Consider the following 56,034-nt stretch of genomic DNA (forward strand, 5'->3'; position numbering starts at 1 on the left):
AATACGAGAAGGTGAAGCCTTACCTGCAGAACGACACGCCGGCTCCGGCCATCGAGCGTCTGCAGTCGCCAGAAGAGCGCGAAAAGCTCGACGGTCTGTACGAGTGCATCCTGTGCGCCTGCTGCTCGACCTCTTGCCCGTCCTTCTGGTGGAACCCGGACAAGTTCCTGGGTCCTGCTGCGCTGCTGCAAGCCTACCGCTTCCTGGCAGACAGTCGCGACACCAAGACCAGCGAGCGTCTGGCTTCACTTGACGACCCGTTCAGCGTTTTCCGCTGCCGGGGCATCATGAACTGCGTCAACGTATGTCCGAAAGGCCTGAACCCGACTAAGGCCATCGGTCACATCCGTAACATGCTGCTTTCGAGCGGCGTGTGATTCAGCTGCTGTAACCGTTGTACCGTAGAGGCTGTGGCGCGGGCTTCAACCCGCGTCATGGCTATAACCAGAGCCGTAGCCATAAGCTGCAGCTCTTCTTTTGAAGAAATGAGACAAGCAGGGGCATCCGGGCTGGTACCCGGACTATCAGTGTGATCCTAGGTGGCTTGTTTTAGTCGCTGCATTCGGACTTCTGCAAGTTTGCTCGGTGTCGACACCGATGGTGTTCCCCTAACCGAGGGTGACCAAGCATGCAAGAAAGCGTGATGCAGCGCATGTGGAACAGCGCCTACCTTTCAGGTGGAAACGCTGCCTATGTGGAAGAGCTTTATGAGCTCTACCTGCACGACCCTAACGCTGTGCCAGAAGAGTGGCGCACCTACTTTCAGAAGTTGCCAGCCGACGGCAACTCTGCCACTGATGTTTCGCACTCGACGATTCGCGATCATTTCGTGCTGCTGGCAAAGAACCAGCGCCGCGCCCAACCGGTTTCCGCCGGCAGCGTGAGCAGTGAGCACGAGAAGAAGCAAGTTGAAGTGCTGCGATTGATCCAGGCCTACCGTATGCGTGGCCACCAGGCAGCCCAGCTTGACCCGCTGGGGCTGTGGCAGCGTCCTGCACCTGCAGACCTGTCGATCAATCATTACGGCTTGACCAATGCCGATCTTGATACGACCTTCCGTGCCGGCGACCTGTTCATCGGCAAAGAGGAAGCGAGCCTACGCGAAATTCACGAAGCGTTGCAGCAGACATATTGCCGCACCATCGGCGCTGAGTTCACGCACATCACCGATTCCGAGCAGCGCCAGTGGTTCCAGCAGCGTCTGGAAAGCGTGCGTGGCCGTCCGACGTACTCCGCCGACATCAAGAGCCACCTGCTTGAGCGCGTGACTGCCGGTGAAGGCCTGGAAAAATACCTCGGCACCAAATACCCGGGCACCAAGCGTTTCGGTCTGGAAGGCGGCGAAAGCCTGATTCCGATGCTCGACGAACTGATCCAGCGTTCCGGCTCGTACGGCACCAAGGAAGTCGTCATCGGCATGGCCCACCGTGGCCGTCTGAACGTACTGGTCAACACCTTCGGCAAGAACCCGCGCGAGCTGTTCGACGAGTTCGAAGGCAAGAAGAAGGTCGAGCTGGGTTCCGGTGACGTTAAATACCACCAGGGCTTCTCGTCCAACGTGATGACCACCGGAGGTGAAGTTCACCTCGCCATGGCGTTCAACCCGTCCCACCTGGAAATCGTTTCCCCGGTGGTCGAAGGTTCGGTGCGCGCCCGTCAGGACCGTCGCAACGACCTGACCGGTGAGAAAGTTCTGCCGATCTCCATCCACGGTGACGCGGCATTCGCCGGTCAGGGCGTGGTCATGGAAACCTTCCAGATGTCGCAGACCCGCGGTTTCAAGACCGGCGGTACCGTGCACATCGTGATCAACAACCAGGTTGGTTTCACCATCAGCAACCCGCTGGACTCGCGCTCCACCGAGTACGCCACCGACGTTGCCAAGATGATCCAGGCGCCGATCCTCCATGTGAATGGTGATGATCCGGAAGCCGTGCTGTTCGTGACCCAGCTGGCCATCGACTACCGCATGCAGTTCAAGCGTGACGTGGTGATCGATCTGGTCTGCTACCGTCGTCGCGGCCACAACGAGGCCGACGAGCCAAGCGGCACCCAGCCACTGATGTATCAGCAGATCACCAAGCAGCGCACCACCCGTGAGCTGTACGCTGATCGCCTGACTCAGGCCGGTGTGCTTGACGCTGAACGCGTTCAGGCCAAGGTCGACGAATACCGCAACGCGCTGGACAACGGTCTGCACGTAGTGAAATCGCTGGTCAAAGAGCCGAACAAAGAGCTGTTCGTCGACTGGCGTCCGTACCTGGGCCACGCCTGGACTGCGCGTCACGACACGCGTTTCGATCTCAAGACCCTGCAAGAGCTGTCCGCCAAGCTGCTGGAAATTCCGGAAGGCTTCGTCGTTCAGCGCCAGGTCGCGAAGATCTACGAAGACCGTCAGAAGATGCAAGCCGGCGGCCTGCCGATCAACTGGGGTTACGCTGAAACCATGGCGTACGCGACCCTGGCGTTCGAAGGTCACCCGATCCGCATGACCGGTCAGGACATCGGCCGCGGTACGTTCTCGCACCGTCACGCTGTGTTGCACAACCAGAAAGACGCGGGCACCTACATTCCGCTGCAGAACCTGTACGACGGTCAGCCACGTTTCGACCTGTACGACTCGTTCCTCTCGGAAGAAGCGGTACTGGCATTCGAATACGGTTACTCGACCACCACGCCAAACGCGCTGGTGATCTGGGAAGCCCAGTTCGGCGACTTCGCCAACGGTGCTCAGGTCGTGATCGACCAGTTCATCACCAGCGGCGAGCACAAGTGGGGCCGTCTCTGCGGTCTGACCATGCTGTTGCCACACGGTTACGAAGGCCAAGGCCCTGAGCACAGCTCGGCTCGTCTTGAGCGTTACCTGCAGCTGTGCGCCGAGCACAACATTCAGGTGTGCATGCCGACCACGCCAGCACAGATCTACCACTTGCTGCGTCGTCAGGTGATCCGTCCGCTGCGCAAGCCGCTGGTCGTGCTGACGCCGAAGTCGCTGCTGCGCCACAAGCTGGCCATCTCGACGCTGGAAGATCTGGCCGAAGGTTCGTTCCAGACCGTGATCCCGGAAATCGACGCACTGGACCCGAAAAAGGTCGAGCGCGTGGTTCTGTGCAGCGGCAAGGTCTACTACGACCTGCTGGAAAAACGCCGTGCCGAAGGCCGCGAAGATATCGCCATCGTGCGTATCGAGCAGCTGTATCCGTTCCCTGAGGACGACTTGAAAGAAGTCCTGGCTCCGTACACCAACGTCAAACACGCCGTTTGGTGTCAGGAAGAGCCGATGAACCAGGGTGCCTGGTACTGCAGCCAGCATCACTTGCGTCGCAGCATCGCCAACCTCGACAAGACTCTCGTACTTGAGTACGCGGGCCGTGAGGCTTCGGCTGCGCCAGCTTGTGGTTACGCATCGATGCACGCCGAGCAGCAGGAAAAACTGCTGCAAGATGCTTTCACTGTTTAACGCCTTCGCGCTGACTGAAACCGAATTTTAAGGACCCACAGATAATGGCTATCGAAATCAAAGCCCCGTCATTCCCGGAATCGGTTGCCGATGGCACCGTTGCCACCTGGCACAAGAAACCAGGTGAGGCCGTCAAGCGTGACGACCTGATCGTCGACATCGAAACCGACAAAGTCGTGCTCGAAGTGTTGGCTGAAGCAGACGGCGTGCTGGGCGCAATCGTTGCCGAAGAGGGCGCTACCGTTCTGTCGAACCAGGTCCTGGGCTCGATCGAAGAGGGCGGCGCTGCTGCTGCCGCTCCTGCCGCCGCTGCTGCTCCGGCCGCTACTGCCGCTGCCGCACCAGCTGCTGCCGATGGCGAAGATGACCCGATCGCCGCTCCTGCCGCGCGCAAGCTGGCTGAAGAAAACGGCATCAACATCGCTTCCGTTGCCGGCACCGGCAAGGGCGGTCGTGTGACCAAGGAAGACGTGGTAGCAGCGGTTGCTGCCAAGAAAGCCGCTCCGGCTGCCGCACCTGCCAAGGCTGCTGCTCCTTCGGCTGCTGCGCCTGTGTTCGCTGCCGGCGACCGCATCGAGAAGCGCGTACCGATGACTCGCGTACGTGCCACCGTGGCCAAGCGTCTGGTTGAAGCCCAGTCGAACATGGCGATGCTGACCACGTTCAACGAAGTCGACATGACCGAAGTCATGGCGCTGCGTTCGAAGTACAAGGACCTGTTCGAGAAGTCCCACAACGGCGTACGCCTGGGCTTCATGTCGTTCTTCGTGAAAGCGGCCACTGAAGCGCTGAAACGCTTCCCGGCTGTCAACGCGTCGATCGACGGCGGCGACATCGTTTACCACGGCTACGCAGACATCGGCGTTGCCGTTTCCAGCGACCGTGGCCTGGTGGTACCGGTTCTGCGTAACGCCGAGCTGATGAGCCTGGCTGAAATCGAAGGCGGCATCGCAACATTTGGCAAGAAAGCCCGTGACGGCAAACTGTCGATGGACGAGATGACCGGTGGTACCTTCACCATCACCAACGGTGGTACCTTCGGTTCGATGATGTCGACGCCGATCGTCAACCCGCCGCAGGCAGCGATTCTGGGCATGCACAACATCATCCAGCGTCCGATGGCCATCAACGGTCAGGTCGTGATCCGTCCGATGATGTACCTGGCTCTGTCCTACGATCACCGTCTGATCGATGGCAAAGAAGCTGTGACCTTCCTGGTGACCATCAAGAACCTGCTGGAAGATCCGGCTCGTCTGTTGCTGGATATCTAAAAAGCAGCTGCAAGCTTTCAGCTACAAGCCTCAAGCTCAGGGCGAGCGGGTGGGCTTGCAGCTTGAAGCTTGCGGCTTGTAGCTTTATTGCTAAAGAGGATTTTTTGAATGTCGCAGAAATTTGACGTAGTAGTGATCGGTGCCGGCCCTGGTGGCTATGTAGCGGCCATCAAGGCTGCTCAGTTGGGCCTGACCACTGCCTGCATCGAGAAGTACACCGACGCAGAGGGCAAGCAAGCCCTGGGCGGTACCTGCCTGAACGTAGGTTGCATTCCTTCCAAGGCGCTGCTCGACAGCTCGTGGAAATACAAGGAAGCCAAAGAGAGCTTCAACGTTCACGGTATCTCGACCGGCGAAGTCAAAATGGACGTCGCTGCGATGGTTGGCCGCAAGGCTGGCATCGTCAAGAACCTGACCGGCGGCGTTGCCACCCTGTTCAAGGCCAACGGCGTTACTTCGATCCAGGGCCACGGCAAGCTGCTGGCCGGCAAGAAAGTCGAAGTCACCAAGCCGGACGGTTCGGTTGAAGTCATCGAAGCGGAAAACGTCATTCTCGCGCCAGGTTCGCGTCCGATCGACATTCCACCGGCTCCGGTTGACCAGAAAGTCATCGTCGATTCGACTGGCGCTCTGGAGTTCCAGTCCGTACCTAAACGTCTGGGCGTGATCGGCGCTGGCGTGATCGGTCTGGAGCTGGGTTCGGTATGGTCGCGTCTGGGTGCAGAAGTGACTGTTCTCGAAGCACTGGACACTTTCCTGATGGCAGCGGACACCGCTGTTTCCAAGGAAGCGCTGAAAACCCTGACCAAACAGGGTCTGGACATCAAGCTGGGCGCTCGCGTTACCGGTTCGAAAGTCAACGGCGAAGAAGTCGTCGTCAACTACACCGATGCCAACGGCGAACAGACCATCACTTTCGACAAGCTGATCGTAGCCGTTGGTCGCCGTCCGGTGACCACTGATCTGCTGTCTGCCGACTGCGGCGTGGAAATCGACGAGCGCGGTTTCATCGCGGTCGATGACCATTGCGTCACAGCTGTACCGGGCGTCTTCGCCATCGGTGACGTGGTTCGCGGCATGATGCTGGCCCACAAGGCTTCGGAAGAAGGCATCATGGTTGTCGAGCGCATCAAGGGCCACAAGGCTCAGATGAACTATGATTTGATCCCTTCGGTTATTTATACTCACCCGGAAATCGCGTGGGTTGGCAAAACCGAGCAGGCGCTGAAGGCCGAAGGCGTTGAAGTCAACGTCGGCACCTTCCCGTTCGCCGCTTCCGGCCGTGCCATGGCTGCCAACGATACCGGTGGTTTCGTCAAGGTCATCGCCGATGCCAAGACCGACCGCGTATTGGGCGTGCACGTGATTGGCCCGAGCGCTGCAGAACTGGTTCAGCAGGGCGCGATCGGTATGGAATTCGGCACCAGCGCTGAAGACCTGGGCATGATGGTTTTCTCCCATCCGACCCTGTCCGAAGCCTTGCACGAAGCTGCTCTGGCAGTGAATGGCGGCGCCATTCACATTGCCAACCGCAAGAAGCGTTAAGACATAATAAGAAACCACGGCGGCAACGGCCCGTCGTGAGCCTTGCGAGCAAGACTCACCGCGGAATGTCCGCCGGACGCAGTCTTGCGTAGCCCAGCTACGCAAGCAGCAGTCACAGGTGGCGCGGCACTCAAACGAGCGCAGCGCCGAATGCGCAGTACCTAACGAAGACGGTAAAAAGCATGAATCTTCACGAGTATCAGGGTAAGCAGCTGTTCGCTGAATACGGCCTGCCAGTTTCCACTGGTTACGCAGTAGACACCCCGGAAGCAGCAGCAGAAGCTTGCGACAAAATCGGCGGCAACGAGTGGGTCGTCAAAGCCCAGGTTCACGCCGGTGGTCGCGGTAAAGCGGGCGGCGTAAAGCTGGTTCGCAGCAAAGAAGACGCCAAAGCCTTCGCACAGCAGTGGCTGGGCAAGCGTCTGGTGACTTACCAGACTGACGCCAATGGCCAGCCAGTCACCAAGATCCTGGTTGAATCGTGCACTGATATCGCTAAAGAGCTGTACCTGGGCGCTGTCGTTGACCGTTCGAGCCGTCGCATCGTGTTCATGGCTTCCACCGAAGGTGGCGTGGACATCGAGAAAATCGCTCACGACACTCCAGAAAAAATTCTCAAGGCCACTATCGATCCACTGGTTGGCGCTCAGCCATCCCAGGGTCGCGAGCTGGCATTCCAGCTGGGTCTGGAAGGCAAGCAGGTCACTCAGTTCGCCAAGATCTTCGTAGGTCTGGCCAAGCTGTTCAAAGACCACGACCTGGCTCTGCTGGAAGTAAACCCGCTGGTGATCAAGGCTGACGGCGATCTGCACTGCCTCGACGCGAAGATCAACATCGACGCCAACGCCATGTACCGTCAGCCTAAGCTGAAGGCTTTCCACGATCCGTCGCAGGACGATCCGCGCGAAGCGCACGCTGCCAAGTTCGAACTGAACTACGTAGCGCTGGAAGGCAACATCGGCTGCATGGTCAACGGTGCCGGTCTGGCCATGGGCACCATGGACATCGTCAACCTGCATGGCGGCAAGCCGGCCAACTTCCTCGACGTAGGTGGTGGCGCTACCAAGGAACGCGTTACTGAAGCGTTCAAGATCATCCTGTCCGACCAGAACGTCGCGGCAGTACTGGTCAACATCTTCGGCGGCATCGTTCGTTGCGACATGATTGCCGAAGGCATCATCGGCGCCGTGAAAGAAGTCGGCGTGAAAATCCCGGTTGTTGTTCGCCTTGAAGGCAACAACGCTGAGCTGGGCGCTAAAGTACTGGCAGAAAGCGGTTTGAACATCATCGCTGCTACCAGCCTGACCGACGCTGCTCAACAAGTTGTCAAAGCTGCGGAGGGCAAATAATGAGCGTCCTGATCAATAAAGACACCAAAGTTATCTGCCAGGGTATTACCGGTTCGCAAGGTAGTTTCCACACCCAGCAAGCCATCGAATACGGCACCAAGATGGTTGGTGGCGTAACTCCGGGCAAGGGCGGCACCGAGCACCTGGGTCTGCCAGTGTTCAACACCGTAAAAGACGCAGTAGCTGCCACTGGCGCTACCGCCAGCGTGATCTACGTTCCGGCTCCGTTCTGCAAGGACTCGATCCTGGAAGCGGCATTCGGCGGCATCAAGCTGATCGTCTGCATCACCGAAGGCATTCCTACCCTGGACATGCTGGACGCCAAAGTTAAGTGCGACGAGCTGGGCGTAGTCCTGATCGGCCCTAACTGCCCAGGCGTGATCACCCCAGGCGAATGCAAGATCGGCATCATGCCAGGTCACATTCACTTGCCAGGCAAGGTCGGTATCGTTTCCCGTTCCGGCACCCTGACCTACGAAGCTGTGAAGCAGACCACTGACGCCGGTTTCGGTCAGTCGACTTGCGTCGGCATCGGTGGTGACCCGATCCCGGGCTCGAACTTCATCGACATCCTGAAGCTGTTCCAGGAAGACCCGAAGACCGAGGCGATCGTGATGATCGGCGAGATCGGCGGTTCGGCTGAAGAAGAAGCGGCTGCCTACATCAAGGCTAACGTGACCAAGCCGGTTGTTTCCTACATCGCTGGTGTGACTGCTCCTCCGGGCAAGCGCATGGGCCATGCTGGCGCAATCATCTCTGGCGGCAAAGGCACTGCAGACGAGAAATTCGCTGCGCTGCAAGACGCAGGCGTTAAAACCGTGCGTTCGCTGGCAGACATCGGCAAGGCCCTGGCCGAGCTGACTGGCTGGGAAGTGAAGAAGTAAGCTTCGGCTGACTTTTTAGCTCCAGCAACAAAGGCCACCTTCGGGTGGCCTTTGTCGTTCCTGGCGTATGAGAATTTTGAGAGCTGTAGTGGCGAGGGGATTTATCCCCGCTGGGCTGCGAAGCGGCCCCCATGCTAGCGACCATGATCAGTCAGGCAGTTCCAGCTCGGATTCTTTGGGACTGCTGCGCAGTCCAACGGGGATAAATCCCCTCGCCACAGGTTCGTTGTGATGAATACAGGTTCTCTGTATGAAAAATAGATATGTAAACGCGACACTGAAACGTCGCGTATCGGATAGTTCGCCCTCTAACAGTGCGTTTGTCAGCCAAATTCGTTAGGCTGGCCGCCATTTTTGCGTCCGCCGCCCACAAGGCAGCTATGCGCTTTAAGGGTCAGTCCCATACGGATCGACAGCATTTCCCTAATCCAACAGGGCAATCCCCCTCTAAATTCCGATTTCAGTAGTGTGGTATTACCTTAATGAAAGTTTTGAAAGGTCAGGACATCCTGGCACTTGGTTTTATGACGTTTGCCCTGTTTGTCGGGGCCGGTAACATCATTTTCCCGCCGATCGTCGGCTTGCAGGCCGGGCCTCACGTCTGGATGGCCGCACTGGGCTTCCTGATTACCGCCGTTGGTTTGCCGGTGGTCACCGTGGTGGCGTTGGCCAAGGTCGGCGGTGCGATGGATGCGTTGAGCAGCCCTATCGGCAAGATCGCTGGCGGTATCCTCGCGGCGGCATGCTACCTGGCCGTGGGTCCGCTGTTCGCCACCCCGCGTACCGCGACCGTATCCTTCGAGGTAGGTCTGGCGCCGTTGACCGGCGAAAGCCCGCTGGCGCTGTTCCTCTACAGCTCGGTGTACTTCCTGCTGGTGTTCTTCATTTCGCTCTACCCTGGGCGGTTGCTGGATACCGTTGGCCGCTTCCTCGCACCGCTGAAAATCATTGCGCTGGCAGTACTGGGCATCGCCGCGTTCGCCTTGCCGGCGGGTGACATCGGTCACGGCACACCGGAATACGTCGCCGCGCCATTTTCGCAAGGGTTCATCAATGGTTATCTGACCATGGATACCCTTGGGGCACTGGTGTTCGGCATCGTTATCGTCAACGCGATCCGCTCCCGTGGCGTCGAGTCGCCGGCGCTGATCACCCGTTATGCGATCATCGCCGGGCTGATTGCCGGCGTGGGGCTGGCACTGGTCTACGTCAGCCTGTTCCGTCTCGGTTCCGGCAGCCATGAAGTCGCGGTCGGCGCCACCAACGGCGCGGCGGTGTTGCATGCCTACGTGCAACACACCTTCGGTTCGCTGGGTAGTGGTTTCCTTGCGGTGCTGATCTCGCTGGCGTGTCTGGTCACGGCGGTCGGCCTGACCTGTGCCTGCGCTGAATACTTCAGCCGTGTGCTGCCGTTGTCCTACAAGACTCTGGTAATTATCCTCGCAGCGTTTTCCCTGCTGGTCTCCAACCTCGGTCTGACCAAGCTCATTGCTTTCTCGATTCCGGTACTCACCGCGATCTACCCGCCGTGCATCGTTCTGGTCGCACTGAGCTTCTGCAAGGATTTCTGGCATGAGCACGGGCGCATTCTTGGCCCGGTGATGCTGGTTTCCTTCGTTTTCGGCACCATCGACGCCCTGAAAGGCGCTGGTCTGGCCGACTGGATGCCAACTCAGCTGACCCATCTGCCGCTGAGCGAGCAAGGGCTGGCATGGCTGGTGCCATGCGTGATGACCCTGGTGGTCGCCGTGGTCTGTGATCGCCTGCTGGGCAAGCGCAGCGAAGTCACTGCCTGACGTGATGTGACCCGCCACAAGCGGGTCAGGCACGGTTAAACAGAAATGCCCCGTATCAATCGATACGGGGCATTTTTTATCAGAGCTGATAATCCTCAACCCAGATAACGTACGACCAGAGCTCCCACATTGACGTTGTCGCTGTCACGGCTCAGGAGTATTCGCTTGTCGGGCTGCACTGCCACCGAGATCCATTGCATACCGGGCCCCATAGAGTGAGTAACGTATCCCTTGCCGTCCCCAAAGGTTGTGTCCAGTTCACCCGTTGCCAGATAGCGGCAGGCAAGCATTTGCTCCCTGGTTATTTGCCCTGTACTCCCCACCACAACCAAACCATCTTCAGGTTCCCCACTTAGATCGAACAAAGTGCAACCGTCGGTTAATCCAAGATCAGTGACAACAGGCTTACCCTGATTGAATGCGAGATTTGGTCTACCGTTCGGGTTGTACGCGGCCATCATTGCTTTGCGTCCTTTCCCCCAAACGTCGTTGGGGGATGTGTCGACCTGGCCAGCAACAAAGAAGCTGCCGTCAGCACGTAACATCAGGCTTCGTACGCTGACCGGGTAATCCGATGGAATGTAGACGGTCCCGGTGCCATCATCGCCGAAGTCTTTATGGGGCGTTCCATCGACGTTCAGGCGCACAATCTTCCCTTCTCCAGCCCTCGAACCTGCAACTGTGATTACTCCATCCTCTGCTACTGAAATCGAAGCAATGCCCATTGCAAGATCCAGCCAGCCTTTGTTGTTGAAAGCGGTATCGAAATCTCCATTCTGATCAAGTCTGAACAGTCGGTCGCTTTGACCGACGAGTATTTTTTCATCAGCAGTCAGTACTAACCTGGTTCTGGATTGCGACGTGATGGAAGCTTCCGGTTTTGGCAATTGCGATTCGGACTGTGGCAGGAAAGGGACGTAAACCGTCCCATCGGGACCGAAATCGCGATCTCTTTCACCATCAGCGAAGAATCTGGCAAGCGCAAATCGAGTTCCTTGGTCCTCATCATATTGATACCCAAAAAGCAGCGCCTTGCCGTCTTTATAAAGACAGGCGCCAGTTCCGCTGGCTTGTCCCGAACCTGTAAACGTACCTACGATCAAACCGTTTTCGTTGAAGCCAGTATCGTTAGTACCGTCCGCGAGTAATTGCGCCAAATGAAAACTGACTTTGCCCTCTACAACAGTTTGTCCCACGAGAAGGATCTTTCCATCCGGGCGCAAGCCTGCGATTTTCAAAGCCTGGCTTCCCGTAGCAAATGACTCGGCGTACCCCCGGTTGCCAAACGTTGTGTCAATGGGCAGCGCAGCGTTCAAAGGTCTCATGCTCAAATCCTTGTCTGATAGGGGAGCGGTCAGTGTTCCCGTTTGAGAAAACGACCTTATGCCTCGCCATACCCTCGGCGCTACTGTCAGAGTTGACAGGTATAAGCCTCTGAAAACTGATAGCTGCGGTCTATTTTGAATAAATTTGACTCTTCAATGAGCGTGTCTTTTTACGAGCCAACACGTCGAAACGAAGGGTTCCCTCCATCATTCCTCTTGCTCAGGACAACGAATGTCGTTCATCCAAGCCAATCTGATCCACTTGCTCGCCGCCGTCTGGTTTGTCGTCTGCTGGGGCGGTTACACCCGTTATGCCACCTGGAAGGCCCGTGATACGGCGTGTCTGGCCAGCGTGTTGCACCTGTACCGCGAAGACTGGATGCGCCGCATGCTGCTGCGTGACAACCGCATCGCCGATGCCAGCGTGATCGGCAATCTGGAACGCAACGCGTCGTTCTTCGCCTCCAGCACGCTGATCATCCTCGCCGGTATCCTCACCGTGCTCGGTGCGTCCGACCGAGCCGTATCGTTGTTGGCGGATATTCCGATGGTGCAGCAGGCGTCGCAGGGCATGTCGGAGATCAAGTTGCTGTGTCTGGCACTGGTGTTCGTCTATGCGTTCTTTACTTTCAGTTGGTGCATGCGCCAATACAACTTCGCGGCGATTCTGGTCGGGTCGGCGCCGATGATCGGTGAGCGCCAAGTGACCGAGCAGGAACGCAAGGCCTTCGCTTCGCGGGCGGCGCGGGTGATTTCGATGGCGGCCAACCAGTTCAACTTCGGCCTGCGTTCTTATTACTTCGGCATGAGCATGCTGGCGTGGTTCGTCAGCCCGTGGCTGTTCATGATCATGAGCGCGGGAGTCGTGGTGGTTTTGTATCGCCGCGAGTTTCATTCCGACGTTCTCGATGTCATGGTCTATACCCCTACAGAGGCGCCCGTCCCTGAGGCGAACAAAGAGGCTGTTTGATGAGTATTCCGTTCTGGTGTGTGTTTATCAGTGCTTTATTGATCTATGTGGCGCGTATGCCGGTGGCCAAGGCCATGAAAGAGCAGGGCGGGTATGACAATCACTTGCCGCGGCAGCAGCAGGCGCAGTTGACTGGCTTCGGTGCGAGGGCGCTGGCGGCCCATCAGAACAGCATCGAAGCCTTCATCCTCTTCGCCGTCGGCGTGCTGATGGCGCATACCACGCAAACCGCGGGTTGGCTGATCGATGCGCTGGCGATCATCTTCGTGATCTCGCGGATTTTCTATCTGTGGTTCTATCTGGCCGATCTGGCGAAGTTGCGCAGCCTGATGTGGCTAGTTGGCTTCATCTGTTCGCTGTTGCTGATGATTAGTCCGACTTTTAGAACCGTGTTGCTCTAACCGGTAAATCGCAGGCAAAAGAAAACCCGCACTTGGCGGGTTTTCCTTTCACACCACAAAGCTTATTGCTTTTTGGCGGCTTCTTCTTGAGCAGCGGCGTTCGATTCAGCCTGAGCTTTGGCAGCTTCGGCGTTTTCTTTTGCTGCGTCGTTCACTTTATCCTGAGCTTTGTTCATGTCTTGCTGAGCTTGCTCAGCATGTTGGTTTGCATCTTGAGCTTTGTCCTCGGATTTTTTATCGCAGGCAGCGAGACCGAGGGAAGCGGTCAACATCAAGGCAATAGCTAAAGTCTTACGCATGGGGTGTATCTCCTTATGGAAAATAACTACTGGCCTTAAGAACTCGGCGCTACGGGTTAAGTTCCTCAATTGTTTCAGATATATAAGTTTGTTTTATCACGGAACTTTTGCCGCTTTTCTCAATACTGGCACAAGGCCCAAACGCGAGTAATTATCACATGGCCGAAAACCCCGTTTTTGAGCGCGCGACGCGCTTTTTATCGGCATTGCGGCACTGTCAGGTCCTCGGTCTGCAGGTGCACAGTGCCTCCAGCGAAGGGCTGACGGTGATCCTGCCGTACAGCGAAAAAATCGTCGGCAATCCCGAAACCGGAGTCATCCACGGCGGTGCCATCACTTCACTGATGGACACTGCATGCGGCATGTCGACCCTGTGCGTGCTGCCGGAGTTCGAAGTCTGTCCGACCCTCGATCTGCGCATCGACTACATGCACGCCGCTGAACCGAACAAAGCGGTGTACGGCTTTGCCCAGTGCTACCGCGTCACCACCGACGTGATCTTTGCCCGTGGTTTTGCCTACCAGGACGATCCCGAGCAACCGATTGCCCACGTCGTCGGCACATTCATGCGCATGGGCATTGGTCTGAAGGGCAGCAAAGGCTTCGCGGGCGCGATCAAGGGAGCGAGCCAATGAGCAACGATCTCAGGGAGCAGCTGCAGCAGGCCCACGCGCACGGCGATTACACGCCGCTGCTGGCACTGATTCCTTATGCCGGGCTGATCGGTATCGAGTGCTCGCGAGTCGGCGATGAGTTGCTGTTCAAGCTGCCGGCGAACAAGGACAACATTGGTAACCCTTTATTGCCGGCGATCCATGGCGGGGTGATTGCCGGCTTCATGGAGCTGGCCGCGGCCCTGCATCTGCTGATTTTTACCGGCACGCCGGGCGTGCCGAAGATCATCGATTTTTCCCTCGATTACCTGCGCGCCGGGCAGTTTCGCGACACGTGGGCCAGGTGTCAGGTCTGCCGTCAGGGGCGTCGCGTGGCCAACGTTGCGGTCACGGCGTGGCAGAGTACCGAGGGCGAACCGATCGCCACCGCCCGCGCGCACTTCAAAATTGATGAGCCCTTGAAATCCTGAACAGCGCCCCCAACTCAGATGACAACCCGCCGCAGACCATTTCGGGTCGCGGCCACTGCCATCTGATTGGAGTTTGATGACCATGAGTGTGGAAACTCAAAAGGAAACCCTGGGCTTCCAGACCGAGGTAAAGCAGCTGCTGCACCTCATGATCCATTCGCTGTATTCGAATAAGGAAATTTTCCTTCGCGAATTGATCTCGAACGCCTCTGACGCTGTCGACAAGCTGCGCTTCGAAGCCCTGGCCAAGCCGGAGTTGCTCGAAGGTGGCGCTGACCTGAAAATCCGTGTGAGCTTCGACAAGGACGCCAAGACCGTCACCCTCGAAGACAACGGTATCGGCATGAACCGTGACGATGTGATCACCCACCTGGGTACCATCGCCAAATCCGGCACCGCCGATTTCATGAAAAACCTGTCCGGCGATCAGAAGAAAGATTCGCACCTGATCGGCCAGTTCGGTGTCGGCTTCTACTCGGCCTTCATCGTTGCCGACAAGGTTGATGTTTACAGCCGTCGCGCCGGCACCGATGCCAGCGAAGGCGTGCACTGGTCGTCGAAAGGCGAGGGCGAGTTCGAAGTCGCCACCATCGACAAGCCAGAGCGCGGCACCCGCATCGTCCTGCACCTGAAATCCGGCGAAGACGAATTCGCGGATGGCTGGCGTCTGCGCAACATCATCAAGAAGTACTCCGACCACATCGCTTTGCCGATCGAACTGCCGAAGGAAGTCACTCCGGCCGAAGGCGAAGAGGCTCCGGCCGTTGAATGGGAAACCGTCAACCGCGCCAGCGCCCTGTGGACCCGTCCGCGCACTGAAGTCAAAGACGAGGAATACCAGGAGTTCTACAAACACATCGCTCACGACTTCGAGAATCCGCTGTCGTGGAGCCACAACAAGGTTGAAGGCAAGCTCGAGTACAGCTCGCTGCTGTACGTGCCGGCCCGCGCGCCGTTCGACCTGTACCAGCGTGAAGCGCCGAAGGGCCTGAAGCTGTACGTGCAGCGTGTGTTTGTAATGGATCAGGCCGAGTCGTTCCTGCCGCTGTACCTGCGCTTCATCAAAGGCGTGGTCGATTCCAACGACCTGTCGCTGAACGTGTCGCGTGAAATCCTGCAGAAAGACCCGATCATCGATTCGATGAAAACCGCGCTGACCAAGCGTGTGCTCGACATGCTGGAAAAACTGGCGAAGAACGAGCCTGAGCAATACAAGGGCTTCTGGAAAAACTTCGGTCAGGTCATGAAAGAAGGCCCGGCAGAAGATTTCGCCAACAAAGAGAAAATTGCCGGTCTGCTGCGTTTTGCATCGACCCAGGGCGACGACGGCGAGCAGATTGTCGGTCTGGCTGACTACCTGGCCCGCGCCAAGGAAGGTCAGGACAAGATCTACTACCTCACCGGCGAAACCTACGCGCAGGTCAAGAACAGCCCGCACCTGGAAGTCTTCCGCAAGAAAGGCATCGAAGTGCTGCTGCTCACCGATCGCATCGACGAGTGGCTGATGAGCTACCTCAGCGAATTCGACGGCAAGACTTTTGTCGACGTGGCGCGCGGTGACCTCGATCTGGGCAACCTGGACTCGGAAGAGGACAAGAAAGCCGCTGAAGAAGTCGCCAAGTCCAAAGAGGGTCTGGTCGAGCGCCTGAAAACTGCGCTGGGTGATTCCGTGGCTGAAGTTCGCGTGTCCCATCGTCTGACCGACTCGCCGGCCATTCTGGCCATCGGCGAACAGGATCTGGGTCTGCAAATGCGCCAGATTCTCGAAGCCAGCGGGCAGAAAGTCCCGGATTCGAAGCCGATCTTCGAGTTCAACCCGAGCCACCCGCTGATCGAGAAACTCGATGGCGAGCAGAGCGAAGAGCGTTTTGGCGATCTGTCGCACATCCTCTTCGATCAGGCCGCCCTGGCGGCGGGTGACAGCTTGAAGGATCCGGCCGCTTATGTGCGCCGGCTGAACAAGCTGCTGGTTGAACTGTCGGTTTGATCACGTTGTAGGAAAAACCCGCTTCGGCGGGTTTTTTCGTTCTGGTGTTTACTCAATCAGGAGTCAGAAATGAGCCAAGTCACTGTACGTTCCGTGGTCTATCAGATTGACGGCCAGGCCTATGAAGGTCGCCTGGCGTTCGACGCCGAGCACAAGGGCGCGCGCCCGGGTTTGCTGATGGCGCCGAACTGGATGGGCGTCAGCGCCGGTGCTGAAGACATTGCCAAAGCCGTGGCGGCCAAGGGTTACGTGGTGTTGATTGCGGATGTCTATGGCCAGAGCGTACGTCCGCAGAACGCTGATGAGGCGCTGGCAGCAATGATGCCGCTCAAGGACGACCGCGCGCTGTTGCGCAAACGTCTGCAAGTGGCATTTGAGCAATTGCAGAGCCAGGGCGAAGCGGCAGTGGATACCTCGAAACTGGCGGTGTTCGGTTTCTGCTTCGGTGGTTGCTGTGCGCTGGATCTGGCCCGCACCGGCGCGCCGGTAAAAGCGGCGGTGTCGTTCCACGGCACGCTGGATTCGCCGAACCCGGCGGATGCGCAGAACATCAAGGGCTCGGTGCTGGTGCTGCATGGCGCGTCCGATCCATTGGTGCCGAAAGAGCAACTGCCAGCGTTCGAAGATGAAATGAACGCGGCGAAAGTCGACTGGCAACTGCTCAGCTACGGCGGCGCGGTGCACTCGTTTACCGATCCGCACGCCAATGTGCCGGGCAAGATGATGTACGACGAAAAGACCGCCAAGCGCGCGTTCAAGTCGATGCATGATTTGCTGGATGAAGTGTTCAACGGTTAAAAGCGAAAAGCCCCTCACCCTAGCCCTCTCCCGGAGGGAGAGGGGACTGATTGGGGGTTGCTCGGGAGTGGCGTCGACCTGAACGTGAATAGGCGAATCCATAATCGCCGAGACTTTTCAGGTCGATGTATAACGCAAGACGCCTCGGTCGGCTCCCTCTCCCTCTGGGATAGGCGACTGATTGAGGGTTGCTCGGGAGTGACGTCGACCTGAACTTGAATAGGCGAATCCATAATCGCCGGGATTTTTCAGGTCGATGTATAACGCAAGACGCCTCGGTCGGCTCCCTATCCCTCTGGGATAGGGGACTGATTGGGGGTTGCTCGGGAGTGGCGTCGACCTGAACGTGAATAGGCGAATCCATAATCGCCGAGACTTTTCAGGTCGATGTATAACGCAAGACGCCTCGGTCGGCTCCCTCTCCCTCTGGGAGAGGGCTGGGGTGAGGGTAAGCGGCCTAGCGCGGTAGTTCGATCCGCTCGACTTCCCCCGGCACCGTCGGCCAATCCCCGGCCGCCCACTTGCGCCGTGCCTCATCAATCGCCGCCGGATCGCTTGCAACAAAATTCCAGTTGATCCGTCTCGGCCCGTCCAGTGCCGCGCCGCCGAACACCACCGCGTGCACATCGCTTTCGGCAAACAGGCTCATCTCTTCGCCGGCTGGCAACACCACCAGCGCATGCGGCTCGATCGCCTCGCCATTCAACTGCGCATCCCCGCTCAACACATACACCGCGCGTTCTTCATGCTCGGCCGGAATCAGCAATGTGGTCGCGGTCTGCATCTTCACTTCCGCATACAACGTAGGAGAAAGCACCGGCACCGGCGATACCAGGCAAAAGCCTGACCCGGCAATCATGCGAATCTGCACGCCGAGGTTATCGCTGACCGGCAACGTCGCTGCCGGATGATGACTGTAATGCCCCGGGCCTTCTTCGTGTGCCTTGGGCGAGGCCAGCCAGACTTGCAGGCCGTGCAGAGTGAAGGTCTCGGCGAGCAGTGGCGCAGGCGTGCGCTCGACGTGGGCGATGGCGCTGCCAGCGGTCATCCAGCTGACATCGCCGGCACCGACCACTTGATCGGAGCCCAGACTGTCCTTGTGCTGCAATTGCCCTTCGAACAGATAGGTAAGTGTCGACAGGCCAATGTGCGGATGCTGTCGGATATCCATGCCTTTGCCTGTCGGATAAATCGTTTCGAGCATGTGGTCGAAAAACACGAAAGGCCCGACGTTGCGGCATTTGGCTGACGGCAGCGGGCGCAGAATCGGCTGGCCTTCGACGTCTTCGGCGCGCGGGCGGATGATCAGGAGTGGCGTGTCCATGGTGCATTCCAGGCTGAGCGGGTGATGCCAGAAGCATAACCCGCCGCTGGCATTGGGAGGATTATTGGCTGTCAAAGCCTTGTGGTGCGTGGGTTTCGATACTGACTTCGCTGGTGGTCATCAGCTTGTGGATCGGGCAGCGATCGGCCACACGCAGCAGTTCCTCGCGCTGGGCGTCAGTCAGCACGCCTTTGAGCGTCAGGGTGACATGCAGGGCGTATTTGCCTTTCTGTTCCTGGCTGTTGTCGCGCTTCACTTCGACTCCCACGCCGGTCAGCGGGATGTCTTTTTTCTTCGCGTACATCTTCAGGGTCAGCGCTTTACAGGCGCCAAGGGCGGCGTCGAAATAGTCGTGTGGCTCTGGCGCGGTGCCTTCACCCCCGGCGGCTTTCGGTACATCGGCAAACAATTCGTGGTCGTCGATCTGGACGGTGTGACGAAAACCTTCGGCAGAGACGGTATTGACGGTAACAGTCATGGAAACCTCACAGGCGGCAGGAAAAATAGTTCGATCAAAACAGACCTTGCAGTTATAGAGCATTCGCGGCAGTGGGCGTTCCGCTTTTCGGCAGGGATGAACCCTTGTCGTTCGGGCGCGGTCTAGGCTATGCCCATCTGCCGGAGATTACTTGTGTCCTTGTCTCGTCTGAGTCTTGCCTGTCTGCTGCTGTTCGCTGGCAGCGCCAGTGCCCGCGAATACACCTACAGCGATGCGCACCTGCATTACGTGGATTTTTTCCAGGAAAGCGCCGGCATGCAGAAATTGCTCACGGCCATGAAGGACAATTCCATCGAGCACGTCATGATTTCCGGCATTCCCGTGGCGAAGAAATGGCACGAAGACGAACCCAAGCGTCCGCGCTACTACGCCGGCGATGACGCCGATGCCTATTGGTACAGCGCCACTGACGTGATCGTTGCCGACGCGGTGGAAAAACTTGCGCCGGAGCAGCGCCAGTACTTTCATCCGTTCCTGTCCGGCTTCAATCCCAATGACAAGAATTCCGCCGCGCACATCCAGCGCATGCTCGACCTGTATCCGGGGTTGTGGCAGGGCATCGGCGAGGTGTTCACCCGACACGATGACCTGACCGCGCTGACCTCCGGCGACACGCCTCGAGCGAACAACGAGGCAATGACCAAGATCTATCACCTCGCTGCGGAAAACGATCTGCCGGTGATGCTGCACTCCAACATCACTTCCAAGCGTGAGAAAAATCCGCTGTACCTGAAGGAAGTTGAAGAGCCGCTGCGCAATCATCCGCACACGCGATTCATCTGGGCGCATGCCGGCACCAGCGCCGAGATCCATCGGCATCAGACCCAGTTGCCGTTTCTCCTGCCAACCCTGACGCGCATGCTTGAGGCCTATCCGAATCTGTTTATCGACCTGTCGTGGAGCATGCTCACGCCTTACTTGCTGGACGAGCAGGGTAAGCCCCGCGCCGAATGGCTGGCGCTGGTGGAAAAGTACCCCGAGCGCTTCATGCTCGGCTCTGACGTGGTAGGACGGTTCAACAAGCTCGGTCAGGAAATGCACAGCTACAAGCCGTTTCTCGATGCTTTGCCGGAAGCGGTGGCGCGCAAAGTCGCGCGGGATAACTTCCTGGCGATATTGCCGCGCAACACAGAAAAACCCGCTGCTCCGCGCTGAAACGTCACAGCCAAGGGTTCGGACTAGCCGCTCGTCCGCCTATCGCCTTTTCGTCTTACGCAATTTCAGGGCAATGCCGATACCTTCTAAAGCAACCCGCTGCAGGCTGATGCAGCGCTTTTGGAAGGAGCCAGAGTGATGAATATCCGTAGTCTCAATATTGCCCCGCGCGCCGGTCTCGGTTTCGGCCTGCTGGCCTTGATGGTGTTTGCCCTCGGGGCGTTCGCTTTGCTGCAAATGTCGAACATGCGTGCGCAGTCCGATGAAGTCGACAACAACTGGCTGCCAAGCGTGATGGCGGTCGGTGAAATGAGTCAGGACATGCTGCGCCTGCGTGCGCTGACCATGCGCCTGTTGCTCAACCGTGACCCCAAGGCACTGGAGCAGAATGTCGCCAAGCTCGACGAACTGCGCAGTGGCTTGAGCGAAGCGCAGCAGCGTTATGACGGTCTGATCGTGCTGCCTGAAGAGCGCGTATTGTTTGAGCGCTTCAAGGGCACCGAGCACAAATACCTTGAGCTTCAGGCACAAGTCCTACAGCTGTCGGCGCAGAATCGGGTCGCTGAGGCTGCGACGATTCTCAATGATCAGATGAGCCCGCTGGCCGATGAGATCGCCGCCACTTTGCGTGAGCTGGTCGAGTTGAATAAACAGAATGCCGGTCTGGCCACTGAGGCCGCGCGGCTGGTGTTCAAGCAATCGCGGCTATGGGTCGCAGTAATGATCGCCATGGCTGCGCTGATTACCGTCGGCCTGGCGTTGCTGCTGACGCGCAGCATTGTCGTGCCATTGTCGCAATCGCTCAGCGTGGCCGAAGTCGTGGCCGGTGGGGATTTGACCGGTGACATTCACATCACTGGCAAAGACGAGCCGGCGCGCCTGCTGCAAGCGCTGAAAAGCATGCAGCACAATCTGCGCGACACGATCCGGCGCATTTCCGAGTCGTCGACCCAGTTGGCCTCGGCCGCCGAAGAACTCAGCAGCGTCACCGAAGATGCCACTCGCGGCTTGCATCAGCAAAGTCAGGAAATCGAACAGGCCGCCACTGCGGTCAACCAGATGACAGCAGCGGTGGAAGAGGTGGCGAACAACGCCGTGGCCACGTCCGAAGCCTCCCGCGAGTCCGACCGTATCGCCCGGCAAGGGCGCGAGCAAGTGCAGCAGACGGTGACGTCGATCGAGTTTCTCGCCGGCGATGTCACGAATAATGCCGCGCAGGTCGAGGCGCTGGCGCAAAAGGTTCATGGCATCAGCAAAGTGCTGGACGTGATTCGCTCGATTGCCGAACAGACCAATCTGCTCGCCCTCAACGCCGCGATCGAAGCGGCGCGCGCCGGTGATGCCGGGCGTGGCTTTGCAGTAGTGGCAGATGAAGTGCGGGCGCTGGCTCATCGCACCCAGCAGTCGACCCAGGAAATCGAGCAGATGATCGGCGGGATTCAGCAGGGCACCGATTCGGCGGTCAGTTCGATGCAGCAAAGCAACTCAAGGGCGCGCTCGACCCTCGAGCTGGCGAAGAGCGCAGGCTCGGCCCTGGAGGAAATCGCCTCGGCGTTTACCTTGATCAACGAGCGCAATCTGGTCATCGCCAGCGCCTCGGAAGAGCAGGCAGCGGTGGCGCGGGAGGTGGATCGCAACCTGATGAATATTCGTGATCTGGCGATGCAGACATCGGCGGGGGCCAATCAGACCAGTGCGGCGAGTCAGGAGTTGTCGAAGTTGGCGGTGGATCTGAACGGGATGGTGGCGCGGTTTTCGGTGTGAGTTTGACCTTCAAAAGCCCCTCACCCTAACCCTCTCCCGGAGGGAGAGGGGACTAATCGTGCGATGCTTTGGAATCCATATTCGACTCGGTTTCTCAGGTCGATGGTTAGCGGCAGACACCTCGGTCGGCTCCCTCTCCCTCGGGAGAGGGCTGGGGTGAGGGGTAGGGCCGCCGCGCAGTATCATCGAACAGATAAACAAAAGCCCCGCATTCGCGGGGCTCTCTGTTCTTGCGACGGATCAGCTGCCTTTGACAGTCTTACCGTTGACCGTACCGTCCTGGAGCATGATGTTGTACTCCTTGCCGTCAGTCTCGACCTGTTGCAGGCGCACCAGCAGGTAATCCCAGTCCTTGGCGAACCACAGCACGGTGATGCGTTTGCTTTGTGTCGGATCGCGCACGCGCTCGACCTTGATCGCATCGATCTGGCCGGCCTTGGTGTCGACCTTTTCCGAACCCAGCACGCGGAAGTCGTAGGTATCGACTTCGCCATCATCAACCACCTGATAGCTCATGCTTTTCTTGCCGGCGGCAACGTCGTGCTGCAGCGCCAGTTGATAGGTCGACTTGTCGACCATGCCACGGTTCAGCGGGATCTTCACCGCGTCGCCACGGTCGGTGCCGGTCACCAGTTTATTGGCCCAGTCGAAGTCCAGATCAGCTTTTTTCGCTTTGCCCAGACCACCGCGTTCAAAGTGGTAGGACTGCGGCAGCAGGGTGTCCTTGTCCAGCTTCAGGGTGCTTTCTTCAGTCAGGCTGGCGATCATCATCGAGGCCTTGAAGCTGAGCTTCCAGACGCCGTCGGCTTCCTTGGTCAGGCTGCGTTCGGCGGTGCCGCTCATGGGCAGCTGCTTCCAGTCGGCGGTGTAGCTGGCGGAGAACGGTTGAAGGTCCGCTGCCTGCGCGAAGGGCAGGGCGAGCAGAGCGCAAGCGAAGAGCAGGGCGCGACGCATAATATCTCCTAGTGTCGAATCAAGTGGCCGCTGGCGGCGAGTGGCTGACCGTCGAGTAAAGCACCCTGGTCACCGAGTGTCAGCCTGCCTTCGGCAAACCAGCGTACTGCCATCGGATAGATCAGGTGTTCCTGGGCGTGGACTCGTTGCGCCAGACTTTGCGGCGTGTCGTGCAACTCTACCGGTAATACTGCTTGTACGACCAGTGGTCCGCCATCGAGTTCCTCGGTGACGAAGTGCACGGAGCAGCCATGTTCCGTATCGCCGGCCTCCAGCGCGCGCTGATGAGTGTGTAACCCTTTGTATTTGGGCAGCAGCGACGGGTGGATGTTGAGCAGGCGACCCTGGTAGTGACGCACGAAATCAGCGCTGAGAATGCGCATGAAGCCGGCCAGTACCACGAGTTCGGGGTTGAATTGGTCGATCAGTTCGATCAGCGCGGCATCGAAGGCCTCGCGGCCCTCGAATGCCTTGTGATTCAGCGAGCGGGTGGCGATACCCGCGTCGCGGGCGCGTTGCAGGCCGTAGGCGTCGGCGCGGTTGGAAATCACCGCAGCGATGCGGACCGGGCTGTCGCCGGTCCGCGTGCTGTCGATCAGAGCCTGCAAGTTACTGCCGGTGCCGGACAACAGCACCACGACATCACAGGACTTTGGCATCAGTGAGCCTTGAGGTTCTTCAGCTCGACCTGCGCAGCGCCTTCGGCGGCCACGGCGATCTGACCGATGACCCAAGGCTGCTCGCCGGCGTCACGCAGGGTGTTCAGGGCCACTTCGACGTGCTCCTGAGCCACGCAGATGACCATGCCGACGCCGCAGTTGAGCACGCGGTGCATTTCGGTTTCATCAACGTTGCCTTTCTCTTGCAGCCAGTCGAATACGGCCGGGCGAGTCCAGCTTGCCACGTCAACCACAGCTTGCGCGCCTTTTGGCAACACGCGCGGGATGTTGTCGAGCAGGCCGCCACCGGTGATGTGGGCCATGGCCTTCACAGCGCCAGTGTCCTTGATCAGCTTGAGCAGTGGCTTGACGTAGATGCGGGTCGGGGCCATCAGCAGGTCGGTCAGCGGTTTGCCGTCGAGCTGGGTGTTTTCGATGTCGGCGCCGGAGACTTCGATGATCTTGCGGATCAGCGAGTAGCCGTTGGAGTGCGGGCCGGACGATGGCAGGGCGATCAGGGCGTCACCGGTGGCGACTTTCGAGCCGTCGATGATTTCCGCTTTTTCCACGACGCCGACGCAGAAGCCGGCCAGGTCGTAGTCCTCGCCTTCGTACATGCCTGGCATTTCAGCGGTTTCGCCGCCGACCAGCGAGCAACCCGACAGTTCGCAGCCAGCGCCGATGCCGGTGACAACCTGGGCAGCGGTGTCGACATTCAGTTTGCCGGTGGCGTAGTAGTCGAGGAAGAACAGCGGCTCGGCGCCGCACACCACCAGATCGTTGACGCACATGGCGACCAGGTCGATGCCGATGCTGTCGTGCTTGTTCAGGTTCAGCGCCAGACGCAGCTTGGTGCCGACGCCGTCGGTGCCGGAGACCAGCACTGGCTGCTTGTAGCCGGCCGGGATTTCGCAGAGGGCGCCGAAACCGCCCAGGCCGCCCATGACTTCCGGGCGCGCAGTGCGCTTGGCGACGCTCTTGATGCGTTCGACCAATGCTTCACCGGCGTCGATGTCTACACCGGCGTCCTTGTAGCTCAGGGAGGGTTGCTTGCTCATGATCCAGGCCTTTAGGGGAGGGGATTCAGGGGGTAACGACCGAGTTCAGCGGGAACATCGAACTCGATGGGCGATCGCCTCACGCGAGTTTCGAGGGGCCCGGCTGTTGCCGGTCTGCGAAGGCGCGCGATTTTATCAGGCTTGAGGGGCAGCGGCCATCCTCGCACCGACGGGCAGGGCCATATCGGCGGAAATTTTTTGCAATCGCAGGGTATGACTGCCTGTATAAGGTGTGGCGATTAACCGTCTATCGTTAGGACTGTGCAAAAACTTACCGCCACCGTGTGAATGTTTTGCAAGAGGTGGGGGTCACAGCCTTGCTCAACCGGTTCACGCGGCGTGTTCCAGCCGCTCCTGTCGACGGGAATTTTCCATGCGTTTTTGTAAATTGTTATTTGTAGGCTGCCTGACGCTGGTCAGCCTGGCGAGCCATGCCGAAAACCTCAAAGGTCTGTATCAGGTGCGTCAGCCGGTCAACGGCCAGGCGCCGGAAGAGCGCGATCGCGCCACGCAGGCGGCGCTCGATACCCTGGTGCTGCGCCTGACCGGCGACCCGAAAGCCGCGCAGAACCCGGGGCTGGCGCCGATCCGCAAGGACCCGCAGCAGATCATCAGCCAGTTCGGTTTCGATGCCGGGCCACCGGAAGTGCTGAAAGTCGATTTCGATCCGGCAACCACCGAGCAGGCCTTGCGTCGGGCCGGGTTGCCGGTGTGGGGCGCCAGTCGACCGTCGATCCTCGGCTGGTGGCTGAACGATTCAACTGAAGGTGCGAGCCTGGTCGGTGACGGTCAAACCGCAGCCTCAGCATTGCGCACGGCCGCACAACATCGCGGTTTGCCACTGCGCTTGCCGCTGGCTGATCTCAGCGAGCAATTGGTTGCCACCGCACCCGCGCTGGAAAGCGCTGACCCCGCGCCCTTGCGCAGTGCTTCGGAGCGCTACAACGCCGACGCCTTGCTGGCGGTGCATGCGCGCGAAGAGCGCGGACAGTGGCAGGCAAAATGGCGCTTGTGGCTCGGTGATCAGAAAGAGGCCGGCAGCGTGCAGGGCGCCGATCAGGCTGCGGTTGCCGATGCGGTGATGCTGGCGGTGGCCGAGCGTCTGGCGCCGCGATTTGTCGCCAAGCCCGGCGCGTCGGGTCAGCAGACCCTGGAAGTGCAGGGCATGAATCTGGAACATTACGCGGCGCTGCTGCGGTTACTCGAACCGTTCGGCGTGCGTCTGCAAAGCGTGCAGGGCGATCGGATCGTCTATCGGGTCAATGGCAGCGCCGATCAGTTGCGCGCGCAATTGTCGCTGGCGAAGTTGCAGGAGCTGCCGGCCGAAGCGCCGGCCCCGGTGGCGCCTGCCCAGCCAGCGGCGGATGGTACGCCTGCGGTTGCAGCGCCACCCCCGGTAGCGGCGGCGCCGTCGTTGCGGTTTCGCTGGTAAGTCTTTCCTTATATAGAAGCATCAGGAGTGGTAAATGGCCGATACGCGGCGTTGGTTCTGGCTCGGTGGGGTAGTCCTGCTTTGCGCGTTTGTATGGTTGCTGCATCCGATCCTCACGCCGTTTCTGGTCGCGTTGTTGCTGGCTTATCTGTTCGATCCGCTGGTGGATCGTCTGGAGCGGCTCGGGCTGTCGCGAACCTGGGGCGTGATCGCCGTGTTTGCCTTGTTCACGCTGATCGTCACCGCGTTGCTGCTGGTGCTGGTGCCGATGCTCGCCAAGCAGTTGCTGCGTCTGTACGAGCTGGCGCCGCAGATGCTCGACTGGTTGCAGCACACCGCTGTGCCGTGGGCGCAAGCGAAACTGGGGCTGTCGGACGGCTTCTGGAAGTTCGATAAAGTCAAAGCTGCGATCAGCGAGCACATGGGCCAGACCACCGACATCGTCGGCGTGGTGCTGAGTCAGGCGACGGCCTCGAGCCTGGCGCTGATCGGCTGGTTGGCGAATCTGGTGCTGATTCCGGTGGTGAGCTTCTATCTGTTGCGCGACTGGGACGTGATGATGGGCAAGATCCGCAGCCTGTTGCCCCGTGATCGCGAAGAGCGCGTGGTTTCGCTGGCGGGTGAGTGCCACGAAGTGCTCGGCGCGTTTGTGCGCGGGCAGTTGCTGGTGATGGTTGCGCTGGGCGTAATCTACGCCGCCGGCCTGATGATCGTCGGTCTGGAGCTGGGGCTGTTGATCGGCTTGATTGCCGGGCTCGCGGCGATCGTGCCGTACATGGGTTTCGTCATCGGCATCGGCGCGGCGTTGATCGCCGGATTGTTCCAGTTCGGGGGCGATCTGTACCCGATGGTCGGGATCGTCGCAGTGTTCATGGTCGGTCAGGCGCTGGAAGGCATGGTGCTGACGCCGCTGCTGGTCGGGGATCGGATAGGTCTGCACCCGGTGGCGGTGATCTTCGCGATCCTCGCGGGTGGCGAGCTGTTCGGTTTTACCGGCGTGCTGCTGGCGTTGCCAGTGGCGGCGGTGATCATGGTGCTGGTGCGTCATGTCCACGACTTGTATAAGGATTCCGGGATCTACAGCGGCGTTGACGAACCTGAGTTGTGATGGCGCGGGCCGCCCGGCGCTTGGCCGGGCTGCCGCGTTTCGTTCGAGCGAGGGCGCCAGAGAATCTGTCATCAAACCGCTGCGTCAACGCAAACCTTTGATTTTGCTTGGGGTCTGTCGCATTGTGCGCTCAGCCTCACGGGTATAAACTTCGCCAACTTTACACAGAGGCCACTAACGGTTCCTTTGAGAACTGTTCAGTCAGCATGAAACCGATTCAGCTGCCCCTAGGTGTGCGTCTGCGTGACGACGCCACCTTCATCAACTACTACCCAGGCGCCAATGCCGCTGCACTCGGCTATGTCGAGCGTCTCTGCGAAGCCGACGCCGGGTGGACGGAGAGCCTGATCTACCTGTGGGGCAAACACGGCGTCGGGCGCACGCATCTGTTGCAGGCCGCGTGCCTGCGCTTCGAGCAGATGGGCGAACCGGCGGTATATCTGCCGCTGGCCGAGTTGATGGATCGCGGCGTGGAAATCCTCGACAACCTTGAGCAGTACGAACTGGTCTGCCTGGATGACTTGCAGGTGATTGCCGGCAAGGCCGACTGGGAAGAGGCGATGTTTCATCTGTTCAATCGTCTGCGTGACAGCGGCCGGCGCCTGCTGATCGCCGCGTCCACTTCGCCGCGCGAATTGCCAGTGAAGCTGGCCGACCTGAAATCGCGCCTGACCCTGGCGCTGATCTTCCAGATGCGCCCGCTCTCCGATGAAGACAAATTGCGTGCGTTGCAATTGCGCGCATCCCGTCGCGGTCTGCACCTGACCGATGAAGTCGGGCACTTCATTCTCACTCGCGGCACACGCAGCATGAGCGCGCTGTTCGATCTTCTCGAGCAGCTTGATCAGGCGTCCCTGCAAGCGCAACGCAAGCTGACCATTCCCTTCCTCAAGGAAACTCTTGGCTGGTAGTAGTGGGCTTTTGCCAGCTTTCAGGCGCCAGAAAACCCGCGTCCCTGCGCCGATTCACCGGCCAGACGAGTTACGCGCTTAGATGTAAACGCGAAACCGGGAAGTCACATAAAGTTCGATTGAATTTGCAAATGAGGACGATAGCGGGCATAGTCTCGGCTTCTTTACAACTATCAGCCACGGTCGTGCCCATGCTAAAGCGCTTCGCACCCCTCGTGCCTCTCGCACTCGTTACCCTGTTATTCGGTTGTGCTGCTCATTCTCCGGTTCAAGAGCCGCCGCAACAGGTCAAGAATTCTGCTACCGCCCAGTCTTCCGTTATTTACCAGGAAGAGCTGGACACCGAAAAAGAACTCAACCAGTTCAACGGCAGCAAGCCTTATCAGCTTCCTGTACTGGCTGACAGCATCCTCGAACGCGGTATGTCCCTGATCGGTACTCGTTACCGCTTCGGCGGTACCTCTGAAGCCGGCTTCGATTGCAGCGGTTTCATCGGTTACCTGTTCCGCGAAGAGGCGGGCATGAACCTGCCGCGCTCCACTCGCGAAATGATCAACGTTGATGCGCCCCTGGTTTCGCGCAGCAACCTTGAGCCGGGTGATCTGCTGTTCTTCGCCACCAATGGTCGTCGCGGTCGTGTCAGTCACGCCGGCATCTACCTGGGTGACAACCAGTTCATTCACTCCAGCAGTCGTCGCAGCGGCGGTGTTCGCATCGACAGCCTGGGTGACAGCTACTGGAGCAAGACCTTCATCGAAGCCAAGCGTGCACTCGCCATGGCGCCGACCGTGGTCACCGCTCGCAAGTAACCTGCATGTCGCTGCGTTCGCGGCGACAAAACGGCACGGCAACGGAGTAGACCTAAACTTTACAAGGTGAAGTTAAAGTCTTACTTGAAGTTTGCCGCGTAGCCGCTAGAATCCTGAATCTATATTGATGGCAAACCGCCTGCGTGATGACGCAGGCAGTTTTGTTTCTGTCCATTCGGCAGAGAAAGCCGCAGCCAGATCAGGATGTTCTGCTTATGACGATGTCGGCCCGCCTCACCTTGATCCTTTGCGCCGCGCTGCTCAGCGCCTGCGCCAGCCGTACACCGCCGCCAGCCCCTGTGGTTCGCGCGCCGATCGTGTTCGCTCCCTCCCAGGCTTTTTCCCCCGTTGCTGAAGACGTGCTGTTCCGTGCCCTCGGCCTGGTCGGTACGCCGTATCGCTGGGGCGGCAACACGCCAGATTCGGGCTTTGATTGCAGTGGTCTGATCGGGTTTGTCTACCGCGACGCGGCGGGAATTTCGCTGCCACGCTCGACCCGCGAAATGATCGTCATGCAGGCGCCGAATGTCGGCAAGGAAGGCTTGCAGACCGGCGACCTGATTTTCTTCGCCACCAATGGCGGCTCGCAGGTCAGTCATGCGGGGATTTACGTCGGCGAGGGGCGCTTCGTGCATGCGCCGGCCACGGGCGGCACGGTCAAGCTCGATAGCCTGTCGAAGGCGTATTGGCAGAAGGCGTATCTGAGCGCCAAGCGGGTGTTGCAGCCGGGGCAGCTGGCGCATAACCCCTAGTGCGTATGCATAACTAAATGTGGGAGCGAGCCTGCTCGCGAAGGCGGAGTGTCAGTCGACAATGATTTGACTGATACACCGCTTCGCGAGCAGGCTCGCTCCCACTTTTTTTGCGTTGCGCTTAGCTTAATTGCTGGCCGAAACGCGCCAAATTTTGTTCCCGACATCATCCGCCACCAGCAAGCTACCTTGCTGATCGATGACCACGCCAACTGGGCGGCCCAGCGCGTTCTCGTCCTTGTCGAGGAAGCCGGTCAGCACATCCACCGGCTGCCCGGTCGGTTTGCCACCACTGAACGGCACGAAAATCACTTTGTAGCCACTGTGCGGTTTGCGGTTCCACGAGCCGTGCTGGCCAATGAATGCGCCTTCCTTGAATTGCGCCGGCAAGCGGTTGCCCTCGGCGAAGGTCAGGCCCAGCGAAGCGGTGTGCGGACCGACCGCGTAATCCGGAGCGATGGCCTTGGCCACCAGATCAGGATTCTGCGGTTTGACCCGCACATCGACGTGCTGGCCGTAGTAGCTGAACGGCCAGCCATAGAAGCCGCCGTCCTTGACCGAGGTGATGTAGTCCGGCACCAGATCGCTGCCGATTTCGTCACGCTCGTTGACTGCTGTCCACAATGCGCCGCTGGTAGGTTCCCAGGCGAGGCCGTTGGGGTTGCGAATGCCCGAAGCGAAGATCCGGTGATTGCCGGTCGCACGATCCACTTCCCAGATCGCCGCGCGGCCTTCTTCCTGATCCAGGCCGTTTTCGCCGACGTTACTATTCGAGCCGACGGTGACGTAGAGCTTGTTGCCGTCCTTGCTGGCGATGACGTTTTTGGTCCAGTGGTGATTCAGCGTGCCGCCGGGCAAGTCGACGACTTTGATCGGTTGGGTCTTGATCTCGGTGGCGCCCGGCTCGTAGTTGAAGCGCAGCAGGCGGTCGGTGTCGGCCACATACAAATCATTGCCGACGAGCGTCATGCCAAACGGCGAGTTGAGGTTCTGCAGGAACACCGTGCGGGTTTCTGCGACGCCGTCGTGGTCGGCATCACGCAGCAGGGTGATGCGGTTCGGGCTGGGCACGCCGGCGCCGGCCTTGCCCATGACTTTCTTCATCACCCAGCCACGAATGCCTTTGCTGTCATCGGGCTTGGGCGGCGCATTGGTCTCCGCCACCAGCACATCGCCGTTGGGCAGCACGTAGAGCCAGCGCGGGTGATCAAGACCTTCGGCAAACGCGGCGACCTGGGTGCCGGCCGCTGCGGTCGGTTTCGCGCCGTCCGGCCAGCCCACCGCCGGGGCGATGTTGACTGTCGGGATCAGCGTCTTGTTCGGTTCGGGCAGTTTCGGCGACGGGCCGGTGCCGTCGGAGACTTGCAGGCTGGAGGTTTCACCGCAGGCGGCGAGCCCGCCAGCGACGGCGATGATAAGAGCGAGTTGGGCCTTGCGCATTGCTGATCTTCCCTATGAATGCATTCCTAAACATAGAGGAGGGCGCAGGCCCGATGGTTCAACTGCTCAACCGCGGGCTTCCTTGAACAGCACGGCGATGCCCGGATGATAGTTGCCCGCGTCGCTGTGCAATTTGCGATAGGCGTAGGGGAAATACCAGGCCACGGCGCAGGTGTGTTCCTTTTGCAGGTCGTCGACCATGTCCTGCAATTCTTCGGGGCTGGCGCTGTGCTGAGGTTTTTGCGGAGCAACAAAGAGGCAGCCGAGCTTGAGATCGCTGGCGTAGCTGATGCGCTTGGCATCAACGGTGATGTCGAGCAGGGCCTGGGTCAGGTTGAGGTTGTTGACCCGTGGCCAGCGTTGCGTGGCCTGAATGAACGCGCGGTCTTCGGCGCCGGCAATCAGCAGGTCGGCGCGAGCATTGCGTTCGCCTTCTTCGTTCTGTTTGCGCGTGGCCGTGTCGTTCAGCGTGACCATTTCAGCCATCCACGCCGCTGCCGCGAGCAGGCCGAGATTGGCTTTCTCGTCGTGCCAGTACGGCGTGTCGTTGTCGCCGCGTACAGTGTTGTAGCGATCGATACAGTCAAACCAGCGTTCCAGCACCGGGCGCAGAAATTCCAGGCGCGGGTTGCTGATGATCATGCCTTGCATCGTCGTCATCCTTATTGTTGTAATGGGCTTTTCGGGAAAAGCATGGCTCTTTGATATCACTTGTCGCAGTCTGGCACAAGATTGCCGCTGCACAATGGATCAGCGGCAGTTATTCGCGCGCAAAGCGCCTCTTCAATTGACGCTCCACCCCCAACCCTCTAACCTTCGCCGCTTGTTTCAGGTGCTCTGTGGCCCCGCGTCGACAGAGTGAAACAGGGAAGCCGGTGAGGGTGGTCTTCAAGCGAAGCCACGACGATCCCGGCGCTGCCCCCGCAACGGTAAATGAGTGAAAACTGCGCCTTGAGCCACTGCCTCGAAAGAAGCGGGAAGGCGCGCAGTCCGGCGAAACGCCGCTCATGAGCCCGGAGACCGGCCTGATCCATCTCAGCGGCATCACGGTGGGCGATGCCAGGCTTTTTGCCGTCTATTCTTGTTCCTGCCCGCCGTTATCCAGCCTCAACGGAGAGCTCCCCCATGACTGATTCCCCCGAGCGTGACGAACGCCATCTGGCGCGCATGCAGCGCAAGAAAGCCGTGATCGACGAACGCATTGCCAGCTCGCCCGACGAATGTGGCCTGGTGCTGGTGCTGACCGGCAATGGCAAAGGCAAGAGCAGCTCGGCGTTCGGCATGCTCGCCCGCGCGATGGGCCACGGCATGCAGTGCGGCGTTGTGCAGTTCATCAAGGGCCGCAACAGCACCGGCGAAGAATTGTTTTTCCGCCGCTTCCCCGAGCAGGTGCGTTTCCACGTCATGGGCGAAGGCTTCACCTGGGAAACCCAGGATCGTCAGCGCGACATCGCCGCTGCGACCGCCGCTTGGGAAGTCTCGCGTGAATTGTTGCGCGACCCTTCGATCGGTCTGGTGGTGCTCGATGAATTGAACATCGCCCTCAAGCACGGCTACCTCGATCTCGATCAGGTGCTCAGCGATTTGCAAGCGCGCCCGCCGATGCAGCACGTGGTGGTCACCGGTCGCGGCGCCAAGCCGGAAATGATCGAGATGGGCGACACGGTTACCGAGATGGGCATGCTCAAGCACGCCTTTCAGGCCGGGATCAAAGCGCAGAAAGGCGTCGAACTTTGAAGCAACCACGTCACTGCCCGGCGGTGTTGATCGCCGCGCCGGCCTCCGGTCAGGGCAAGACCACCGTCACCGCCGCACTCGCCCGTTTGCATCGCAATCAGGGGCGCAAGGTGCGCGTATTCAAATGCGGCCCGGACTTTCTCGATCCGATGATCCTCGAGCGCGCCAGCGGTGCGCCGGTGTATCAACTGGACATGTGGATGGTCGGCGAGCAGGAAAGTCGCCGGCTGTTGTGGGAAGCCGCCGCCGAGGCTGACCTGATTCTGATCGAGGGCGTGATGGGCCTGTTCGACGGCACGCCATCCAGCGCTGATCTGGCGCGCCACTTCGGTGTGCCGGTGCTCGGCGTGATCGACGGCACCGCCATGGCGCAGACCTTTGGCGCCTTGGCGCTGGGCCTGGCCAAGTATCAGCCGGACTTGCCGTTCGCTGGCGTGCTGGCCAACCGCGTCGGCACCTTGCGCCATGCGCAATTGCTCGAAGGCAGCCTCACCGAAGGTCTGCGCTGGTACGGTGCGCTGTCCCGCGAAACCGGTATCGAATTGCCGAGCCGCCACCTCGGCCTGGTTCAGGCCAGCGAATTGAATGATCTGGATCTGCGCCTCGACGCGGCCGCCGATGCGCTGGCCAGCAGTTGCGAGGTCGCGCTGCCACCCGCCGTAGAATTCGCCGCGCCTGAGATCATCGCCGCCGAGCCTCTATTAAAAGGTGTGCGCATCGCCGTTGCCCGCGATGAAGCCTTTGCCTTCACCTATGGCGCCAGTCTCGATCTGCTGCGGGCGATGGGCGCCGAATTGCGCTTCTTCTCGCCGATCCGCGACACGCAATTGCCCGAGGCGGACAGCCTGTATCTGCCGGGCGGCTATCCAGAGTTGCATCACGTCGCGCTGGCGCAAAACGCCTCGATGCTGGCGGCGATCCGCGCGCACCATGCGGCGGGCAAGCCGTTGCTCGCCGAGTGTGGCGGCATGCTTTATCTGCTTGATTCGCTGACCGACGTGGAAGGCACCCGTGCTGAGCTGGTCGGTTTGCTCAAGGGCGAGGCGGTGATGCAGAAGCGTCTGGCGGCGCTGGCGTTGCAGGCGGTTGAATTGCCGGAAGGGGAGTTGCGTGGGCATACCTATCATCATTCCCTGACCACCACAGAGCTGACGCCGATTGCCCGTGGGCTGAGTCCCAATGGCGGGCGCGGCGCTGAGGCGGTTTATCGCGAGGGGCGGATGACGGCGTCGTACGTGCACTTTTATTTCCCATCGAATCCGACTGCGATTGCGGCATTGTTTGCGCCAGACAGTGAGGCCGGCTTCGCGAGCAAGCTCGCTCCCACAGTGAATGGTGAGCTTCCTGAAGAAATGCGATCTCCTGTGGGAGCTGGCTTGCCAGCGATGGGGCCATGACCGACAACACATTCTCCGAAGCCGAACGCGCAGCGGTCTACAAGGCCATCGCCGAGCGCCGCGACATGCGCCACTTCACCGGCGGCAGCGTCGAGCCGCAGTTGCTGCGTCGTCTGCTTGAAGCCGCTCATCAAGCGCCGAGCGTCGGCCTGATGCAGCCCTGGCGCTTCATTCGTATCAGCGATCGTGCTCTGCGCGGGCAGATCCGCGATCTGGTGGAAGAAGAGCGCATCCGCACCGCCGAAGCCCTTGGCGAGCGCAGCGATGAGTTCATGCAACTCAAGGTCGAAGGCATCAACGATTGCGCCGAAGTGTTGGTCGCAGCGCTGATGGACGATCGCGAAAAACACATCTTCGGTCGGCGCACGTTGCCGGAAATGGACATGGCCTCGCTGTCCTGCGCGATCCAGAATCTGTGGCTGGCCTCCCGCGCCGAAGGCCTGGGCATGGGCTGGGTTTCGTTGTTCGAACCGCAAGCCTTGGCGGATTTGCTCAAGTTGCCGGCCGGTGCCAAGCCGCTGGCGGTGTTGTGTCTCGGCCCGGTCAAGGAATTCTATCCGGCGCCGATGCTGGTACTTGAAGGCTGGGCGCAGGCGCGGCCGCTCAACGAGTTGCTGTACGAAAATTATTGGGGAGTGAGTCAATGAGTGTGGCGTTGCTGAGTGTCGCCGCAGTAGCGCTGGATGCGCTGCTTGGTGAACCGAAACGCTGGCATCCGCTGGTGGCGTTCGGCAATTTTGCCGGGCGCATCGAGCAACGCTTCAACGCCGGCGGCCGTGGCTGGCGCAGCCATGGTGTGACCGCGTGGGTGCTCGCGGTGCTGCCGCTGACTCTGCTCGCCACCGCATTTTCCTGGGCGCCCTATGTGGGCTGGATTGTCGAGATTCTCGCGCTGTATTGCGCCCTCGGCATGCGCAGCCTCGGCGAACATGTCGCGCCGGTCGCGGCTGCGTTGCGCGCCGATGATCTGGACGAGGCGCGCAAGCGTGTCGGTTATCTGGTCAGCCGCCAGACCGATGAACTCGACAGCACTGCCGTGGCCCGTGCCGCCACTGAATCGGTGCTGGAGAACGGCAGCGATGCGGTGTTCGCTGCGCTGTTCTGGTTTGCCGTCGCCGGCGCGCCGGGCGTGGTCCTGTATCGCTTGAGCAATACCCTTGATGCGATGTGGGGTTATCGCAACGAACGCTTTGAACGTTTCGGCTGGGCGGCGGCGAAAATCGACGACGTGTTGAACTACATTCCTGCGCGTCTGGTGGCGTTGACCTACGCGCTACTGGGCAAGACCCGCCTCGCGCTGAAGTGCTGGCGCACCCAAGCGCCGCAGTGGGACAGCCCTAACGCCGGCCCGGTGATGGCGGCCGGTGCCGGTGCGCTCGGCGTCGAGTTGGGTGGACCGGCGATCTATCACGGCGAACTGCATGAGCGCCCACAACTGGGCGAAGGTGCGCCGGCGGATGCCGATTCCATTGACCGTGGCTGGCAATTGGTCCAGCGCGGCGTATGGTTATGGCTGCTGATGCTTTGCCTGGGGGCGGAATTTTATGCTTGAGCACGGTGGCCGGTTGCGCAAGGCTGCACTCGATTACGGGATTGCCGAAGCCGACTGGCTCGACCTGTCCAGCGGCCTCGCGCCGTGGCCGTTCCCGATCCCGGAGATCCCGCTGCGCGCCTGGGCGCGCTTGCCGGAAACCGACGACGGTCTGGAACAGGCCGCCTGCGATTACTACGGCGCCGCGCAGGTGTTGCCGGTGGCCGGCTCGCAAATGGCCATCCAGTTGCTGCCGCGTCTGCGCCGGGCCGGCAAGGTCGGCGTGTTGTCGCCGTGCTATGCCGAGCATGCCGAAGCCTGGCGGCGCAGCGGTTACATCGTCCGTGAAGTGCTCGAGCAGGAAGTCGAGTTCTTTCTCGACAGCCTCGATGTATTGGTGGTGGTCAATCCGAACAATCCGACCGGCCTCAGCCTGACCCCGGCACGCCTGCTCGACTGGCATGCGCGGCTGGCGCAACGCGGCGGCTGGCTGGTGGTCGACGAAGCGTTTATGGACAACACGCCGCAACTGAGCCTGGCGCCCTATGCGCATCAGGTCGGGCTGGTGGTGTTGCGTTCGTTCGGCAAGTTTTTCGGTCTGGCCGGGGTGCGCCTCGGTTTCGTTCTGGCCGAGCGCAAGTTGCTCAAACTGCTCGCCGAACAGGTCGGGCCGTGGGCGGTGAGCGGGCCGACGCGGGTACTCGGTACGGCGTGCCTGCAAGACACCGAGGGTCACACCCGTCAGCGGATTCGCAGCGATGAAGCGAGCGAACGGCTGGTGGCCCTGCTGACCCGTTGCGGTTTTGCACCGCAGGGTGGCTGCGCGCTGTTTCAGTGGCTGATCACCGAGCACGCCGAAGCGCTGCACGAATTCCTCGCCCGGCGCGGCATCCTCCTGCGCCTGTTCAGCCACAACAGCAGTGTGCGTTTCGGCCTGCCAGCGGATGCCGCGCAAGCGCTGCGTCTCGAACAGGCTTTGCAAGCATTCGCCAAGGACCACCCATGACCACTCTGATGGTGCAAGGCACCACATCTGATGCCGGCAAAAGCACTTTGGTGACGGCGTTGTGCCGCTGGGCCACCCGCCAGGGCGTGGCGGTGGTGCCGTTCAAGCCGCAGAACATGGCGCTCAACAGCGCAGTGACCGCTGACGGCGGCGAGATCGGCCGCGCGCAGGCAGTGCAGGCGCAAGCGGCCTTTCTCGAACCCCACACCGACATGAACCCGGTGCTGCTCAAACCCAACAGCGACACCGGCGCGCAAGTCATCATTCATGGCCGCGCGGTGACGACGATGAACGCCGTTGCCTATCACGATTACAAGGCCATCGCGATGCAAGCGGTGCTCGCCTCGCACGAGCGACTCAGCGCTGCGTACTCGTTGGTAATGGTCGAAGGCGCCGGTTCGCCGGCGGAGATCAATCTGCGCGCCGGCGACATTGCCAACATGGGCTTTGCCGAGGCGGTGGATTGCCCGGTTTTGCTGATCGCCGACATCAATCGCGGCGGCGTGTTTGCGCATTTGGTCGGCACGCTGGAATTGCTCTCGCCGAGCGAACAGGCGAGGGTCAAAGGCTTCATCATCAACCGCTTTCGCGGCGATATCGCCTTGTTGCAACCGGGCCTCGACTGGCTGGAGCAGCGCACCGGCAAACCGGTGGTCGGCGTGTTGCCCTACGTGATGGACCTGCACCTTGAGGCCGAGGACGGCATCGACCAACGCCAGGCCGACAAGGCCGAGCAGGTATTGAAAGTGGTGGTGCCGGTGCTGCCGCGCATCAGCAATCACACCGACTTCGACCCGCTGCGTCTGCATCCGCAGGTGGATCTGCAATTTGTCGGCCCGGGCCAGGCGATTCCCGCCGCCGACCTGATCATCCTGCCGGGCTCGAAAAGCGTGCGCAGTGATCTGGCTTATCTGCGCGCCAACGGCTGGGACGCTGCGATCAATCGGCATCTGCGCTACGGCGGCAAGGTGCTGGGGATTTGCGGCGGTCTGCAGATGCTCGGTGAGCAAGTACACGATCCGCTTGGGCTGGAAGGCGCTGCCGGCTCCAGCGCCGGTCTGGGGCTGCTAGCGTTCGAAACGCAACTCGAAGCCGAGAAGCAATTGCGCAACGTGCGCGGGCGGCTGGCGTTGGAAAGCGCCGCAGTCAGCGGTTACGAAATACATGCTGGCGTAACCAGCGGGCCGGCGCTGGAGAACCCGGCGGTACATTTGGACGACGGTCGTTGCGATGGTGCGCAAAGTGCTGATGGTCAGGTGTTCGGCACCTATCTGCATGGCTTGTTCGAATCCCCCGAGGCGAGCGCGGCGTTGCTGCGCTGGGCCGGGCTGAGTGATGTACAAGAGGTCGATTACCACGGCTTGCGCGAACGCGATATCGAACGGCTGGCAGATCTGGTGGAGAAGCATCTGGATACCGGGCTGTTGCGTCAGCTCTGCGGGATTTGAGTTGTCTGGACTGGCCTCTTCGCGAGCAGGCTCGCTCCCACAGGGAACTGCGATCAACCGTGGGAGCGAGCCTGCTCGCGAAGGGGGCGGCTGCCTTACCACACATTTTTGGATGAACCCATGCTCCAACTGATCCTCGGCGGCGCCCGCTCCGGCAAGAGTCGTCTGGCGGAAAAACTCGCCAGCGACAGCCATCTGGCGGTCACCTACATCGCCACCAGCCAACCGCTCGACGGCGAAATGAACCAGCGCGTCGCCCATCACCGCGCGCGCCGCCCGGTCGAATGGGCGTTGATCGAAGAGCCACTGGAACTGGCCCGCGTGCTGCGCGAATCCGCCGGCGCCGAGCGCTGCCTGCTGGTCGATTGCCTGACCCTGTGGCTGACCAATCTGCTCATGCTCGACGACGCCGAACGTCTCGCCGCCGAGCGTGAAGCGCTGCTCGACTGCCTGGCGTCGTTGCCGGGTGACATCATTTTTGTCAGCAACGAGACCGGAATGGGTGTCGTGCCGCTGGGCGAATTGACTCGCCGCTATGTCGATGAAGCCGGTTGGCTGCATCAAGCTCTGGCCGAGCGTTGTCAGCGAGTTGTCCTGACCGTCGCCGGCCTGCCCCTGACTTTGAAAGGACCTGCGTTATGAGCCCGACCTGGTGGCTGAACCCGTGCAAAACCGTGAACTCGGACATCATCGCGCAAGCGACCGAGCGCCAGCAGCAACTGACCAAACCGGCCGGTTCGTTGGGCCGCCTTGAATCGGTGGCCGTGCACCTGGCCGGTCTGCAAGGTCAGCTCAAGCCAACGCTGGATCAAGTCTGGATCGCGATTTTCGCTGGCGACCATGGCGTGGTAGCCGAAGGCGTATCGGCTTATCCGCAGGAAGTCACCGGGCAGATGCTGCTCAACTTTGTCAGCGGCGGCGCGGCGATCAGCGTGCTGGCACGTCAGCTCGGCGCGCAACTGGAAGTGGTCGATCTGGGCACAGTGAATCCGACGCTGAATCTGCCCGGCGTGCGCCATCTGAACATCGGCGCGGGAACGGCGAACTTCGCTCAGGGCGCAGCGATGACTCAGGCGCAGGGCGAATCGGCCTTGCAGGCCGGTCGCGACAGCGTCTTGCGCGCGAAAGCCGCCGGCACCCAGTTATTCATCGGCGGCGAGATGGGCATCGGCAATACCACGGCGGCCAGTGCGCTGGCCTGTGCCTTGCTCGATTGCCCGGTGGCGCACCTGACCGGTCCCGGCACCGGGCTGAATGCCGCTGGCGTCAGCCACAAGGCGCACGTCATCGAACGCGCGCTGGCGCTGCATGCCGCACAGCGTGGCGATGCCTTGCAGACACTGTTCAATCTCGGCGGGTTCGAGATTGCCGCGTTGATTGGTGCCTATCTGGCGTGCGCGCAGGAAGGCATCGCGGTGCTGGTTGACGGCTTTATCTGCACGGTCGCCGCGCTGGTCGCAGTGCGCTTGAATCCGGCCTGTCGCCAGTGGCTGTTGTTCGGCCATCGCGGTGCCGAGCCGGGCCATCGTCATGTGCTGGAAACCTTGAACGCCGAACCGTTGCTGGAACTCGACCTGCGCTTGGGCGAGGGCAGTGGCGCAGCGTTGGCGGTGCCGTTGTTGCGTCTGGCCTGTGACCTGCACGGGCAAATGGCGACGTTCGCCGAAGCGGCTGTCGCGGATCGCCCGGCATGAGTCTGCGTCTGGATCTGCTGCGCCACGGCGAAACGGAACTCGGCGGCGGCTTGCGCGGCAGCCTCGACGATGCGCTGACCGCAAACGGCTGGACGCAGATGCGTGCTGCGGTGGTCGGCGGCGGGCCGTGGGATCGTATCGTCAGTTCGCCATTGCAGCGCTGTGCGCGCTTCGCCGCCGAACTCGGTGAGCAATTGAACCTGTCCGTGCATCTGGACAAGGATCTGCAAGAGCTGCATTTCGGCGCGTGGGAAGGGCAGAGCGCGGCGGCGTTGATGGAAACGGACGCCGAAGCGCTGGGGCTGTTCTGGGCTGATCCCTATGGCTTCACGCCACCGCAGGGGGAGCCGGTCAGCGCGTTTTCCGCGCGGGTGTTGGCGGCGGTCGCGCGGTTGCAGGCGGCTTACGCCGGCGAACGGATTCTGCTGGTCAGCCACGGCGGCGTGATGCGCTTGTTGCTCGCGCAGGCACGTGGTCTGCCGCGCGAACAGTTGCTCAATGTCGAAGTCGGCCACGGCGCGCTGTTTGCGCTGACGGTCGAGGCTGATGGCGCGCTCAAGGAAGGTCACTGAGATGTTGCCGCTGTGGATCGCCTTGCAGTTTCTCAGCAGCCTGCCGATTCGCCTGCCGGGCATGCCCGAGCCGCAACAGCTCGGCCGTTCGCTGCTGTTTTATCCGCTGGTGGGATTGCTGTTCGGGTTGATCCTCTATGCGTTGAATCTGTTATTGGTCGGCGCGCCGATGTTGCTGCATGCGGCGCTGTTGTTGACCGTGTGGGTATTGCTCAGCGGCGCGCTGCATCTCGATGGCCTGGCCGACAGCGCTGATGCCTGGCTCGGCGGCTTCGGTGATCGCGAGCGCACGCTGACGATCATGAAAGATCCGCGCAGCGGGCCGATCGCGGTGGTCACGCTGGTGCTGGTGTTGTTGCTGAAATTCGCCGCGCTGCTGGCGCTGATCGAGCAAGGGCATACCCTGGCGCTGATCATCGTCCCGGTGCTCGGGCGAGCGGCGCTGTTGGGGTTGTTTCTGACTACGCCGTATGTGCGTGCGGGTGGCTTGGGTCAGGCGCTGGCCGATCATCTGCCGCGCAAAGCGGGGTGGTGGGTGCTGGGGTTGAGTGCGCTGGGCTGCGTGTTGATCGCGGGTATCGGCGCGGTGCTGATTTCGCTGGTTGGGTTTGTCTGGCTGCGGCGATTGATGATGCGGCGGTTGGGCGGGGCTACCGGGGATACGGCAGGGGCGTTGCTGGAATTGCTGGAGATGGGGGTGTTGGTGGGGCTCGCTTTGGTCTGAAGGATTTGCGTAGATGATGCCGGCCCCTTCGCGAGCAGGCTCGCTCCCACCTTCGAAATGCAATCCCCTGTGGGAGCGAGCCTGCTCGCGAAGGCGGCCTCACCGGCAACAATGATGTTCAGAGTAAACTGATCTGTAACTTGATTTAACACACTCGCGGGTATATACACGCATCATGCTTCCTTCTCAGTGTTTATGCACCAACCTGCGTCGCGCCGCGCGTGGCGTCAGCAGGCATTACGACGGCGCTCTCGACGGCTTCGGGATCAACGTTGCCCAGTATTCTCTGCTGTGCAATCTGCAGCGGCTGGAGCAACCGAGCATTTCCGAACTGGCTGAGGCCATGGGCCTGGATCGCAGCACCCTCGGGCGCAATCTACGTGTGCTGGAGGGCGAAGGTCTGGTGGCGCTGGCCGAAGGCGAGGACATGCGCAACCGCATCGTGCGCCTCACTGAAACCGGCGTGCAGCGGCTGGCAGCGGCATTGCCGGCGTGGGAGGCGGCGCAACAGCGGCTGATCGACCGGCTCGGTGCCGAGAAGCGCGAAACCTTGCTCAAATTGCTCGACGAACTGGCCTGACGCCGGTTTCTTCGCGCTCAAGCGGGTATATACCCGCGACTGGAGAATAACAATGACATCGATGTGGCGTACGTGCGGTTGGGTGTTGCTGGGGAGTGCGCTGATCCTGGCGTTGTCATTGGGCGTGCGTCACGGGTTCGGCTTGTTCCTGTCGCCAATGAGCGCGCAGTTCGGCTGGGGTCGCGAAGTGTTTGCCTTCGCCATAGCCCTGCAAAACCTGATCTGGGGCCTGGCGCAGCCGTTCACCGGCGCGCTGGCCGACCGCTTCGGTGCGGCGAAAGTGGTGCTGGTCGGTGGGATCCTCTACGCGGCGGGCCTGGTGTGCATGGGCCTGTCTGATTCGGCAGTGACTCTGTCACTCAGTGCCGGTCTGCTGATCGGTATCGGTCTTTCGGGCACTTCGTTTTCGGTCATTCTTGGTGTTGTGGGTCGCGCTGTGCCGCCAGAGAAACGCAGCATGGGCATGGGTATCGCCAGCGCCGCCGGTTCGTTCGGCCAGTTTGCGATGTTGCCGGGCACTCTCGGGTTGATCGGCTGGCTCGGCTGGTCGGCCGCGCTGTTGGTGCTGGGCCTGCTGGTGGCGATGATTGTGCCGCTGGTGAGCATGCTCAAGGATAAACCCCTGCCGGTGCTTGGCCATGAACAGACTCTTTCCGAAGCGCTGCGTGAGGCCTGCTCGCACTCCGGATTCTGGCTGCTGGCGTTCGGCTTTTTTGTCTGCGGTTTTCAGGTGGTGTTCATCGGTGTGCACTTGCCAGCGTATCTGGTGGATCAGCATCTGCCCGCCAGTGTCGGCACCACGGTGCTGGCATTGATCGGGCTGTTCAATATCTTCGGCACTTACACCGCTGGTTGGCTTGGCGGACGCATGTCCAAACCGCGTCTGTTGACTGCGCTGTATCTGTTGCGCGCGGTGGTGATCGTGCTGTTCCTGTGGTTGCCGGTGACCACCACCACAGCGTATCTGTTCGGCATGGCCATGGGCTTCCTGTGGCTGTCGACGGTGCCGTTGACCAACGGTACGGTGGCAACCTTGTTCGGCGTGCGCAATTTGTCCATGCTCGGTGGCATTGTCTTTCTGTTCCATCAGCTCGGTTCGTTCCTTGGTGGCTGGCTGGGCGGGGTGGTGTACGACCGAACCGGGAGTTATGACTTGATCTGGCAAGTGGCGGTTCTCTTGAGCCTGCTCGCGGCGGCGCTGAACTGGCCGGTGCGCGAGCGTCCGGTGGCGCGCCTGCAAGCTGCGGCGAGCGCAGCATGAGCCGGATCTGCGCGCGATTCGCGCTGACCGCACTGGCTGCAGCGCTGTTGGCGCTGGTGTGGTGGGGCTGGCAACGCGGCGGTCTGGCGCTGATGCAGTTGGGCATGAGCATTTGCTAGATGGCAGCGTGGCGAGTAACGTCGAAGCCTGATGACTGCCCAAGGAAATTCGACATGTTGATGCGCTGGTGTGCTGTTCCCGCGTTGCTGATGGCGTTGACTGGCCTGGCCCAGGCCGCCGACTGTCCTGAGCTGTTGCAAGGCTCGCTGCCCAAGCTGCGCGCCAAGGAATCCATCGATCTGTGCAAGCAGTACGCCGACAAGCCGCTGGTGGTGGTCAATACCGCCAGCTTCTGCGGTTTCGCCCCGCAGTTCGAAGGCCTCGAGGCGCTGAACAAGCGCTATAAGGATCAGGGGCTGGAAATGCTTGGCGTGCCGTCGAATGACTTCAAGCAGGAGTCCAAGGACAGCGCGGAAACCGCCAAGGTCTGCTACGCCAATTATGGCGTGACCTTCAACATGACCGAGCCGCAGAAGGTCCGCGGCGATGACGCCACGCATCTGTTTCAGGTGCTGGCCGCGCAGAGCAATGCGCCGAAGTGGAACTTCTACAAGTATGTGGTCGACCGGCAGGGCAAGGTCGTGGCGAGTTTTTCCAGCTTGACCAAACCGGATGACCCCGAGTTTATCGCCGCGATCGAAAAGGCAATTGCCTCCAAACCGCTGAAGCCCTGAAGCCTTGTGATGGTCCTGTAGGAGCTGACGAGTGCAACGAGGCTGCGATCTTTTGATCCTCGAATTCAAGAACAAAAGATCGCAGCCTCGTTGCACTCGTCAGCTCCTACCGGTTTGTTCGATGCCCAGGCATGAAAAAGCCCCGCCTCTGTAAAGAGAGCGGGGCTTTTTCTTGGGCGAGGGGTTAGCCTCGCCACGGTGCATCAGAAGCGGTATGTCGCGCCGACACCGAAGCCGTTTGCCGAGTTTTCATACTTGGCATCGTAAGTCTGGCCACGCGCGTTTTCGTTGCGGATGTTGACCGACTCTTCTTTCAGGTACGAGTACGCGACGTCGATGGTCAGGTCGTCGGTCGGGCTCCAGCCGGCACCGATACTGAAGATGGTGCGGTCGCCAGTCGGGATACGCGGCGAGCGGTCTTCGTTATTGGTTGGCGACTGGTCGAAGGTCAGACCGGTACGCAGGACCCATTCCTTGTTCAACTGGTACGAGGTACCCACGGCATAGGCCCAGGAGTCATGCCAGTTCTGGTCTTCGTTGATCGAACCGAACTGACCGGCCAGCAGAGGCTGCACGCCGGAGTTCTTCACGGTGATCTTGTCCAGTTGGCTCCAGCGGGTCCAGGTGGTGCCGGCGTAGACGTTCCAGCGATCGTTGATCGCCTGGGTGACCGACAGGTCCACGGATTCCGGCGTGGTGATCTTCAACGAAGCGTCGTACTTCTGGTTGGCGCCAACGCCCACCAGCGCCAGAGCGTTGTAGTTGACCTTGGTGTCGCCTTCGAGCTTGTAGTCGACCTTGGAGTGATAGGTCAGGCCGACACGGGTGGTGTCGGTGGCCTGGACCAGCAAGCCGACGTTGTAGCCCAGCGCGGTGTCGTCACCCTTGATCTTGACCTTGCCGTCCGGCAGTGCCTGGGTGATCGACAGGTTGGATTCCAGCGAGCCGTCGATGCGGTTGATGGTCGGGCCGAAACCGATCGACACCTTGTCGTTGAAGGCGTAGCTGACGGTTGGCTGGAAAGTGATGACTTGCACTTCGGACTTGCTGCCGAAGTAACGACCGGCGAAGCCGTTTTCGTAATCCGTGATCAGACCGAACGGTACGTACACACCGAGGCCGAATGCCCAGTGATCATCGATCGGTTTTACATAGAAGCCCATCGGTACGGCAGTGAGGGGCACCATGTCGCCCTTGTTGCTGCCGCCGTTCGGGCTGGAGCTGGTATCGCTGATATCGGTATGCGCGTCGACCAGGGCGACGCCGCCGGTGACTTGTTCGCGCTTGATGCGCGCCATGCCGGCCGGGTTGCCATAAACAGTGCTTGCGTCGTCGGCAGAAGAAGATCGCCCGGCAAAACCAGTCCCCATCCCACTGATGCTTTGTTCGTTGAGGGCAAAACCTGCCGCGAAGATTTGTGTGGAGGCAAGGGTAACGGCGAGGCTAAGGGTGGTTTTGAGCATGACTTTTTTCATTATTAGAACTCCTGGTGATCACCGGGGCGAAAATTACCAACATTTTCGTCCCAGCGCTATAGCTTGTAAGCCTTGAGTTAGAGCGGTTTTGTAGGACAATCCGACCAAAATGGCGACTTGTTGCGAGAACTTGTGAAACCGCCCGGTCAGCAAGCGACCTGATTCAACGGTGAAACACAGGTTTGCCAGGCATAGGTGAAGTCGCGCAAACGGCCTTGCGGTTGAAAGGTCTGGCGCCAGATGCGCGCCATGCCGAGCAGGTCGGTCGGAGCGGGGAGGATGGGGTTCTGTTCTTCTACCAGCAGCCAGGCGATGGCCGTGGCGTAACGCAGGTTGACGGTCAGTTCCAGATGCGGGCCGCTGAGGAATGCATGCTGACTGGCGAGGCCGCGCACCAGGCTGGCGCGCTCCGGGTCGAGCGCCAGATAATCGTCCCAGAGCGCCTGATGGCGATGCTCGGCAATCCGGTAGAGGCCGTGGCCGCGGCGGTCGTGCAGGGCAGAGCCGAGGGCGGATTGGCTGGCAGCGATACCCAGCAGCAGGGATTCGGCGGTTGCGCAGTGGCGTCCCAGATAGATCAATGTGGGACGGATCACATAGCGGCACAGTTCGCTGGCAGCGATACCCATAACACCCTCGGTTCTTATTGTTGAGGGCGAGTCCTGAAGGGGCTTTGGCAGCAGTGGATCGAATCAGGCTCGCCGCAAGCGGGGCAAGCCGCTTGAGTTGAAGTGTAGTGTCATATTCAGCCTGTAAAGGCCTGTTTTTAAAATATTTCCGCCATCGCATCCCGGGCGTTAGATCGGAACATGCTTAGAAGCGTTGCGTTAAAAGTGAAATATCAGGCAATAAAAAGCCCCGCTTTTCAGCAGGGCTTTGCTTTTGCAGCCTGTCCGGCTTTCAGGCAACCAGTGCCTGACGGGTACGCTCGATCACGGCCTGCAGCGGTTCGGCGCTGGAGTATTGATCGGGGTACAGACGCTCGCTGTGACGAGCGATACCGTGTTCATTGACCACGGTGAAGCTGAAGCAGCCTTTGCGAGCGGCCATGATCAGGCAGTTCATTGGAGCAAAAGCGTTGGTTAGGGTGCGAATGGCATCCTGAGTCTGGATTTGAGTAGACATAGTTATTAGGTGTTCCTACAAATGACACGGATAAGAACCGTGCAACGTTAAAACGTTCCAGTAACGTTGATCACCATTGATCGAACGAAGAACCCGACTGGAACAAAGCAGCCAGTTTGAAGCGCTGATAAGTGAGCGCGCTTGGGCTGGCAGGTAGGTACTTAGGAGGACAGGCATCACAGCGAGGGCAAAGGTTCTGGGCCCGGGGTGAAGATCCTGATCAATTTGCAGGTTGGTTCGGTCAGAGTAAGTGTTCTTCGCAACGCCCTTTGCTTTCGTTCAAAGGCAGCGTCGTCGCAAGAGTTACCTGGAAACCATCGAGGGGTCGTTCCCGCTTTTTTCGGCAGTGTCTTCCTGTTGGAAGTTGACCGTGGGAGATGTTCGACCGGAATTGACTTTCAGCTTGGTACTAACGCCGCGGATAGTAACGGATTCGTTCGGGCGAAGCAAACCCCATGACGAAAAAAGCTTCGCACGGAATGTTCGTGTCACACCGTCCGTCGGCGTGCATGCTTTTCGCAGAGCCTTTCGGGCGTTCGCAGCTGCGCAAAATGACCCGAAAAAGCGCACGTATATAACCGGCGCACAGGTACTTGTGCACATTAGTTGCGCAGAGCGTAACGCAACTGTCACATCGATCCTGACTCCAGTCGCTGCCTGTATCAAAAGTTTAAGTCAATGAAAAATATCGTCTTTTTTTGTTGGTGAAAAAATCGTCAGTTTGACTGCGAGCCCCATTCCATAAGGCTTTGCGAGGATCACAGAGCGGTTGTCCACTGACTTATCCACAGCTTCTGTGGATTGTCCCTAGCGCTTGCTCTAGCACGGGCGTGCCGGGTTTTTTTCGACTTTACCTGTAAGAAAAAGAGAGTAAAGTGGCGCGCCTTCCGATCTGTCCCGCAGTGCTTTATGAAGTTTCGCTCAGTATCAGACCCTGTTACCTCCAATCCGACCTCTGTTACCGCTCCCAAGCGTTTTTCCGTACGTGTGGCTGAGTGGCTGCTCGATGCGCCGCGCCTGAGCGACAGCCCCAGCGCCAAACACCTCGCGGGCCGCCTGCTCAAGCAACCGGCCCGTGAAGGTGTAGTCGCTGCGCAAAGCCGTCTCGGCCAATTGATCTGCCGTGAGTGCGGCAATGCCCGTGACCGGCGTATCGGCCAGGAGCTGCTGCGTCAGGCCGCCCGCGCCGGCGACCGTCGCGCACAGCAGGAACTCGGTCTGATCGAAGACTGAGCTGTCCAAGCCCAGACACCTTGGTTAACCTTCAGGCTTTATCCGATTGGCAGGAGTCGCTATGGCTATGGACTTGACCAGCATATTGCTTGGTCTTGCGGCAGCAGGGGTGCCGCTGCTGGCGCTGGCCTGGCAACTGCAACGCCGGGCCAGCAATGCCCAGGCCGATCTGGCCTTGCTCGAGGAGCGCCTGGCCATGGCGCAACTGGCCCAGGACGGCCTCACCGCGCAGCTTGAAGCGAGCCGCGATGAGATCGCCGATCTCGGCCAGGCCAATGCCGCCAAACAGGCAGACCTCGCCGCCCTGCGCCGCGAAGTTGAATTGCTGCAGATCGAGCGCGATGACGCCCGCGATGCCTCCCACGCCTGGAACCTCGAACGCGCCAACAAGGACGCTGAGTTGCGCCGCCTCGACGCCCAAGCGGCCTCGCTGAGTGCCGAACTGCGAGAGCAACAGGAAAGCCATCAACAACGTCTCAACGACCTGCAAGGCTCGCGTGATGAGCTGCGTGCGCAGTTCGCCGAGCTGGCCGGCAAGATCTTCGATGAGCGTGAGCAGCGCTTTGCCGAAACCAGCCAGCAGCGGCTCGGGCAGTTACTCGATCCGTTGAAAGAACGCATCCAGTCCTTTGAAAAACGCGTGGAAGAAAGCTATCAGGCCGAAGCCCGCGAGCGCTTCTCGCTGGCCAAGGAGCTGGAGCGTTTGCAGGCGTTGAACCTGCGCCTGAGCGACGAAGCGACCAATCTGACTCGCGCGCTCAAGGGCCAGAAAACCCAGGGCAATTGGGGCGAACTGATCCTCGAGCGCGTTCTTGAGCACGCGGGTCTGGAGAAGGGCCGCGAGTATCAGACTCAGGTCAATCTCAAAGGCCCGGACGGTGAGCGTTTCCAGCCCGATGTAATCATTTATCTGCCCGGCGACAAGCAAGTCGTGGTCGACTCGAAAGTCAGCCTCACCGCGTATCAACAGTATGTTGCGGCAGATGACGACACGTTGGGGCAGATCGCGATCAAGCAGCACGTGTTGTCGCTGCGCAATCATGTGAAAGGTCTGGCCGGCAAGGATTACAAGCGTCTGGAAGGCTTGCACAGCCTCGATTTCGTTTTGCTGTTCGTACCGATTGAAGCGGCATTTTCTGCGGCATTGCAGGCTGAGCCGTCGCTGTTTCAGGACGCCTTCGACCGCAATATCGTGATCGTCAGCCCGACTACGCTGCTGGCCACGTTGCGGGTGATCGACAGTCTGTGGAAGCAGGAGCGGCAGAGCCAGAATGCCCGGGAAATCGCTGAGCGGGCGGGTTGGCTGTACGACAAGTTCGTGTTGTTTATTCAGGATCTGGACGAAGTGGGCAATCGTCTGCAGCAACTGGACAAGGCTTACAGCTCAGCGCGTAACAAGCTGACAGAGGGGCGCGGTAATCTGGTCAGCCGCAGTGAGCAGTTGAAGTTGCTTGGGGCGCGGGCGAGCAAGAGCTTGCCGGCGGATTTGCTGGAGCGGGCGATGACGGATGTTGATGGGTTGGTTGAGTTGCCTGAGTAAATCCAAAGGCTCGTTTTTTTCTGGCTGATTGGGGGCATATCCGTTGCTGCGGGCGTGGCGGCTGGCGGTTTCGCCTGACGGCGACTTACTTTTTTACAAGCGCCAAAAAAAGTAAGCAAAAAACGCTAGCTCCTGCGTTCGGCCCTCGCAGGCTCGGGTTCCTTCGCTCCGGGATCGATCCGGGCGCAGCGGCTACGGTTTGCTTCGCTGCACCTCCTTCCGCTGTGTCTGGCTGCGCCAGACGGTCGCTGCGCTCCCACGCCCGGATCAATCCCTCCGCTCAGCCTTCCGACGTCGCCGGTGGATCAAGATCAAAAGCACTCGAGCTTGCGCTCATTGTTGAGTGGGGCGGCTTCGCCGCGGGCAGCTGCGCTGCCTTGCTTTTGCTTTTGTGGGAGCGAGCCTGCTCGCGAAGGCAATCTGCCGACCAACCATTTCACTCAGATATCGACGGTCCAACTGTAGGAGCTGCCGAAGGCTGCGATCTTTTGCTCTTGCTCTTGCTCTTGCTCTTGCTCTTGCTCTTGCTCTTGCTCTTGCTCTTGCTCTTGCTTTTGCTGTTCTGTGGGAGCGAGCCTGCTCGCGAAGGCGTCTGCAAGGTCACCTTCTACAACGGCAAATACCGACTCAAAAGCGCCCGCAACGCTGCCGGCTTCACCGGTTTGGCCAGGTAATCCAGGCCCGCCGCATGCACTTGCGCCACGGTCTCCGGGCGTCCATCCGCGCTGATTACCACTCCGGGTACCGGCTCGCCCAGGCGCGTGCGCAACCACGCCATCAGCTCTGTGCCGGTATCGCCGTGGTCGAGGTGATAGTCGACCAGCGCCAGTTGCGGCCGCACGCCTTCATTCAATATCGCTGCGCATTCTTCGCGATTGCGCGCCGTCCACACTTGGCAGCCCCAGCGGCTCAGCAGGCTGTTCATGCCGATCAGGATGCTGTCTTCGTTATCGATGCACAGCACCTGCGCGCCGCTGAGCAGTTTTCCGTTCAGTTCCACCGTGGCGCTGACTGGAGGGGTTTGCGTGCGGGCGATCGGCACTGTCACGCTGAACACACTGCCGCGCCCCGGCCAGGAACGAACGCGCAAGGTATGCCCGAGCACGCGGCATAAGCCGTCGGCGATCGCCAGACCCAGGCCCAGACCTTTTTCGGCGCGGGTCTGGTGGCTGTCGAGGCGTTTGAATTCTTCGAAAATCACTTGTTGTTTGTCTTCCGGAATGCCCGGGCCGCGATCCCAGACTTCCAGACATAACTCACCACCGCGCCGACGCACGCCCAGCAGCACCGGGCCTTTGGCGTAGCGGAACGCGTTGGTGAGGAAGTTCTGCAGAATCCGCCGCAGCAGTTTGATGTCGCTGTCGATGCGCAATTGACTGCCGCGCACCCGGAACGTGAGCTTTTGCTCTTGGGCGAGCGCCTTGAACTCCGCGCCGAGGGTGTCGAACAGTTCATTGACGACGAACGCTTTGCGGTCCGGGTTGATCTTGCCGTTTTCCAGGCGCGAGATGTCCAGCAGATCGCTGATCAGGTCTTCCGCCGAACGCAGCGAGCTGTCGAGGTGTTGCACCAGTTGTTGCGCCTCTGCGCTCAAGCCTTCGTTCTGGTGGGAGAGGGCGGCGGAGAACAGTCGCGCGGCGTTCAGCGGTTGCATCAAGTCGTGGCTGACGGCGGCGAGGAAGCGGGTTTTCGACTGGTTGGCCGCCTCGGCATTGCCCTTGGCTTCGGTGAGCGCGACGTTGAGTTGCGACAGTTCCTGGGTGCGCTCGCTGACCCGTTGTTCCAGCCCTTCGTTGGCCTCGGTCAGCGCCTGTTCGGCTTCGCGGAACGCGGTAATGTCGGTGAAGCTCATGACAAATCCGCCGCCGGGCATCGGGTTGCCGATCAGCTCGATCACCCGGCCATTGGGGAACAGCCGTTCGGAAGTGTGTGCGCGGCCCTGACGCATCCAGTGCAAGCGTCGCGCGACGTGCACTTCCGCTTCGCCAGGGCCGCACAAACCGCGTTCGGCGTTGTAGCGAATGATGTCGGCAATCGGCCGGCCGACGCTGATCAGGCCGTCGGGGTAGTTGAACAGCTCCAGATAACGCCGGTTCCACGCCACCAGTTTCAGCGACTGGTCGACCACGCTGATGCCCTGGGTGATGTTCTCGATCGCGCCTTGCAGCAGGGCGCGGTTGAACTGCAGCACTTCCGAGGCTTCGTCAGCGATTCGGACTACGTCCTCCAACTGCATTTCCCGACCTTCGATGGCGGCCTTTACTACGGCGCGCGTCGAAGAGGCGCCAAGGACACCGGCGAGCAAGCGTTCGGTGTGGGCAATCCATTCGCTGTCGGCGTTCTGGTTGGGGTTGAAACCCTTGCCCTGACGGTAGGCGAAGCGAATGAAGCTCTGCCGCGCACGTTCTTCGCCGACGAAACGCGCCGCCAGTTGCAGCAGATCGTCGATCTGCACCGCCAGCATCGAACGAGCATTAGGCCGCGCGCTGATTTCCTGACCGATGAAGCGCCCGGCTTGCCAGTGTTCCGAAACCCGCGTGCGCGACAGCACCGAGACCCAGGCGAACAGGGTGAAATTACCGGCCAGCGACAGCACCACGCCTTGGGTCAACGGGGTGATCGGCAGGTTCAGCGGATTGCTGTGCAGCCACGCCAACCCCGGAAAACTCGCCAGCGACCAGCCGAGACTGTGCGCGGCAATCGGCAGCACCAGCGTGTAAAACCACAGAAACGTCCCGGTAGCGAGCCCGGCGAACACGCCACGGCGGTTGGCCTGTTTCCAGTACAGCGCGCCAAGCATGGCCGGCGCCAGTTGCGTCACCGCCGCGAAGGCGATCTGGCCGATGGTCGCCAGGCTCGCGGTCGAGCCGAGCAAGCGATAACTGACGTAGGCCAGCAGCAGAATCACCACGATGCTGACGCGGCGCACCGAGAGCATCCACTGGCGGAACACTTCGAACGGGCGCTCGGCGTTGTTGCGCCGCAACAGCCAGGGCAGCAGCATGTCGTTGGAGACCATGGTCGACAGTGCGACGCTGGCGACAATCACCATGCCGGTCGCTGCCGATGCACCACCGATAAACGCCAGCATCGCCAGCGCCGGATGGGCCTGGGCCAGCGGCAGGCTGATCACGAACGAGTCGGGTAGCACGTGGCTGGGCAGCATCATCTGACCGGCAAGGGCGATAGGGACTACAAACAATGCGGCCAAAGCCAGATAGGCGGGGAAGACCCATTTCGCCAGTCGCAGATCCTGCGGGTCGATGTTCTCCACCACGGTGACGTGAAATTGCCGCGGCAGGCAGATGATCGCCATCATCGCCACGCCGGTCTGCACCACCATCGATGGCCAGTTGATGGTTTCCTTCCAGTACGCCTCAAGGCGCGGGGCGAGCATCGCCTGATTGAACAGGTCGTCGAAACCGTCATACAGCCCGTACGTGACGAAGGCGCCGACGGCGAGGAAGGCGAACAGCTTGACCAGCGATTCGAACGCGATCGCCAGCACCATGCCACGGTGGTGTTCGGTGGCGTCGAGGTTGCGCGTACCGAAAACGATGGTGAACAACGCCAGCACCAGCGACACGATCAGCGCCGTGTCCTGGGCGCGGGTGCCCATGGCATCGGCGCCGGCGCCGATCAGCAGGTTCACGCCGAGGACAATGCCTTTGAGTTGCAGGGCGATGTAGGGCAAGACGCCGACGAGACAAATCAGCGCCACCACCACCGCCAGCGATTGCGACTTACCGTAGCGCGCGGCGATGAAGTCGGCGATGGAGGTGATGTTCTCCTGTTTGCTGATCATCACCATTTTCTGCAGGACCCACGGCGCGCCGACCAGCAGCAGGATCGGCCCGAGGTAGATTGGCAGGAATGACCACAGTTGTTCCGCCGCCTGGCCGACCGCGCCGAAGAACGTCCAACTGGTGCAGTAGACCGCCAGCGACAGGCTGTACACCCAAGCGCGCACCCGTGGCGGCAACGGCGTGCTGCGACGGTCGCCGTAGAAGGCGATGGCGAACATGATGGCCATGTAGGCCAGGGCAACGACGGCGATCAGCCCGGTGGACAACGACATGCAGCACTCCCGACAAAAGACTCCCCGGCACTCCTGCCCGGGCGGACAGTCTCGCACGCGCGCGACGGTTAGTCAGTGTCGACCAAGGTCGTGGCGTGGCGGGGTGTCGCAGGCGGGGTACCGGGTGGTTTTTGTGGTGCCCGGGCGGGCCTCTTCGCGAGCAGGCTCGCTCCCACTTTCTGGAATGCATTCCCTTGTGGGAGCGAGCCTGCTCGCGAAGGCGTCAGTCCTGCCGCAATGCAATATCGATCAACCGATGCAACTCATCCACCTCCAGCGCCGTGGCCGAAAACAGAATCCGGAACACCACCGGCGCCACCACCAGATTGATCAAGCGATCGACACTCGGTGTCTTTTCATCCGGATAGCGATCGACAATGGTCTGCAACTGCGCACCAATGATCGCCACGCAATAGCCCGGCGTAGCGCTGGCCTGCACGTCGCGCATCATGTTGCGCCCGACCTCCGAGCTCATCTCGTCGAGATATTGCTCGGCCCAGGCGCGGATATCGCCGCGCAGGCTGCCAGTGTTCGCCGGCTCGCTGTCCGGGCGCATGCGGGCGAGGGCGACGTCCGCCAGCAACGCCGCCAGATCACCCCAGCGGCGGTAGATCGTCGACGGCGTAACCCCCGCGCGGGCGGCAATCTGCGGGACGGTCACGGTGGAACGTTCCTGCTCTTGCAGCAGCGCATTGACCGCCGAATGAATCGACTCCTGCACCCGGGCACTGCGGCCACCGGGGCGTAAACCTTCTTTAATAGCCATGCGGCAGACCTTAACACAAAGAATTTGCTTTAAGCGCTGGGCGGTAGCACACTGCGCAAAAGCAAAAAATTAGCTTTTGCGGAGTGTGCCCATGACCAGCCCCTTGAATAGTGTCGCTTCCCACCAGTCGAGCTTGTGGTTTCTGGCGATCACCTTACTCAGTTTTCTCGCCGCTTCCACCGCGCCGACGCCGTTGTATCACTTGTATCAGGATCAGCTGCATTTCTCGGCAGCGATGTTGACGCTGATCTTCGCCGTTTACGCTTTCAGTCTGTTGGCGGCGTTGCTGACGGTTGGTTCGCTTTCCGACCATCTCGGACGCAAACCGGTGATCTTCAGTGCCGTGCTGCTCAATGCGCTGGCGATGCTGCTGTTCATTTATGCCGACAGCGTGTCGTGGTTGATCAGCGCACGGGTGCTGCAAGGTTTCGCCACCGGCATGGCCACCGCCGTTTTGAGCGCAACATTGCTCGATACCGACCGCCAGCAGGGGCCGCTGATCAACAGTGTCGCGCCGTTACTCGGGATGGCTTTGGGCGGTTTGGGCTGTGGCTTACTGGCAGAATTCGCACCAGCGCCGTTGCAGCTGACCTATTGGTTACTGTTGGCACTGTTTGTGTTGCAAGGCGTGTATGTCTGGCGCCTGCCGGAAAGTGTCTCGCGGCAAGGTGGGGCGCTGGCGTCGTTGCGGCCGACCCTGCACGTGCCGGTGCAAGCGCGTTCAACGTTGTGGCGAGTGCTGCCGCTGAACACCGCAACCTGGGCGCTCGGAGGTTTTTATGCCTCGCTGGCGCCGTCGTTGGTGCGCACCGCCACTGGCTCTACCTCCAATCTGATTGGTGGCGCTACGGTCGCGGCGCTCACCGTGACCGGTGCGTTGATGATTTTCATGATGCGCAATCGTCCGGCCGCTCAGGCGTTGCGGCTGGGTGCGAGCTTGCTGCCAATCGGGCTGGTCCTGATCCTGCTCGGTGTGCATGGCGCCAGTCTGTCGTTGTTTTTCTTCGGCACCCTGGTCGCCGGTTGCGGCTTCGGTTCGGGTTTCCTCGGTGCGGTGCGCAGTCTGGTGTCGCTGGCCTCGCCACACGAGCGAGCCGGATTGATGTCGGCGTATTACGTGCTCAGTTATCTGGCGTTCTGTTTGCCGGCGTTGCTGGCCGGGCAACTGGCGCGCAGTTTCGGGTTGCTGGCGACCACTGATGGTTACGGCGTTGTATTGATCGTGCTGGCCGTGGCTGCGCTGCTGCTCAGTCTGCGTCCGCAGACAGGCAGAGTTTGCAGCGCTCCTTAAGCGCGTGTAGATACTTATCTGCAAAACAGATAACAGTTAGAGATATTACCCGTTATATCGATATTCGATTCGGATCTACCATGAACTCAACCTCACCAGAGGACAGGAGTTCATGATGATTTGCCCTAACAGTGTCACCCCCGGCTACAAACCTTTCAGCCAGCTTCAGCATCCGCGTGAAGTGATCCGCCAGTTCACGCCGAACTGGTTCGCCGCGACCATGGGCACCGGTGTGTTGGCATTGGCGCTGGCCCAGTTGCCGCTGGCCATTCCCGGATTACGCGTCGTGGCCGAGGGGCTGTGGCTGTTCAACATTCTGTTGTTCAGCTTGTTTACTGCTGCCTACGCCGCGCGCTGGATTTTGTTCTTCGACGAGGCGCGGCGGATTTTCGGCCATTCGACTGTATCGATGTTCTTCGGCACCATTCCCATGGGCCTGGCGACGATCATCAACGGCTTTCTGTTGTTCGGGCTGCCGCGCTGGGGCGACGGTGTCATTCAGCTCGTTGAAGTGTTGTGGTGGATCGATGTAGCGATGTCGCTGGCCTGCGGTGTGCTGATTCCGTACATGATGTTTACCCGCCAGGAACACAGCATCGATCAGATGACTGCGGTCTGGTTGCTGCCGGTGGTGGCGGCGGAAGTAGCAGCGGCCAGCGGCGGCTTGCTCGCCCCGCATCTGACTGACGCCCATGGGCAACTCGTCGTACTGACCACCAGCTATGTGCTCTGGGCTTTCTCCCTGCCGGTGGCGTTCAGCATTCTGACCATCCTGTTGTTGCGTATGGCCTTGCACAAACTGCCCCAC

At 60.3% G+C, this 56,034-nt stretch carries 52 protein-coding genes and 1 riboswitch (2 of these 53 only partly in view); of the genes, 38 read left to right on the top strand and 14 right to left on the bottom strand.

Annotation, left to right across the window (positions count from 1 at the left end; genetic code table 11):
* The 7 genes from AC0Z5Z_RS13905 to brnQ form a co-directional block, all read left to right on the top strand.
* Positions 1-377, top strand: partial view of a succinate dehydrogenase iron-sulfur subunit gene (locus AC0Z5Z_RS13905; protein ID WP_016773675.1) — the 3' portion only. The gene continues 328 nt to the left of window position 1, outside the view; the window shows 377 of its 705 coding nt (coding positions 329-705); its start codon lies beyond the left edge, outside the window; its stop codon occupies positions 375-377.
* A 251-nt stretch (positions 378-628) separates the two neighbouring features.
* Positions 629-3,460: a 2-oxoglutarate dehydrogenase E1 component gene (locus AC0Z5Z_RS13910; RefSeq protein WP_041479560.1), complete on the top strand. Its 2,832-nt coding sequence runs from the start codon at positions 629-631 to the stop codon at positions 3,458-3,460.
* Between the two features lie 44 nt (positions 3,461-3,504).
* On the top strand, positions 3,505-4,731 hold the full coding sequence (gene odhB, locus AC0Z5Z_RS13915; RefSeq protein ID WP_024012151.1) for a 2-oxoglutarate dehydrogenase complex dihydrolipoyllysine-residue succinyltransferase: 1,227 nt from the start codon (positions 3,505-3,507) through the stop codon (positions 4,729-4,731).
* Positions 4,732-4,839: 108 nt separating this feature from the next.
* Positions 4,840-6,276, top strand: coding sequence for a dihydrolipoyl dehydrogenase (gene lpdA / locus AC0Z5Z_RS13920; RefSeq protein ID WP_016773678.1), 1,437 nt, complete (start codon positions 4,840-4,842; stop codon positions 6,274-6,276).
* A 182-nt stretch (positions 6,277-6,458) separates the two neighbouring features.
* Positions 6,459-7,625 (top strand): ADP-forming succinate--CoA ligase subunit beta, encoded by a 1,167-nt coding sequence (gene sucC, locus AC0Z5Z_RS13925; RefSeq protein WP_016773679.1) that lies wholly within the window; start codon positions 6,459-6,461, stop codon positions 7,623-7,625.
* Complete coding sequence (gene sucD / locus AC0Z5Z_RS13930) at positions 7,625-8,509, top strand: succinate--CoA ligase subunit alpha (RefSeq protein ID WP_016773680.1); 885 nt, start codon at positions 7,625-7,627, stop codon at positions 8,507-8,509. The genes sucC and sucD overlap by 1 nt, the downstream gene beginning before the upstream one ends.
* 482 nt (positions 8,510-8,991) lie before the next feature.
* Positions 8,992-10,305, top strand: a complete 1,314-nt coding sequence (brnQ, locus tag AC0Z5Z_RS13935) for a branched-chain amino acid transport system II carrier protein (RefSeq protein WP_016773681.1) — start codon at positions 8,992-8,994, stop codon at positions 10,303-10,305.
* Between the two features lie 95 nt (positions 10,306-10,400).
* Here brnQ and AC0Z5Z_RS13940 read toward each other — a convergent pair whose 3' ends face one another.
* Positions 10,401-11,630, bottom strand: coding sequence for an NHL repeat-containing protein (locus AC0Z5Z_RS13940; RefSeq protein ID WP_236169133.1), 1,230 nt, complete (start codon positions 11,628-11,630; stop codon positions 10,401-10,403).
* A gap of 232 nt (positions 11,631-11,862) precedes the next feature.
* Between AC0Z5Z_RS13940 and AC0Z5Z_RS13945 the strand changes: the two genes are divergently transcribed.
* Complete coding sequence (locus tag AC0Z5Z_RS13945; RefSeq protein WP_016773682.1) at positions 11,863-12,600, top strand: DUF599 domain-containing protein; 738 nt, start codon at positions 11,863-11,865, stop codon at positions 12,598-12,600.
* Positions 12,600-13,001, top strand: a complete 402-nt coding sequence (locus tag AC0Z5Z_RS13950) for an MAPEG family protein (protein WP_056783897.1) — start codon at positions 12,600-12,602, stop codon at positions 12,999-13,001. The genes AC0Z5Z_RS13945 and AC0Z5Z_RS13950 overlap by 1 nt, the downstream gene beginning before the upstream one ends.
* A 62-nt stretch (positions 13,002-13,063) precedes the next feature.
* On the opposite strand, the gene AC0Z5Z_RS13955 is transcribed toward AC0Z5Z_RS13950, so the two are convergent.
* Entirely contained in the window at positions 13,064-13,300 is a 237-nt protein-coding gene (locus AC0Z5Z_RS13955) for a hypothetical protein (RefSeq protein ID WP_007959016.1), read from the bottom strand.
* Positions 13,301-13,458: 158 nt separating this feature from the next.
* On the opposite strand from AC0Z5Z_RS13955, the gene AC0Z5Z_RS13960 reads away from it, so the two are divergent.
* From AC0Z5Z_RS13960 to AC0Z5Z_RS13975, 4 genes are all read left to right on the top strand, one after another.
* Positions 13,459-13,935 (top strand): PaaI family thioesterase, encoded by a 477-nt coding sequence (locus AC0Z5Z_RS13960; RefSeq protein WP_024012154.1) that lies wholly within the window; start codon positions 13,459-13,461, stop codon positions 13,933-13,935.
* Positions 13,932-14,384, top strand: a complete 453-nt coding sequence (locus AC0Z5Z_RS13965) for a PaaI family thioesterase (RefSeq protein WP_236169132.1) — start codon at positions 13,932-13,934, stop codon at positions 14,382-14,384. The genes AC0Z5Z_RS13960 and AC0Z5Z_RS13965 overlap by 4 nt, the downstream gene beginning before the upstream one ends.
* An 82-nt stretch (positions 14,385-14,466) precedes the next feature.
* On the top strand, positions 14,467-16,371 hold the full coding sequence (gene htpG, locus AC0Z5Z_RS13970) for a molecular chaperone HtpG (RefSeq protein ID WP_056786759.1): 1,905 nt from the start codon (positions 14,467-14,469) through the stop codon (positions 16,369-16,371).
* A 69-nt stretch (positions 16,372-16,440) separates the two neighbouring features.
* On the top strand, positions 16,441-17,169 hold the full coding sequence (locus tag AC0Z5Z_RS13975) for a dienelactone hydrolase family protein (RefSeq protein WP_056783904.1): 729 nt from the start codon (positions 16,441-16,443) through the stop codon (positions 17,167-17,169).
* A 457-nt stretch (positions 17,170-17,626) separates the two neighbouring features.
* Here AC0Z5Z_RS13975 and AC0Z5Z_RS13980 read toward each other — a convergent pair whose 3' ends face one another.
* Both AC0Z5Z_RS13980 and AC0Z5Z_RS13985 read right to left on the bottom strand, forming a co-directional pair.
* Complete coding sequence (locus AC0Z5Z_RS13980) at positions 17,627-18,493, bottom strand: pirin family protein (protein ID WP_476249000.1); 867 nt, start codon at positions 18,491-18,493, stop codon at positions 17,627-17,629.
* 61 nt (positions 18,494-18,554) lie between these two features.
* Entirely contained in the window at positions 18,555-18,971 is a 417-nt protein-coding gene (locus AC0Z5Z_RS13985) for an OsmC family protein (RefSeq protein ID WP_095180751.1), read from the bottom strand.
* Between the two features lie 129 nt (positions 18,972-19,100).
* Between AC0Z5Z_RS13985 and AC0Z5Z_RS13990 the strand changes: the two genes are divergently transcribed.
* Positions 19,101-20,147 (top strand): amidohydrolase family protein, encoded by a 1,047-nt coding sequence (locus AC0Z5Z_RS13990; RefSeq protein ID WP_460093960.1) that lies wholly within the window; start codon positions 19,101-19,103, stop codon positions 20,145-20,147.
* Positions 20,148-20,285: 138 nt separating this feature from the next.
* A complete protein-coding gene (locus AC0Z5Z_RS13995) occupies positions 20,286-21,911 on the top strand; it encodes a methyl-accepting chemotaxis protein (RefSeq protein WP_024012161.1) in 1,626 nt (541 codons plus the stop codon).
* A 240-nt stretch (positions 21,912-22,151) separates the two neighbouring features.
* On the opposite strand, the gene AC0Z5Z_RS14000 is transcribed toward AC0Z5Z_RS13995, so the two are convergent.
* Genes AC0Z5Z_RS14000 through purM form a run of 3 tightly spaced genes read right to left on the bottom strand, consistent with a single transcriptional unit; the run spans position 22,152 to position 24,582 of the window.
* Positions 22,152-22,865, bottom strand: a complete 714-nt coding sequence (locus tag AC0Z5Z_RS14000; protein WP_056783915.1) for a DUF3108 domain-containing protein — start codon at positions 22,863-22,865, stop codon at positions 22,152-22,154.
* An 8-nt stretch (positions 22,866-22,873) separates the two neighbouring features.
* The gene (gene purN / locus AC0Z5Z_RS14005) at positions 22,874-23,524 is read right to left on the bottom strand and encodes a phosphoribosylglycinamide formyltransferase (protein ID WP_310215080.1); all 651 of its coding nucleotides are present in this window, start codon (positions 23,522-23,524) and stop codon (positions 22,874-22,876) included.
* On the bottom strand, positions 23,524-24,582 hold the full coding sequence (purM, locus tag AC0Z5Z_RS14010) for a phosphoribosylformylglycinamidine cyclo-ligase (protein ID WP_016773695.1): 1,059 nt from the start codon (positions 24,580-24,582) through the stop codon (positions 23,524-23,526). The genes purN and purM overlap by 1 nt, the downstream gene beginning before the upstream one ends.
* A 373-nt stretch (positions 24,583-24,955) precedes the next feature.
* Between purM and AC0Z5Z_RS14015 the strand changes: the two genes are divergently transcribed.
* The 5 genes from AC0Z5Z_RS14015 (at position 24,956) to AC0Z5Z_RS14035 (ending at position 29,594) form a co-directional block, all read left to right on the top strand.
* Complete coding sequence (locus AC0Z5Z_RS14015; protein ID WP_485611221.1) at positions 24,956-26,014, top strand: DUF2066 domain-containing protein; 1,059 nt, start codon at positions 24,956-24,958, stop codon at positions 26,012-26,014.
* A gap of 34 nt (positions 26,015-26,048) precedes the next feature.
* The gene (locus tag AC0Z5Z_RS14020) at positions 26,049-27,122 is read left to right on the top strand and encodes an AI-2E family transporter (RefSeq protein WP_130887144.1); all 1,074 of its coding nucleotides are present in this window, start codon (positions 26,049-26,051) and stop codon (positions 27,120-27,122) included.
* Between the two features lie 206 nt (positions 27,123-27,328).
* Complete coding sequence (hda, locus tag AC0Z5Z_RS14025) at positions 27,329-28,033, top strand: DnaA regulatory inactivator Hda (RefSeq protein ID WP_007919828.1); 705 nt, start codon at positions 27,329-27,331, stop codon at positions 28,031-28,033.
* Between the two features lie 191 nt (positions 28,034-28,224).
* Positions 28,225-28,842, top strand: a complete 618-nt coding sequence (locus AC0Z5Z_RS14030; protein ID WP_016773699.1) for a C40 family peptidase — start codon at positions 28,225-28,227, stop codon at positions 28,840-28,842.
* Positions 28,843-29,057: 215 nt separating this feature from the next.
* Positions 29,058-29,594 (top strand): C40 family peptidase, encoded by a 537-nt coding sequence (locus tag AC0Z5Z_RS14035; RefSeq protein WP_041479547.1) that lies wholly within the window; start codon positions 29,058-29,060, stop codon positions 29,592-29,594.
* A 126-nt stretch (positions 29,595-29,720) separates the two neighbouring features.
* Here AC0Z5Z_RS14035 and AC0Z5Z_RS14040 read toward each other — a convergent pair whose 3' ends face one another.
* A complete protein-coding gene (locus AC0Z5Z_RS14040; protein WP_252879674.1) occupies positions 29,721-31,034 on the bottom strand; it encodes a PQQ-dependent sugar dehydrogenase in 1,314 nt (437 codons plus the stop codon).
* A gap of 66 nt (positions 31,035-31,100) precedes the next feature.
* Positions 31,101-31,685: a hypothetical protein gene (locus AC0Z5Z_RS14045; RefSeq protein WP_073472682.1), complete on the bottom strand. Its 585-nt coding sequence runs from the start codon at positions 31,683-31,685 to the stop codon at positions 31,101-31,103.
* 162 nt (positions 31,686-31,847) lie between these two features.
* A riboswitch (cobalamin riboswitch) is annotated at positions 31,848-32,077 on the top strand.
* Positions 32,078-32,159: 82 nt separating this feature from the next.
* On the opposite strand from AC0Z5Z_RS14045, the gene cobO reads away from it, so the two are divergent.
* The 14 genes from cobO (at position 32,160) to AC0Z5Z_RS14115 (ending at position 43,718) form a co-directional block, all read left to right on the top strand.
* Positions 32,160-32,771, top strand: a complete 612-nt coding sequence (cobO, locus tag AC0Z5Z_RS14050; protein ID WP_150636720.1) for a cob(I)yrinic acid a,c-diamide adenosyltransferase — start codon at positions 32,160-32,162, stop codon at positions 32,769-32,771.
* Positions 32,768-34,168, top strand: a complete 1,401-nt coding sequence (locus AC0Z5Z_RS14055) for a cobyrinic acid a,c-diamide synthase CobB (protein ID WP_095180759.1) — start codon at positions 32,768-32,770, stop codon at positions 34,166-34,168. Before cobO ends, AC0Z5Z_RS14055 begins: the two co-directional genes overlap by 4 nt.
* Positions 34,165-34,815, top strand: a complete 651-nt coding sequence (bluB, locus tag AC0Z5Z_RS14060) for a 5,6-dimethylbenzimidazole synthase (RefSeq protein WP_024012169.1) — start codon at positions 34,165-34,167, stop codon at positions 34,813-34,815. Before AC0Z5Z_RS14055 ends, bluB begins: the two co-directional genes overlap by 4 nt.
* On the top strand, positions 34,812-35,720 hold the full coding sequence (gene cbiB / locus AC0Z5Z_RS14065; RefSeq protein WP_056783933.1) for an adenosylcobinamide-phosphate synthase CbiB: 909 nt from the start codon (positions 34,812-34,814) through the stop codon (positions 35,718-35,720). Before bluB ends, cbiB begins: the two co-directional genes overlap by 4 nt.
* The gene (gene cobD / locus AC0Z5Z_RS14070; RefSeq protein ID WP_041479542.1) at positions 35,713-36,705 is read left to right on the top strand and encodes a threonine-phosphate decarboxylase CobD; all 993 of its coding nucleotides are present in this window, start codon (positions 35,713-35,715) and stop codon (positions 36,703-36,705) included. The genes cbiB and cobD overlap by 8 nt, the downstream gene beginning before the upstream one ends.
* Entirely contained in the window at positions 36,702-38,153 is a 1,452-nt protein-coding gene (locus tag AC0Z5Z_RS14075; protein WP_485611222.1) for a cobyric acid synthase, read from the top strand. The genes cobD and AC0Z5Z_RS14075 overlap by 4 nt, the downstream gene beginning before the upstream one ends.
* Positions 38,154-38,273: 120 nt before the next feature.
* The gene (gene cobU / locus AC0Z5Z_RS14080) at positions 38,274-38,795 is read left to right on the top strand and encodes a bifunctional adenosylcobinamide kinase/adenosylcobinamide-phosphate guanylyltransferase (RefSeq protein WP_485611223.1); all 522 of its coding nucleotides are present in this window, start codon (positions 38,274-38,276) and stop codon (positions 38,793-38,795) included.
* Positions 38,792-39,847, top strand: coding sequence for a nicotinate-nucleotide--dimethylbenzimidazole phosphoribosyltransferase (gene cobT / locus AC0Z5Z_RS14085; protein ID WP_485611224.1), 1,056 nt, complete (start codon positions 38,792-38,794; stop codon positions 39,845-39,847). Before cobU ends, cobT begins: the two co-directional genes overlap by 4 nt.
* Positions 39,844-40,419, top strand: a complete 576-nt coding sequence (gene cobC / locus AC0Z5Z_RS14090; RefSeq protein ID WP_236169118.1) for an alpha-ribazole phosphatase family protein — start codon at positions 39,844-39,846, stop codon at positions 40,417-40,419. The genes cobT and cobC overlap by 4 nt, the downstream gene beginning before the upstream one ends.
* A 1-nt stretch (position 40,420) precedes the next feature.
* Complete coding sequence (locus tag AC0Z5Z_RS14095) at positions 40,421-41,143, top strand: adenosylcobinamide-GDP ribazoletransferase (protein WP_252887529.1); 723 nt, start codon at positions 40,421-40,423, stop codon at positions 41,141-41,143.
* Between the two features lie 175 nt (positions 41,144-41,318).
* Positions 41,319-41,723, top strand: a complete 405-nt coding sequence (locus tag AC0Z5Z_RS14100) for a MarR family winged helix-turn-helix transcriptional regulator (protein WP_016773714.1) — start codon at positions 41,319-41,321, stop codon at positions 41,721-41,723.
* 52 nt (positions 41,724-41,775) lie between these two features.
* Positions 41,776-42,984 (top strand): MFS transporter, encoded by a 1,209-nt coding sequence (locus tag AC0Z5Z_RS14105; protein ID WP_056783951.1) that lies wholly within the window; start codon positions 41,776-41,778, stop codon positions 42,982-42,984.
* Positions 42,981-43,103: a hypothetical protein gene (locus AC0Z5Z_RS14110; RefSeq protein ID WP_256584315.1), complete on the top strand. Its 123-nt coding sequence runs from the start codon at positions 42,981-42,983 to the stop codon at positions 43,101-43,103. The genes AC0Z5Z_RS14105 and AC0Z5Z_RS14110 overlap by 4 nt, the downstream gene beginning before the upstream one ends.
* 54 nt (positions 43,104-43,157) lie before the next feature.
* Positions 43,158-43,718, top strand: a complete 561-nt coding sequence (locus AC0Z5Z_RS14115) for a glutathione peroxidase (RefSeq protein ID WP_041479535.1) — start codon at positions 43,158-43,160, stop codon at positions 43,716-43,718.
* Positions 43,719-43,921: 203 nt separating this feature from the next.
* Here the strand turns inward: AC0Z5Z_RS14115 and AC0Z5Z_RS14120 are convergent, their stop codons facing one another.
* From AC0Z5Z_RS14120 to AC0Z5Z_RS14130, 3 genes are all read right to left on the bottom strand, one after another.
* Positions 43,922-45,193 (bottom strand): OmpP1/FadL family transporter, encoded by a 1,272-nt coding sequence (locus AC0Z5Z_RS14120; RefSeq protein ID WP_056783953.1) that lies wholly within the window; start codon positions 45,191-45,193, stop codon positions 43,922-43,924.
* A gap of 146 nt (positions 45,194-45,339) precedes the next feature.
* Positions 45,340-45,822: a hypothetical protein gene (locus tag AC0Z5Z_RS14125; RefSeq protein WP_073472662.1), complete on the bottom strand. Its 483-nt coding sequence runs from the start codon at positions 45,820-45,822 to the stop codon at positions 45,340-45,342.
* Positions 45,823-46,093: 271 nt separating this feature from the next.
* Positions 46,094-46,318: a hypothetical protein gene (locus tag AC0Z5Z_RS14130; protein WP_016773719.1), complete on the bottom strand. Its 225-nt coding sequence runs from the start codon at positions 46,316-46,318 to the stop codon at positions 46,094-46,096.
* A gap of 909 nt (positions 46,319-47,227) precedes the next feature.
* Between AC0Z5Z_RS14130 and AC0Z5Z_RS14135 the strand changes: the two genes are divergently transcribed.
* Both AC0Z5Z_RS14135 and AC0Z5Z_RS14140 read left to right on the top strand, forming a co-directional pair.
* Positions 47,228-47,551: an SEL1-like repeat protein gene (locus AC0Z5Z_RS14135; RefSeq protein ID WP_423664657.1), complete on the top strand. Its 324-nt coding sequence runs from the start codon at positions 47,228-47,230 to the stop codon at positions 47,549-47,551.
* Positions 47,552-47,726: 175 nt separating this feature from the next.
* A complete protein-coding gene (locus tag AC0Z5Z_RS14140) occupies positions 47,727-49,091 on the top strand; it encodes a DNA recombination protein RmuC (RefSeq protein ID WP_164488343.1) in 1,365 nt (454 codons plus the stop codon).
* Between the two features lie 607 nt (positions 49,092-49,698).
* Here AC0Z5Z_RS14140 and AC0Z5Z_RS14145 read toward each other — a convergent pair.
* Complete coding sequence (locus AC0Z5Z_RS14145; RefSeq protein WP_485611225.1) at positions 49,699-53,169, bottom strand: hybrid sensor histidine kinase/response regulator; 3,471 nt, start codon at positions 53,167-53,169, stop codon at positions 49,699-49,701.
* A 223-nt stretch (positions 53,170-53,392) separates the two neighbouring features.
* Positions 53,393-53,935: a TetR/AcrR family transcriptional regulator gene (locus AC0Z5Z_RS14150; RefSeq protein ID WP_150636740.1), complete on the bottom strand. Its 543-nt coding sequence runs from the start codon at positions 53,933-53,935 to the stop codon at positions 53,393-53,395.
* A gap of 103 nt (positions 53,936-54,038) precedes the next feature.
* On the opposite strand from AC0Z5Z_RS14150, the gene AC0Z5Z_RS14155 reads away from it, so the two are divergent.
* Positions 54,039-55,226: an MFS transporter gene (locus AC0Z5Z_RS14155; RefSeq protein ID WP_485611231.1), complete on the top strand. Its 1,188-nt coding sequence runs from the start codon at positions 54,039-54,041 to the stop codon at positions 55,224-55,226.
* Positions 55,227-55,341: 115 nt separating this feature from the next.
* Positions 55,342-56,034: the 5' portion of a TDT family transporter gene (locus AC0Z5Z_RS14160; protein ID WP_056783963.1), read on the top strand. It continues 459 nt past the right edge of the window; 693 of the gene's 1,152 nt are visible here — the first part of the coding sequence; its start codon is at positions 55,342-55,344; the stop codon falls past the right edge of the window.

Source organism: Pseudomonas sp. 1L-E-NC-VB-C3 (genome assembly GCF_057291535.1).

Excerpts from the sequence above, each read along its gene's own strand:
- AC0Z5Z_RS13945 (WP_016773682.1), top strand. The coding sequence starts at position 11,863 with ATGTCGTTCATCCAAGCCAATCTGATCCACTTGCTCGCCGCCGTCTGG.
- AC0Z5Z_RS14095 (WP_252887529.1), top strand. The coding sequence starts at position 40,421 with ATGTTGCCGCTGTGGATCGCCTTGCAGTTTCTCAGCAGCCTGCCGATT.
- odhB (WP_024012151.1), top strand. The coding sequence starts at position 3,505 with ATGGCTATCGAAATCAAAGCCCCGTCATTCCCGGAATCGGTTGCCGAT.
- AC0Z5Z_RS13985 (WP_095180751.1), bottom strand. The coding sequence starts at position 18,971 with ATGACTGTTACCGTCAATACCGTCTCTGCCGAAGGTTTTCGTCACACC.
- purN (WP_310215080.1), bottom strand. The coding sequence starts at position 23,524 with ATGCCAAAGTCCTGTGATGTCGTGGTGCTGTTGTCCGGCACCGGCAGT.
- AC0Z5Z_RS14100 (WP_016773714.1), top strand. The coding sequence starts at position 41,319 with ATGCTTCCTTCTCAGTGTTTATGCACCAACCTGCGTCGCGCCGCGCGT.
- AC0Z5Z_RS14035 (WP_041479547.1), top strand. The coding sequence starts at position 29,058 with ATGACGATGTCGGCCCGCCTCACCTTGATCCTTTGCGCCGCGCTGCTC.
- AC0Z5Z_RS14040 (WP_252879674.1), bottom strand. The coding sequence starts at position 31,034 with ATGCGCAAGGCCCAACTCGCTCTTATCATCGCCGTCGCTGGCGGGCTC.
- cobD (WP_041479542.1), top strand. The coding sequence starts at position 35,713 with ATGCTTGAGCACGGTGGCCGGTTGCGCAAGGCTGCACTCGATTACGGG.
- AC0Z5Z_RS14110 (WP_256584315.1), top strand. The coding sequence starts at position 42,981 with ATGAGCCGGATCTGCGCGCGATTCGCGCTGACCGCACTGGCTGCAGCG.
- AC0Z5Z_RS13950 (WP_056783897.1), top strand. The coding sequence starts at position 12,600 with ATGAGTATTCCGTTCTGGTGTGTGTTTATCAGTGCTTTATTGATCTAT.
- AC0Z5Z_RS14075 (WP_485611222.1), top strand. The coding sequence starts at position 36,702 with ATGACCACTCTGATGGTGCAAGGCACCACATCTGATGCCGGCAAAAGC.
- cobT (WP_485611224.1), top strand. The coding sequence starts at position 38,792 with ATGAGCCCGACCTGGTGGCTGAACCCGTGCAAAACCGTGAACTCGGAC.
- AC0Z5Z_RS13990 (WP_460093960.1), top strand. The coding sequence starts at position 19,101 with ATGCCCATCTGCCGGAGATTACTTGTGTCCTTGTCTCGTCTGAGTCTT.
- AC0Z5Z_RS14105 (WP_056783951.1), top strand. The coding sequence starts at position 41,776 with ATGACATCGATGTGGCGTACGTGCGGTTGGGTGTTGCTGGGGAGTGCG.
- AC0Z5Z_RS13940 (WP_236169133.1), bottom strand. The coding sequence starts at position 11,630 with ATGAGACCTTTGAACGCTGCGCTGCCCATTGACACAACGTTTGGCAAC.
- cbiB (WP_056783933.1), top strand. The coding sequence starts at position 34,812 with ATGAGTGTGGCGTTGCTGAGTGTCGCCGCAGTAGCGCTGGATGCGCTG.
- AC0Z5Z_RS14045 (WP_073472682.1), bottom strand. The coding sequence starts at position 31,685 with ATGCAAGGCATGATCATCAGCAACCCGCGCCTGGAATTTCTGCGCCCG.
- AC0Z5Z_RS14030 (WP_016773699.1), top strand. The coding sequence starts at position 28,225 with ATGCTAAAGCGCTTCGCACCCCTCGTGCCTCTCGCACTCGTTACCCTG.
- AC0Z5Z_RS14120 (WP_056783953.1), bottom strand. The coding sequence starts at position 45,193 with ATGAAAAAAGTCATGCTCAAAACCACCCTTAGCCTCGCCGTTACCCTT.
- sucD (WP_016773680.1), top strand. The coding sequence starts at position 7,625 with ATGAGCGTCCTGATCAATAAAGACACCAAAGTTATCTGCCAGGGTATT.
- cobU (WP_485611223.1), top strand. The coding sequence starts at position 38,274 with ATGCTCCAACTGATCCTCGGCGGCGCCCGCTCCGGCAAGAGTCGTCTG.
- bluB (WP_024012169.1), top strand. The coding sequence starts at position 34,165 with ATGACCGACAACACATTCTCCGAAGCCGAACGCGCAGCGGTCTACAAG.
- hda (WP_007919828.1), top strand. The coding sequence starts at position 27,329 with ATGAAACCGATTCAGCTGCCCCTAGGTGTGCGTCTGCGTGACGACGCC.
- AC0Z5Z_RS13960 (WP_024012154.1), top strand. The coding sequence starts at position 13,459 with ATGGCCGAAAACCCCGTTTTTGAGCGCGCGACGCGCTTTTTATCGGCA.
- lpdA (WP_016773678.1), top strand. The coding sequence starts at position 4,840 with ATGTCGCAGAAATTTGACGTAGTAGTGATCGGTGCCGGCCCTGGTGGC.
- AC0Z5Z_RS14145 (WP_485611225.1), bottom strand. The coding sequence starts at position 53,169 with ATGTCGTTGTCCACCGGGCTGATCGCCGTCGTTGCCCTGGCCTACATG.
- AC0Z5Z_RS14130 (WP_016773719.1), bottom strand. The coding sequence starts at position 46,318 with ATGTCTACTCAAATCCAGACTCAGGATGCCATTCGCACCCTAACCAAC.
- AC0Z5Z_RS13910 (WP_041479560.1), top strand. The coding sequence starts at position 629 with ATGCAAGAAAGCGTGATGCAGCGCATGTGGAACAGCGCCTACCTTTCA.
- htpG (WP_056786759.1), top strand. The coding sequence starts at position 14,467 with ATGAGTGTGGAAACTCAAAAGGAAACCCTGGGCTTCCAGACCGAGGTA.
- sucC (WP_016773679.1), top strand. The coding sequence starts at position 6,459 with ATGAATCTTCACGAGTATCAGGGTAAGCAGCTGTTCGCTGAATACGGC.
- AC0Z5Z_RS13980 (WP_476249000.1), bottom strand. The coding sequence starts at position 18,493 with ATGGACACGCCACTCCTGATCATCCGCCCGCGCGCCGAAGACGTCGAA.
- cobC (WP_236169118.1), top strand. The coding sequence starts at position 39,844 with ATGAGTCTGCGTCTGGATCTGCTGCGCCACGGCGAAACGGAACTCGGC.
- AC0Z5Z_RS14150 (WP_150636740.1), bottom strand. The coding sequence starts at position 53,935 with ATGGCTATTAAAGAAGGTTTACGCCCCGGTGGCCGCAGTGCCCGGGTG.
- purM (WP_016773695.1), bottom strand. The coding sequence starts at position 24,582 with ATGAGCAAGCAACCCTCCCTGAGCTACAAGGACGCCGGTGTAGACATC.
- brnQ (WP_016773681.1), top strand. The coding sequence starts at position 8,992 with ATGAAAGTTTTGAAAGGTCAGGACATCCTGGCACTTGGTTTTATGACG.
- AC0Z5Z_RS14020 (WP_130887144.1), top strand. The coding sequence starts at position 26,049 with ATGGCCGATACGCGGCGTTGGTTCTGGCTCGGTGGGGTAGTCCTGCTT.
- AC0Z5Z_RS14135 (WP_423664657.1), top strand. The coding sequence starts at position 47,228 with ATGAAGTTTCGCTCAGTATCAGACCCTGTTACCTCCAATCCGACCTCT.
- AC0Z5Z_RS13955 (WP_007959016.1), bottom strand. The coding sequence starts at position 13,300 with ATGCGTAAGACTTTAGCTATTGCCTTGATGTTGACCGCTTCCCTCGGT.
- AC0Z5Z_RS13995 (WP_024012161.1), top strand. The coding sequence starts at position 20,286 with ATGAATATCCGTAGTCTCAATATTGCCCCGCGCGCCGGTCTCGGTTTC.
- cobO (WP_150636720.1), top strand. The coding sequence starts at position 32,160 with ATGACTGATTCCCCCGAGCGTGACGAACGCCATCTGGCGCGCATGCAG.
- AC0Z5Z_RS13965 (WP_236169132.1), top strand. The coding sequence starts at position 13,932 with ATGAGCAACGATCTCAGGGAGCAGCTGCAGCAGGCCCACGCGCACGGC.
- AC0Z5Z_RS14115 (WP_041479535.1), top strand. The coding sequence starts at position 43,158 with ATGTTGATGCGCTGGTGTGCTGTTCCCGCGTTGCTGATGGCGTTGACT.
- AC0Z5Z_RS14000 (WP_056783915.1), bottom strand. The coding sequence starts at position 22,865 with ATGCGTCGCGCCCTGCTCTTCGCTTGCGCTCTGCTCGCCCTGCCCTTC.
- AC0Z5Z_RS13975 (WP_056783904.1), top strand. The coding sequence starts at position 16,441 with ATGAGCCAAGTCACTGTACGTTCCGTGGTCTATCAGATTGACGGCCAG.
- AC0Z5Z_RS14015 (WP_485611221.1), top strand. The coding sequence starts at position 24,956 with ATGCGTTTTTGTAAATTGTTATTTGTAGGCTGCCTGACGCTGGTCAGC.
- AC0Z5Z_RS14125 (WP_073472662.1), bottom strand. The coding sequence starts at position 45,822 with ATGGGTATCGCTGCCAGCGAACTGTGCCGCTATGTGATCCGTCCCACA.